This window comes from Streptomyces sp. NPDC058872 (genome assembly GCF_042743065.1).
Lineage (GTDB): Bacteria > Actinomycetota > Actinomycetes > Streptomycetales > Streptomycetaceae > Streptomyces.
Genome location: NZ_JBHYMK010000012.1, coordinates 32,441 through 90,111 on the forward strand (window position 1 = coordinate 32,441; position 57,671 = coordinate 90,111).

48 protein-coding genes, 1 other RNA gene and 1 pseudogene (1 of these 50 cut by a window edge) are annotated in these 57,671 nt (G+C 71.4%); 38 read left to right on the top strand and 12 right to left on the bottom strand.

The window, feature by feature from the left end:
* Positions 1-3,065 (bottom strand): FHA domain-containing protein (locus ACFW22_RS10005; protein WP_386401194.1); only part of this gene is annotated, 3,065 nt, incomplete at its 3' end.
* A gap of 481 nt (positions 3,066-3,546) precedes the next feature.
* Here ACFW22_RS10005 and ACFW22_RS10010 point away from each other — a divergent pair.
* From ACFW22_RS10010 to prfB, 3 genes are all read left to right on the top strand, one after another.
* Entirely contained in the window at positions 3,547-5,379 is a 1,833-nt protein-coding gene (locus tag ACFW22_RS10010; RefSeq protein ID WP_386401196.1) for a protein kinase, read from the top strand.
* A gap of 107 nt (positions 5,380-5,486) precedes the next feature.
* Positions 5,487-6,725 carry a serine/threonine-protein kinase gene (locus ACFW22_RS10015; RefSeq protein WP_386401198.1) on the top strand — a complete coding sequence of 413 codons (1,239 nt, stop codon included), beginning with the start codon at positions 5,487-5,489 and terminating at the stop codon, positions 6,723-6,725.
* A gap of 48 nt (positions 6,726-6,773) precedes the next feature.
* Positions 6,774-7,877, top strand: coding sequence for a peptide chain release factor 2 (prfB, locus tag ACFW22_RS10020; protein ID WP_386401200.1), 1,104 nt, complete (start codon positions 6,774-6,776; stop codon positions 7,875-7,877).
* Positions 7,878-8,446: 569 nt separating this feature from the next.
* On the opposite strand, the gene ACFW22_RS10025 is transcribed toward prfB, so the two are convergent.
* Positions 8,447-8,935, bottom strand: a complete 489-nt coding sequence (locus tag ACFW22_RS10025) for a hypothetical protein (protein ID WP_386401202.1) — start codon at positions 8,933-8,935, stop codon at positions 8,447-8,449.
* Between ACFW22_RS10025 and ACFW22_RS10030 the strand changes: the two genes are divergently transcribed.
* The gene (locus ACFW22_RS10030; protein ID WP_386401205.1) at positions 8,904-9,230 is read left to right on the top strand and encodes an LPXTG cell wall anchor domain-containing protein; all 327 of its coding nucleotides are present in this window, start codon (positions 8,904-8,906) and stop codon (positions 9,228-9,230) included. The genes ACFW22_RS10025 and ACFW22_RS10030 overlap by 32 nt on opposite strands.
* 105 nt (positions 9,231-9,335) lie before the next feature.
* On the opposite strand, the gene ACFW22_RS10035 is transcribed toward ACFW22_RS10030, so the two are convergent.
* Positions 9,336-9,518, bottom strand: coding sequence for a hypothetical protein (locus ACFW22_RS10035; RefSeq protein WP_384872063.1), 183 nt, complete (start codon positions 9,516-9,518; stop codon positions 9,336-9,338).
* Between the two features lie 233 nt (positions 9,519-9,751).
* Here ACFW22_RS10035 and ftsE point away from each other — a divergent pair, with 233 nt between their 5' ends.
* The 6 genes from ftsE to ACFW22_RS10065 all read left to right on the top strand — a co-directional run bounded on the left by ftsE (position 9,752) and on the right by ACFW22_RS10065 (position 14,883).
* Positions 9,752-10,441: a cell division ATP-binding protein FtsE gene (gene ftsE / locus ACFW22_RS10040; protein ID WP_384872066.1), complete on the top strand. Its 690-nt coding sequence runs from the start codon at positions 9,752-9,754 to the stop codon at positions 10,439-10,441.
* Between the two features lie 29 nt (positions 10,442-10,470).
* Positions 10,471-11,388, top strand: coding sequence for a permease-like cell division protein FtsX (ftsX, locus tag ACFW22_RS10045; protein WP_386401208.1), 918 nt, complete (start codon positions 10,471-10,473; stop codon positions 11,386-11,388).
* Between the two features lie 78 nt (positions 11,389-11,466).
* Entirely contained in the window at positions 11,467-12,645 is a 1,179-nt protein-coding gene (locus tag ACFW22_RS10050) for a S41 family peptidase (RefSeq protein WP_386401210.1), read from the top strand.
* An 18-nt stretch (positions 12,646-12,663) separates the two neighbouring features.
* Positions 12,664-13,197 (top strand): SsrA-binding protein SmpB, encoded by a 534-nt coding sequence (gene smpB, locus ACFW22_RS10055; RefSeq protein ID WP_386401212.1) that lies wholly within the window; start codon positions 12,664-12,666, stop codon positions 13,195-13,197.
* A 100-nt stretch (positions 13,198-13,297) separates the two neighbouring features.
* Positions 13,298-13,666, top strand: a transfer-messenger RNA (tmRNA) gene (gene ssrA, locus ACFW22_RS10060).
* A gap of 134 nt (positions 13,667-13,800) precedes the next feature.
* The gene (locus ACFW22_RS10065; protein WP_386401214.1) at positions 13,801-14,883 is read left to right on the top strand and encodes a hypothetical protein; all 1,083 of its coding nucleotides are present in this window, start codon (positions 13,801-13,803) and stop codon (positions 14,881-14,883) included.
* Here ACFW22_RS10065 and ACFW22_RS10070 read toward each other — a convergent pair whose 3' ends face one another.
* Positions 14,884-16,131 (bottom strand): MFS transporter, encoded by a 1,248-nt coding sequence (locus ACFW22_RS10070; RefSeq protein ID WP_386401216.1) that lies wholly within the window; start codon positions 16,129-16,131, stop codon positions 14,884-14,886.
* A gap of 84 nt (positions 16,132-16,215) precedes the next feature.
* On the opposite strand from ACFW22_RS10070, the gene ACFW22_RS10075 reads away from it, so the two are divergent.
* The 7 genes from ACFW22_RS10075 (at position 16,216) to ACFW22_RS10105 (ending at position 25,297) form a co-directional block, all read left to right on the top strand.
* A complete protein-coding gene (locus ACFW22_RS10075) occupies positions 16,216-17,220 on the top strand; it encodes a LysR family transcriptional regulator (protein WP_386401218.1) in 1,005 nt (334 codons plus the stop codon).
* 97 nt (positions 17,221-17,317) lie between these two features.
* Positions 17,318-18,673 carry a nitrate/nitrite transporter gene (locus tag ACFW22_RS10080; protein ID WP_386401220.1) on the top strand — a complete coding sequence of 452 codons (1,356 nt, stop codon included), beginning with the start codon at positions 17,318-17,320 and terminating at the stop codon, positions 18,671-18,673.
* A gap of 84 nt (positions 18,674-18,757) precedes the next feature.
* Entirely contained in the window at positions 18,758-19,894 is a 1,137-nt protein-coding gene (locus ACFW22_RS10085) for a uroporphyrinogen-III synthase (protein WP_386401222.1), read from the top strand.
* Between the two features lie 66 nt (positions 19,895-19,960).
* Positions 19,961-20,482, top strand: coding sequence for a GNAT family N-acetyltransferase (locus ACFW22_RS10090; protein ID WP_386401224.1), 522 nt, complete (start codon positions 19,961-19,963; stop codon positions 20,480-20,482).
* Positions 20,483-20,584: 102 nt separating this feature from the next.
* On the top strand, positions 20,585-22,885 hold the full coding sequence (locus ACFW22_RS10095; RefSeq protein ID WP_386401387.1) for a HelD family protein: 2,301 nt from the start codon (positions 20,585-20,587) through the stop codon (positions 22,883-22,885).
* A gap of 387 nt (positions 22,886-23,272) precedes the next feature.
* Positions 23,273-24,703: an NAD-dependent malic enzyme gene (locus ACFW22_RS10100; protein ID WP_386401226.1), complete on the top strand. Its 1,431-nt coding sequence runs from the start codon at positions 23,273-23,275 to the stop codon at positions 24,701-24,703.
* 312 nt (positions 24,704-25,015) lie between these two features.
* Positions 25,016-25,297, top strand: coding sequence for an HU family DNA-binding protein (locus ACFW22_RS10105; protein WP_015033921.1), 282 nt, complete (start codon positions 25,016-25,018; stop codon positions 25,295-25,297).
* Between the two features lie 206 nt (positions 25,298-25,503).
* Here the strand turns inward: ACFW22_RS10105 and murA are convergent, their stop codons facing one another.
* Positions 25,504-26,844, bottom strand: coding sequence for a UDP-N-acetylglucosamine 1-carboxyvinyltransferase (gene murA, locus ACFW22_RS10110; RefSeq protein WP_384872100.1), 1,341 nt, complete (start codon positions 26,842-26,844; stop codon positions 25,504-25,506).
* A gap of 276 nt (positions 26,845-27,120) precedes the next feature.
* Between murA and ACFW22_RS10115 the strand changes: the two genes are divergently transcribed.
* The 13 genes from ACFW22_RS10115 to ACFW22_RS10175 all read left to right on the top strand — a co-directional run bounded on the left by ACFW22_RS10115 (position 27,121) and on the right by ACFW22_RS10175 (position 43,450).
* Positions 27,121-27,681, top strand: a complete 561-nt coding sequence (locus tag ACFW22_RS10115; protein ID WP_384872103.1) for a YqgE/AlgH family protein — start codon at positions 27,121-27,123, stop codon at positions 27,679-27,681.
* Between the two features lie 178 nt (positions 27,682-27,859).
* Positions 27,860-29,038: an acyltransferase family protein gene (locus ACFW22_RS10120; RefSeq protein ID WP_386401229.1), complete on the top strand. Its 1,179-nt coding sequence runs from the start codon at positions 27,860-27,862 to the stop codon at positions 29,036-29,038.
* Between the two features lie 41 nt (positions 29,039-29,079).
* On the top strand, positions 29,080-29,367 hold the full coding sequence (locus ACFW22_RS10125; protein ID WP_024761666.1) for a DUF3039 domain-containing protein: 288 nt from the start codon (positions 29,080-29,082) through the stop codon (positions 29,365-29,367).
* 448 nt (positions 29,368-29,815) lie between these two features.
* A complete protein-coding gene (locus tag ACFW22_RS10130; protein WP_386401231.1) occupies positions 29,816-31,459 on the top strand; it encodes a beta-N-acetylhexosaminidase in 1,644 nt (547 codons plus the stop codon).
* 225 nt (positions 31,460-31,684) lie between these two features.
* Entirely contained in the window at positions 31,685-32,560 is an 876-nt protein-coding gene (locus tag ACFW22_RS10135; RefSeq protein WP_386401233.1) for an FAD binding domain-containing protein, read from the top strand.
* The gene (locus tag ACFW22_RS10140; RefSeq protein WP_386401235.1) at positions 32,557-34,209 is read left to right on the top strand and encodes a 2Fe-2S iron-sulfur cluster-binding protein; all 1,653 of its coding nucleotides are present in this window, start codon (positions 32,557-32,559) and stop codon (positions 34,207-34,209) included. Before ACFW22_RS10135 ends, ACFW22_RS10140 begins: the two co-directional genes overlap by 4 nt.
* Entirely contained in the window at positions 34,206-36,530 is a 2,325-nt protein-coding gene (locus tag ACFW22_RS10145; RefSeq protein WP_386401237.1) for a xanthine dehydrogenase family protein molybdopterin-binding subunit, read from the top strand. The genes ACFW22_RS10140 and ACFW22_RS10145 overlap by 4 nt, the downstream gene beginning before the upstream one ends.
* A 121-nt stretch (positions 36,531-36,651) precedes the next feature.
* On the top strand, positions 36,652-37,131 hold the full coding sequence (locus ACFW22_RS10150; RefSeq protein WP_386401239.1) for a hypothetical protein: 480 nt from the start codon (positions 36,652-36,654) through the stop codon (positions 37,129-37,131).
* Positions 37,132-37,174: 43 nt separating this feature from the next.
* The gene (locus ACFW22_RS10155) at positions 37,175-38,692 is read left to right on the top strand and encodes a hypothetical protein (RefSeq protein WP_386401241.1); all 1,518 of its coding nucleotides are present in this window, start codon (positions 37,175-37,177) and stop codon (positions 38,690-38,692) included.
* A gap of 17 nt (positions 38,693-38,709) precedes the next feature.
* On the top strand, positions 38,710-39,951 hold the full coding sequence (gene mycP / locus ACFW22_RS10160; RefSeq protein WP_386401243.1) for a type VII secretion-associated serine protease mycosin: 1,242 nt from the start codon (positions 38,710-38,712) through the stop codon (positions 39,949-39,951).
* Between the two features lie 45 nt (positions 39,952-39,996).
* The gene (locus ACFW22_RS10165) at positions 39,997-40,413 is read left to right on the top strand and encodes a hypothetical protein (RefSeq protein ID WP_386401245.1); all 417 of its coding nucleotides are present in this window, start codon (positions 39,997-39,999) and stop codon (positions 40,411-40,413) included.
* 47 nt (positions 40,414-40,460) lie between these two features.
* Positions 40,461-42,803, top strand: coding sequence for a hypothetical protein (locus tag ACFW22_RS10170; RefSeq protein ID WP_386401246.1), 2,343 nt, complete (start codon positions 40,461-40,463; stop codon positions 42,801-42,803).
* On the top strand, positions 42,800-43,450 hold the full coding sequence (locus ACFW22_RS10175) for a hypothetical protein (RefSeq protein ID WP_386401248.1): 651 nt from the start codon (positions 42,800-42,802) through the stop codon (positions 43,448-43,450). The genes ACFW22_RS10170 and ACFW22_RS10175 overlap by 4 nt, the downstream gene beginning before the upstream one ends.
* Positions 43,451-44,158: 708 nt before the next feature.
* Here ACFW22_RS10175 and ACFW22_RS10180 read toward each other — a convergent pair.
* Positions 44,159-44,391 (bottom strand): annotated as a pseudogene (locus ACFW22_RS10180) (serine/threonine protein kinase); the annotation flags it as partial.
* A 145-nt stretch (positions 44,392-44,536) separates the two neighbouring features.
* Here ACFW22_RS10180 and ACFW22_RS10185 point away from each other — a divergent pair.
* From ACFW22_RS10185 to ACFW22_RS10205, 5 genes are all read left to right on the top strand, one after another.
* Entirely contained in the window at positions 44,537-46,030 is a 1,494-nt protein-coding gene (locus ACFW22_RS10185; RefSeq protein ID WP_386401250.1) for an MFS transporter, read from the top strand.
* Positions 46,031-46,073: 43 nt separating this feature from the next.
* Positions 46,074-46,274 carry a CopG family transcriptional regulator gene (locus ACFW22_RS10190; protein WP_386401252.1) on the top strand — a complete coding sequence of 67 codons (201 nt, stop codon included), beginning with the start codon at positions 46,074-46,076 and terminating at the stop codon, positions 46,272-46,274.
* Positions 46,271-46,705: a type II toxin-antitoxin system death-on-curing family toxin gene (locus tag ACFW22_RS10195; protein ID WP_386401254.1), complete on the top strand. Its 435-nt coding sequence runs from the start codon at positions 46,271-46,273 to the stop codon at positions 46,703-46,705. The genes ACFW22_RS10190 and ACFW22_RS10195 overlap by 4 nt, the downstream gene beginning before the upstream one ends.
* A gap of 101 nt (positions 46,706-46,806) precedes the next feature.
* A complete protein-coding gene (locus ACFW22_RS10200; RefSeq protein WP_386401389.1) occupies positions 46,807-48,603 on the top strand; it encodes a DEAD/DEAH box helicase in 1,797 nt (598 codons plus the stop codon).
* A gap of 410 nt (positions 48,604-49,013) precedes the next feature.
* Positions 49,014-49,655, top strand: a complete 642-nt coding sequence (locus tag ACFW22_RS10205) for an IclR family transcriptional regulator (RefSeq protein ID WP_041129456.1) — start codon at positions 49,014-49,016, stop codon at positions 49,653-49,655.
* A 120-nt stretch (positions 49,656-49,775) separates the two neighbouring features.
* Here the strand turns inward: ACFW22_RS10205 and ACFW22_RS10210 are convergent, their stop codons facing one another.
* The gene (locus tag ACFW22_RS10210) at positions 49,776-50,762 is read right to left on the bottom strand and encodes an ArsR/SmtB family transcription factor (protein WP_386401256.1); all 987 of its coding nucleotides are present in this window, start codon (positions 50,760-50,762) and stop codon (positions 49,776-49,778) included.
* A gap of 77 nt (positions 50,763-50,839) precedes the next feature.
* On the opposite strand from ACFW22_RS10210, the gene ACFW22_RS10215 reads away from it, so the two are divergent.
* Together ACFW22_RS10215 and ACFW22_RS10220 are read left to right on the top strand one after the other, a co-directional pair.
* The gene (locus tag ACFW22_RS10215; RefSeq protein WP_386401258.1) at positions 50,840-51,973 is read left to right on the top strand and encodes an acetylhydrolase; all 1,134 of its coding nucleotides are present in this window, start codon (positions 50,840-50,842) and stop codon (positions 51,971-51,973) included.
* Positions 51,974-52,108: 135 nt separating this feature from the next.
* Positions 52,109-52,903: a S16 family serine protease gene (locus ACFW22_RS10220; protein ID WP_386401260.1), complete on the top strand. Its 795-nt coding sequence runs from the start codon at positions 52,109-52,111 to the stop codon at positions 52,901-52,903.
* On the opposite strand, the gene ACFW22_RS10225 is transcribed toward ACFW22_RS10220, so the two are convergent.
* The 4 genes from ACFW22_RS10225 to ACFW22_RS10240 all read right to left on the bottom strand — a co-directional run bounded on the left by ACFW22_RS10225 (position 52,836) and on the right by ACFW22_RS10240 (position 55,780).
* Positions 52,836-54,185: an MFS transporter gene (locus tag ACFW22_RS10225; protein WP_386401263.1), complete on the bottom strand. Its 1,350-nt coding sequence runs from the start codon at positions 54,183-54,185 to the stop codon at positions 52,836-52,838. The genes ACFW22_RS10220 and ACFW22_RS10225 overlap by 68 nt on opposite strands.
* Positions 54,182-54,376: a hypothetical protein gene (locus ACFW22_RS10230; RefSeq protein ID WP_386401265.1), complete on the bottom strand. Its 195-nt coding sequence runs from the start codon at positions 54,374-54,376 to the stop codon at positions 54,182-54,184. Before ACFW22_RS10230 ends, ACFW22_RS10225 begins: the two co-directional genes overlap by 4 nt.
* A 220-nt stretch (positions 54,377-54,596) precedes the next feature.
* Positions 54,597-55,232: an ArsR/SmtB family transcription factor gene (locus ACFW22_RS10235; RefSeq protein WP_386401267.1), complete on the bottom strand. Its 636-nt coding sequence runs from the start codon at positions 55,230-55,232 to the stop codon at positions 54,597-54,599.
* Between the two features lie 80 nt (positions 55,233-55,312).
* On the bottom strand, positions 55,313-55,780 hold the full coding sequence (locus ACFW22_RS10240; protein ID WP_386401269.1) for an Lrp/AsnC family transcriptional regulator: 468 nt from the start codon (positions 55,778-55,780) through the stop codon (positions 55,313-55,315).
* A 136-nt stretch (positions 55,781-55,916) separates the two neighbouring features.
* Here ACFW22_RS10240 and hppD point away from each other — a divergent pair, with 136 nt between their 5' ends.
* On the top strand, positions 55,917-57,056 hold the full coding sequence (gene hppD / locus ACFW22_RS10245) for a 4-hydroxyphenylpyruvate dioxygenase (protein ID WP_386401391.1): 1,140 nt from the start codon (positions 55,917-55,919) through the stop codon (positions 57,054-57,056).
* A gap of 211 nt (positions 57,057-57,267) precedes the next feature.
* On the opposite strand, the gene ACFW22_RS10250 is transcribed toward hppD, so the two are convergent.
* Positions 57,268-57,671: the end of a hypothetical protein gene (locus tag ACFW22_RS10250; RefSeq protein ID WP_386401271.1), read on the bottom strand. Its footprint extends 1,045 nt past the window's final position; the window shows 404 of its 1,449 coding nt (coding positions 1,046-1,449); its start codon lies off the right edge, out of view; its stop codon occupies positions 57,268-57,270.

The following is a 57,671-nucleotide window of genomic DNA, read 5'->3' on the forward strand; positions in this document are numbered from 1 at the left end:
ACGGTGAGGTCGCCGGTGTCGGGGTGGGGGACGCGTCCGCTGGTGCGGCCGGTCAGGTCGTCCGCGCCCGTGCGCAGGGTGCGGCTGCTCGGGCCGTCGTGCAGGGGGCCACCGTCCCGCCGGGGCAGCCGTCCACTGGGCGTGTCGGTCAGGAAGGCGTCCGCTCCGGCCCCGGTGCGTCCACCGGACCGCTCGTCGGACGAACCGCCCCCGGAGCGGAGGACGCGTCCGCTGGGTCGGTCGGTGGGGTCGCCGGTGCTCGGGTGGGGGATGCGTCCGCTGGCGCGGCCGGTGAGGTCGCCGGTGTCGGGGTGGGGGACGCGTCCGCTGGTGCGGCCGGTCAGGTCGTCCGCGCCCGTGCGCAGGGTGCGGCTGCTCGGGCCGCTGCGGAGGTCCCCCGCACCGGGACGGGGCGACAGACCGTTCGCCTCGTCGGCGCCCCCGCGCGGGACACGACCGCTGCGACTGCTGGGGAGGGTGCCGATCGTGCCGTCGCCCGTCCGGAGGGTGCGTCCGCTCGGCCGGTCCGTGAGCTCGCCGGTGTCCGGGACGCGGACGGTCGCCCGAACGCCCTGCGGGAGCGATTCCGCCGCGCTCGGAGTGCGCTGCCCGATCAGCCGGTCGGTGGTGCGTACCACCGACCGCCGGTCGGCGAAGCGGCCGTCGCCCAGGAGCTCCGCCCGGCGCTTCAGCTCCGCGCCGAGCGCCTGGGCGAACTCCCGCATCCGCACCGGGTCCGAGGCGACCAGGTGCTCGGTGACGTGCGGCAGCTCCGTACAGGAGGCGAGGCCCTCACCGCGCTCGCCGCCCGCGCCGTCCACCAGGAGCAGTCCGAGCCGATCGGGCCGCCCGCCCGCCGCGAGGGAGGCGGCGATCGAGCGGAGCAGCTCCGTGCGCCCGCTGCCCGCCGGACCCTCGATCAGCAGGTGGGGGCCCTCCTGGGTGAGGTCCACCGCCAGCGGACCGTGCGGGCCGGCGCCCAAGACGGCCGTCCCGTCCTCGGCCGAGGCCCAGCGGGCCATCAGGGAGGCGGGGGTGGCGCGGGCGAGCCCGAGCTCGTCGAGCAGGCGCGCCGACGGTGGCAGCGCGGCGGTCCGGCCGTGGGTCGGTGCCGTCGTCTCCGGGCGCAGCGGTGCCAGGGCCCGGCCGAAGCGCTCCGCCCAGGCGACGGAGACCGCATCGACCGCGCCGACCGTCCCGTGCCCCGCGAGCCGTCCGCCCGCCGTCCGCAGCAACCGCATCGCGGTTGCCACGTCACCGCTGAGCAGCGCGGCGGCCCCGCACTCGCGGAACGCGAGGGAGGCGGCGCACGCGGCCTCGTACGTGGCGGCCACGGGCGACTCGGGGGTGGCCGAGGGCGCCTCGGCGAGGCACAGGAGGTGGATGCCGGCTGCCGCGCCCACGCCCGCGAGCCGTGCCACGGTTTCACGCAGTGCGGCCGAACCGGGATCGCCGTCCACGATCACCACCGTCGTCGGACCGTCGTGCCGGGCCGCGGCCTCGGCGATGGCCGCGTGGTCGGCGCTGGGCCAGCCGGGACCGAGCGGGCCGTCGTCGAGCCGCCGGGTCAGCTCGGCCGTCCGGGCCTGGGCCTGCTCGCGGTCGTACGCGAGGAGCAGTCGGCAGTCCTGGCCGTGGGCCGGGCGGACGTGGGGGAGCCAGCCGAGCCAGCCCCAGGCACGGCGCCGCTCGTCCAGGGAGCGGTTCCGATCGGCGCTGATGAGCACGATCTCCAGATCGGCGGGGGAGTGCAGGGCGGCGAGTTGGGCCACGACCGAGCGGGCGAGACCGGTGAGCCGATTGCCCGGACCGGCCAGGCCGAGGGAGCCGACCTCGCGCAGCCCGACGGTGACGGGCACGCCGGAGAGTTCGGCGCGGTCCGTCGTGCCGAGCCGGACGACGAGTGCCTCGGGGTGCTGCTGGCCCCGCTCCCAGAGTCGGGGGCCCGGCCCGAGGGCGGTGAGCAGGACGGTGGCCGGGTCCGGCCAGGTGTCCGCCCGCGGTGCGGAGCCGGGGGCGGCCCGCCGGGTGCCCGGCACGAGGGGGACGCCGGTGTGGGTGGCCGGGGCGGCGGGAGGGCCGGCGGAGGGCGCCGCGGGGTCCTCGCGACCGCCCGCGAGACGACGGGCCCATGCGCCGAGTCCGCGCCTGCCGCCGCCGCTGCGCAGGGGTGCCACGGGAGTCTCCGGGGCCTCTTCCCGTGCGCGGGGCGGCCCGGTCCGCTCGGTCGGACGGGTGCCGTCGTGGGACCCGGCTCCTTCGTGGCCGTCGGCCCGGCCGGGCCGGTCCTGCGCGTGCGCGTCGCCTCCGTCGTGCGCGATCCCGTGGGCGCCGCCGTGGGTGGCGCCGTCGGACGGGGGCACCCGGTCGGTCCGGTCGGTGCGGTTCGTCGCGCCCGTCCCCCCGATTCCGGGCACGACCCGCAGATGGCCTTCCCCGTCCGGGGCCGTCGCCGACCGGTCCGTGCCGCCGAGGGCGCCGCCGGGGCCGGTCACACGGAGGGCGGATTCGCCGAGGCGCAGCAGGGCGCCCGGGCGGAGCGGAACCGGGCGGTCGCCGACGGGTGCGCCGTCGACCGTCGTCCCGTTGGTCGAGCCGCGATCGACGACCGTGACCAGGCCGTCCGCGCCGACGGTCACCGTGCAGTGGGCGCGGGAGACGTCCGGGTCGTCGAGCGGTACGTCGGCGTCGACGGAACGGCCGATTTTGATCGCTCCGCCGTGCAGCAGGTGGACTCCGCCCGCGTCCGGGCCCGCCACCACGTGCAGCCGGGCAGTGGCCGTCTCGTCGACCCGGTCGTCCGGTCCGGGGTCGTGGAGGGCGAGCACGGCGCCGTCCACGAGCGGGGGCTCGCCGAGCACGCAGCGCCGGCCGTCGAGCCGCTCCCCGCCGGCGTGGAGCACGGGCGTGCCCGAGGCGGAGGACTCGGGTCCGGTGACGGCTGCGGCGAGGTTCGAGGCCACGGTGGCCAGGGCCGTCCCGGCGGGGGCCGTGACGAGCACGTCGCAGGCGCGCCGGGCGCCGTGGCCGGCATGCGGTGCGAGGACGGTCAACCGGATCTGCATCGCCGTCAGCGGTCCCTTCTGCGCGAGCTGCCAGGCAGGGGAACCGCCCGTGTCACCCCCACCCGGCACGGACGCGTCGCCCGGTACAGGTCGGCACGGCGCGGGGGCTCCCGACCCCTTCGGTGCGACGTGCTGGAGGCATCCTCGCACCTGCCGCAGACAATACGCCCGCGGGTCGGCCACAAGTGATCTTGAACGGTCGACTGTGGACGGGAAAACGCCTGGTTGGGCATGGCTTCGGAGCGTGCGTGGCAACCGCTGCACCTCTTGGAGCGTCTTCTTCCGGACAAGTTCCGTTCGCCCCGAGGCGCCGAGGGGTCGAGCGCGACACCGGAATCGGCCCGTGAACGACCGACCGGTGACCCGTTCGGCCGCACTAAAGTGGTTCGGACACCCGGACGGGTCACATACACAGGACAGCAACCCCGGGGACATCGAGCGGGAACCACCCCAGGACCACGACCAGCAGGGAGCGCGTGACGTGCGGCCTATCGGCAGTAAGTACCTGCTCGAGGAGCCGCTCGGTCGCGGCGCCACGGGCACCGTCTGGCGAGCCCGGACGGTGGCGCCCCCGGGCGCGCCGGAGCCCTGGGGCAGGGACGGGACGGCGACCGAAGCCGCCGTGCCCGGCCGGCCCGGCGAAACCGTCGCGATCAAGGTCCTCAAGGAAGAGCTGGCCAACGACGCGGACATCGTGATGCGCTTCCTGCGCGAGCGGTCCGTGCTCCTGCGGCTCACCCACCCGAACATCGTGCGCACCCGCGACCTGGTCGTCGAGGGCGACGTGCTCGCCCTCGTGATGGACCTCGTCGAGGGCCCGGACCTGCACCGGTACATCCGGGAGAACGGGCCGCTCACCCCGGTCGCGGCCGCGCTCCTCACCGCCCAGATCGCCGATGCGCTCGCCGCCAGCCACGCCGACGGGGTCGTCCACCGCGACCTCAAGCCGGCCAATGTGCTGCTCGCCGAGCAGGGCGGCCAGATGCACCCGATGCTGACCGACTTCGGCATCGCGCGGCTCGCCGACTCCCCGGGCCTGACCCGCACCCACGAGTTCGTCGGCACGCCCGCGTACGTGGCGCCCGAGTCCGCCGAGGGCCGCCCGCAGACCTCCGCCGTCGACGTCTACGGCGCGGGCATCCTCCTCTACGAGCTGGTCACCGGCCGGCCCCCGTTCGCGGGCGGCACCGCCCTGGAGGTCCTCCACCGACACCTCAGCGAGGAGCCGCGCCGCCCCTCGACCGTGCCCGGTCCGCTGTGGACGGTCATAGAGCGCTGCCTCAGCAAGGACCCGGACCGGCGGCCGAGCGCCGTGAACCTGGCCCGCGGCCTGCGCGCGGTCGCCGCCGGCATCGGCGTGCACGCCACCCCCGCCCAGATCGAGGCGGCGGACGGCGTCGCCGTGCTCCTGGCCCCGGACCCGGCCCCCGCGCCGGTCCCCCAGACGCCGGGGGCCGCCGACGCCACCCAGATGCTGCCGGGCGGATCCGGTGCCGGGACCCCGCCGCAGTACGACCCCGCCGCCGCGACCAGCGTCATGCCGACCGGCGGCCCGGCCGGTGCGGCCGACCCGACCGCGGTGCTCCCCGCGACCGGCCAGGGGGCGTCCGGCGCGGCCGACCCCACGGCCGTCATGCCCCCCGTGCCGCAGGACCCGCCGGCGGAGCAGTCGCACCCCTGGCAGGGCCAGCTGCGCGCGGCCCGCGACCGCAACGAGCAGACCCAGGTGCAGTACCTCGACCCGAGCGAGGACCCGCTCCGTCGCCGGCCGCAGCGCCGGCCGCAGCAGCCCGGCGGGTACGGCCAGCAGCAGGACCAGCAGCCCGGTGGATACGGCCAGCAGCAGGGCCAGCAGCCCGGCCCGTACGGCCAGCAGCAGGGCCAGCAGCAGCCGTACCCGCCGCAACGCCCGGCCCAGCGCCCGGCTCCGCAGCGCCCGCCCCGGTCCCAGCAGCAGTACCAGCCGCCGCAGCCCGCCCCGCAGGCGTACGCGGCCCCCCAGCAGCAGTACCAGCCGCCCCAGCAGCCGCCGCAGGCCCCGGCGCCCCGCGAGCCGCGTCCACCGCGCCAGCGCAGCGCCAATCCGATGCGGATCCCCGGGCTGGGCTGCCTCAAGGGCTGCTTGTTCACGATCGTCCTGTTCGTGGTCGCCGGCTGGCTGATCTGGGAGCTCACCCCGCTCCAGGACTGGGTCGCCCAGGGCAAGGGGTACTGGGAGGCCATCGGCGACGGCATCTCGGCGGTCACCGACTTCTTCTCCTCGCTCTGGGAAGCCACCGGTTCCGGGAGTGCTACCGGCGGTAGCGGGCAGTAGCGCTGCAGATTTATCGACTTCCGAGGGGTGATTTCCCCTCGGAAGTGACGACCGGCGGCCGTGGACGCGTAGTTTTGTCGAGAACCGCAGCCGCTGAGGGAGCAGTCTTGGCACGGAACATCGGCAGCCGCTACACCGCCCACCAGATCCTCGGGCGGGGCAGCGCCGGAACGGTGTGGCTCGGCGAGGGACCCGAAGGGCCCGTCGCCATCAAACTGCTGCGCGAGGACCTGGCCTCCGACCAGGAGCTCGTCGGCCGCTTCGTCCAGGAGCGGACCGCCCTGCTCGGTCTCGACCACCCCCGGGTGGTCAAGGTCCGCGACCTCGTCGTGGACGGCAACGACCTCGCCCTCGTCATGGACCTGGTCCGCGGCACCGACCTGCGGACCAGGCTCGACCGGGAGCGGCGGCTCGCCCCCGAGGCCGCCGTCGCGATCGCCAAGGACGTCGCCGAGGGGCTCGCCGCCGCGCACGCCGCCGGCGTCGTCCACCGGGACGTCAAGCCCGAGAACATCCTGCTCGACATGGAGGGGCCGCTGGGGCCCGGTGGCGCCCACCCCGCCCTCCTCACCGACTTCGGCGTCGCCAAACTGATCGACACCCCGGGCCGCACCAAGGCGACCCGGATCATCGGCACCCCCGACTACCTCGCTCCCGAGATCGTCGAGGGACTTCCGCCGCGCGCCGCCGTCGACATCTACGCCCTCGCGACCGTCCTGTACGAGCTGCTCGCCGGCTTCACCCCCTTCGGCGGCGGCCACCCCGGTGCGGTCCTGCGCCGCCACGTCACCGAGACCGTCGTTCCGCTGCCCGGCATCCCCGAGGAACTGTGGCAGCTGCTGGTGCAGTGCCTCGCCAAGGCCCCGGCCTCCCGCTTGCGCGCCTCCGAGCTCGCCGCCCGCCTGGCGGACGTCCTGCCGCTGCTCAAGGGCATCCCCCCGCTGGACGTCGACGAGCCGGGCGCAGAGCCGACCTCCGAGCAGCGGGAGGAGGACGCGTACCCCACCGGCGCCGACGCGGGGGAGCCCGGCCCGCGCCGTGCCGCCGTCCCGCTGGTCCCCGGCTCCTCCGCCGACTCGAACCGCGACACCCACACCTCCATGCGGGTCCCGGCCCCCGACGAGCTCTCCGGCGGTCCCCTCGGCACGGCCCGCGCCCCCCGCCCGGCCGGTGCCCGCCGCCCCGGTTCGGCCCGCCACAAGTCGGGTGCGGTCCGCAAGAGGAGGATCACCCTCGCCGTCGCGGCGCTGGTGGTCGCGGGGGCGCTCGGGACGGGTGGCTACCTCGCGGCCTCCGGCGACGGCGACGCCGTGCCGCAGGACTCCAAGCAGTCCTCCCAGCCGTAGCCCCGGCCGTAGGTTCGGGTCCGAGCCCGGAGCCGTTACGCTGGACGCGTGGCAGTCGTCGATGTATCCGAAGAGCTGAAGTCCCTCTCCTCGACCATGGGGTCGATCGAGGCCGTTTTGGACCTCGAGAAGCTGAGGGCCGACATCGCCGTGCTCGAAGAGCAGGCCGCGGCCCCGTCCCTGTGGGACGACCCGGAGGCGGCGCAGAAGATCACCAGCAAGCTTTCGCACCTCCAGGCCGAGGTCCGCAAGGCGGAGACCCTGCGCGGCCGGATCGACGACCTCGGGGTGCTCTTCGAGCTCGCCGAGGAGATGGACGACCCGGACACCCTCGCCGAGGCCGAGGCGGAGCTGGGCTCCGTCCGCAAGGCCCTCGACGAGATGGAGGTCCGCACCCTCCTCTCGGGCGAGTACGACGAGCGCGAGGCGCTGGTCAACATCCGGGCCGAGGCCGGAGGCGTCGACGCCTCCGACTTCGCCGAGCGGCTCCAGCGCATGTACCTGCGCTGGGCGGAGCGCCACGGCTACCCGACGGAGATCTACGAGACCTCGTACGCGGAGGAGGCGGGCATCAAGTCCACCACCTTCGTGGTGAAGGCCCCGTACGCCTACGGCACGCTCTCCGTCGAGCAGGGCACCCACCGACTCGTCCGCATCTCGCCCTTCGACAACCAGGGACGCCGGCAGACGTCCTTCGCAGGCGTCGAGATCCTGCCGGTCGTCGAGTCCTCGGACCACGTGGACATCGAGGAGTCGGACCTCCGCGTCGACGTGTACCGCGCCTCCGGCCCCGGTGGTCAGGGCGTCAACACGACCGACTCGGCCGTGCGCATCACGCACATCCCGACCGGCATCGTGGTCTCCTGCCAGAACGAGCGCTCCCAGATCCAGAACAAGGCGAGCGCAATGAACGTCCTCCAGGCCAAGCTCCTCGAGCGCCAGCGCCAGGAGGAGCGCGCCAAGATGGACGCCCTCAAGGACAGCGGCAGCTCCTGGGGCAACCAGATGCGTTCGTACGTGCTGCACCCGTACCAGATGGTCAAGGACCTCCGTACGGAGTTCGAGGTCGGCAATCCGCAGTCCGTGCTGGACGGCGAGATCGACGGCTTCCTGGAGGCCGGCATCCGCTGGCGCAAGCAGCAGGACAGGTAACCCGCGGCTCCGTGCGTTCGGGCCCCACACCGTTCGGGTGTGGGGCCCGACGCCGTTTCCCGCTCCCCGCTTATTCGCTGGCGCAAGCGAAAGGACGGCGATCGGGGAGCTTTGTCGACAAGGGAACTTCCCTTGTCCGGGCCTTAGTTCGGGGTTTCCGTCACAGTTGCTTCATGGCATCTCGGGCATGAAATGATCTTTCGGACATTGCGCGCGCAATCGGCTTGACGGTGCTTCGGAAACTCGGAAGGGTGGCCCATTGGCATGCGCTTCGCTGGGACGCGTGTGAACGGGGGCGGGTCCAGTCGTGACGCCACCCGTGCTGCGCGGAGCCCCGGGCGCTGCCCCATGACGAGATGAGCTACTGGGGGTAGCAGCCAGATGACCAACAAGACGCGAGTCCGCCTGGTGCGGGTCGCGGCCAGTGCCGTGATCATCGCCGGTGCGTCCCTGACGGCGGCCGGTGCCGCACAGGCCGTCGGCGGATTCGGAACCGAATCGAACCAGACCCAGGACGCGGGCCTCGGTATCCAGGACGCCCCGGGCGGGGAGGACACCGGGAACACGACCTACGGCGAGACCACGGGTGGCGCCTCGTCCTCGACGGGCGAGACGTCCTCGACGGGTGAGACCTCGTCCACGGGTGAGACGTCCACGACCGGTGAGACGTCCTCGACGGGTGAGACCTCGTCCACGGGTGAGACGTCCACGACCGGTGAGACCTCTTCGACCGGTGAGACGTCCACGACCGGTGAGACGTCCTCGACGGGTGAGACCTCCTCGACGGGTGAGACGTCCACGACCGGTGAGACCTCTTCGACCGGTGAGACGTCCACGACCGGTGAGACGTCCTCGACGGGTGAGACGTCCACGACCGGTGAGACGTCCACGACCGGTGAGACGTCCTCGACGGGTGAGACCTCGTCCACGGGTGAGACGTCCACGACCGGTGAGACCTCCTCCACGGGTGAGACCTCCTCCACGGGTGAGACCTCGTCCACGGGTTCTTCGTCCTCCACCGGTGAGGTGACGAGCGGCTCCAGCAGCACCGGATCCACGACCACCACCGGTGGCAGCTCGACCACCACCGGTGGCGGCTCGTCCGCCAACGGTGGCGCCGGCACCTGCACCGTCGACCTGGACGGTGCCGAGTGCGTGGACACCGAGGGCGGCACGAAGACCGACCAGGCCGGCTCGCAGCCCGTGCAGCAGGGCGAGGCCAAGGAAGAGCTCGCCGAGACCGGTGCGGCCGAGACCTCGTTCCTGGTCATCGGCGCCGCGACCATGATCGCTGGCGGCATCGGCTTCCGTATGCTGCCGCGCCTCGTCGCCGGCGGTCGTACCGCCGCCTGACGCGGTCGCGCAGCGGTGTGACGACGGCAGCATGACGAAGGGCCGGGGGTTCGCCCCCGGCCCTTCGTGTGCTTCCGGCTCGTGTGGGCCTTGCGGGCCCTCCGGTCAGGCGGTTTGGACCGCGGCGAGCAGGGCGATCGCCGCGAGCAGGGCGACCGCGAGCGTCAGGAGCATCGCGGGGGTCAGGCCCTGGGGGGTCAGTCGCTCCCGGTTGGCGCGGCAGACGGGGCAGCGGCCCTCGGCGACCGGGGCTGCGCAGTTGGCGCACACCAGTCGGTCGTAGGTCATACGCTCTCCTCCTCCCGCACGGGGTACACACGGGACAACGTCCGGTGGGATCCGGACGTTCCCCCTACCACTGTGCCAGCTTCGCTGCGTTTCGGCGCGCCCCGTCGGGTCGTCCGCCCTCCGACCGGAAGGGCGAAAAGGATAAAGCGCGCAAGCCAGGACCGCGACTGCGCAGTGCATCCCGGGTCGCGTAAGGTCACGCACACCTACTCCCGGCCGACCGTGGTGCACCCGTGATCCGATTCGACAACGTCTCCAAGTCCTATCCGAAGCAGAGCCACCCCGCTCTCCGGGATGTCTCCCTGGAGATCGAGAAGGGGGAGTTCGTCTTCCTCGTCGGTTCCTCCGGCTCCGGAAAGTCGACTTTCCTGCGCCTGCTCCTCCGCGAGGAGCGCGCCAGTCAAGGCCAGGTGCACGTCCTCGGAAAGGACCTGGCCCGGCTCTCCAACTGGAAGGTGCCGCACATGCGGCGCCAGCTCGGCACCGTCTTCCAGGACTTCCGCCTGCTGCCGAACAAGACCGTCGCCCAGAACGTGGCCTTCGCCCAGGAGGTCATCGGCAAGCCGCGCGGTGACATCCGCAAGGCCGTGCCGCGGGTGCTCGAACTGGTCGGTCTGGGCGGCAAGGAGGACCGGATGCCGGGCGAGCTCTCCGGTGGTGAGCAGCAGCGCGTCGCCATTGCCCGCGCGTTCGTCAACCAGCCGATGCTGCTGATCGCCGACGAGCCCACCGGCAACCTCGACCCACAGACCTCCGTCGGCATCATGAAGCTGCTCGACCGCATCAACAGGACGGGGACCACCGTCGTCATGGCGACCCACGACCAGAACATCGTCGACCAGATGCGCAAGCGCGTCATCGAGCTCGAAAAGGGCCGCCTCGTCCGCGACCAGGCACGCGGCGTCTACGGATACCAGCACTGAGCCTGTAGCTAGGAGAAGAAAGCAGACCCATGCGCGCTCAGTTCGTGCTCTCCGAGATCGGCGTCGGTCTCCGGCGCAATCTCACGATGACCTTCGCGGTGATCGTTTCCGTGGCCCTCTCGCTCGCCCTGTTCGGCGGTGCGCTGCTCATGCGCGAGCAGGTCAGCACGATGAAGGACTACTGGTACGACAAGGTCAACGTCTCCATCTTCCTCTGCAACAAGACCGACGCGGCCACCGCGGCCAAGTGCGCCAAGGGCGCGGTCACCGGTCAGCAGAAGGAGCAGATCGAGGCCGATCTGAAGAAGATGGACATCGTCGAGTCGGTGCACTACGAGTCGGCCGACGAGGCGTTCAAGCACTACAAGGAGCAGTACAGCGACACCGCCATCGCGTCCATCATCACGCCGGACCAGATGCAGGAGTCGTTCCGGGTCAAGCTGAAGGACCCGGAGAAGTACAAGGTGGTCGCGACGGCCTTCGCCGGCCGTGGCGGCGTCGAATCGGTGCAGGACCAGCGGAACATCCTGCAGAACCTCTTCGACCTGATGAACGGCATGAACATCGCGGCCCTCGGCGTCATGGCCCTGATGCTGATCATCGCGCTGATGCTGATCGTCAACACCGTCCGGGTCTCGGCCTTCAGCCGGCGGCGCGAGACCGGCATCATGCGGCTGGTCGGGGCGTCCAGCTTCTACATCCAGATGCCGTTCATCATGGAGGCGGCCTTCGCCGGACTCCTCGGCGGTGCCGTCGCCTGCGTGCTGCTGCTCGTGGGTCGGTACTTCCTGATCGACCACGGCATCGCGCTCGCCGAGAAGATGCAGCTGGTCAACTTCATCGGCTGGGACTCGGTCTTCGCCGTGTTGCCGTTGGTGATCGTCATCGGGCTGCTCATGCCCGCCCTGGCCGCCTTCATCGCCCTGCGCAAGTACCTGAAGGTGTGAGAAGACACCCCTGTTCGTCGATGGCGTCGTGCGGTCAAAGCCCGTGCGGCGCCATCGCCTTGTCCTAGAGTGGGCGCCATGCCGGCCGGGCTCGACCTCTTCTCCTTCCGGCCCCGCGGAACGGTCCGCGGGGCCGTTCTCACGTTGGTGTTCACGGGAGTGCTCGCCACTGCCGCGGCCACCGGCTCGCTGCCCCGGCAGGAGTCCGCGGAAGCCGCGCAGCGGCCCGCCCCGTCTCCTGCGCCGGACGACACCACCGTCGACAGCGCCGCGCTCAGTCGGGCCGCCGCCGCGGCCATGGCCGACGGCAAGTCGGGAAAGAAGGCGGCGGAGGAGTTCGTCAGCCGCAGCGGCGACCGTTGGGGCGCGGTCTACGACAAGAAGGAGTACGCCGAGTTCGAGCAGGCCCTGGACGGCTCCTACACCGGAGTGGGGCTCTCCGCCGGCCGGTCCGGAACGAGCGGGATCCGGGTGACCCGGGTGCACGCCGACGGTCCCGCCGACCGGGCCGGAATCCGGACCGGCGACGCGCTCGTCGCCGTCGACGGGCGTCCGGTCGACGGCCTCTCCGTCTCCGAGGTCGTCTCCTCGCTGCGCGGTGACGGCGTCCCCGGCTCGACCGTCGTCCTCCGGGTCGAGCGGGGGCGCGCCGCCTGGACGCAGACCCTGCGCAGGGCCCGGCTGACGACGGACCCGGTCACCGTCCGCCGCCTCGACGACGGGGCCGTGTTGATCCGGGTCGCCGCCTTCACCAAGGGAGCGGGCGCACGGGTGCGCGAAGCGGTGCGGGCCGCCCCGGCCGGCGCCGGGGTCCTGCTGGACCTGCGGGGCAACTCGGGCGGGCTGGTCGAGGAGGCGGCCGTCGCCGCCTCCGCCTTCCTCGACGGCGGGCTGGTCGCCACCTACGACGTGCGGGGCGAGGAGCGGGCCGTGTACGCGGAGGGCGGTGGCGACACCGGCAGGCCGCTGGTGGCGCTGGTCGACGGGGGCACCATGAGCGCGGCCGAGTTGCTCACCGGTGCCCTCCAGGACCGGGGGCGGGCGGTCACGGTCGGCTCGCGGACCTTCGGCAAGGGCTCGGTGCAGATGCCGAGTGCGCTGCCGGACGGTTCCGTCGCCGAGTTGACCGTCGGCCACTACCGCACCCCCGCCGGGCACGCCGTCGACGGACGCGGCATCACCCCGGACCTGTCCGTCGGCGAGCGGGCCGAGGAGCGGGCCCGGACGGTATTGAGTGGCCTCGGAGGGGGCTCCTAGTGCGAAAATGACCGCACTATGGCAAAGGGACTCGTGAACGTGCAGGGAAAGCCTGCCAAGAAGAAGGCCCAGGACAAGGGGCCGGAGCGCAAGCTCATCGCACAGAACAAGAAGGCGCGCCACGACTACCACATCCTCGACACGTACGAGTGTGGTGTGGTGCTCATGGGCACCGAGGTGAAGTCGCTGAGGATGGGACGGGCCTCGCTGGTCGACGGCTTCGTCCAGATCGACGGCCACGAGGCGTGGCTGCACAACATCCACGTGCCCGAGTACATGCAGGGCAGTTGGACCAACCACCACGCGAAGCGGAAGCGGAAGCTGCTCCTGCACCGGGCCGAGATCGACAAGCTGGAGCAGAAGTCCTCGGAGACGGGCCACACGATCGTGCCCCTCGCGCTGTACTTCCTGAACGGTCGGGTGAAGTGCGAGATCGCCCTCGCCCGGGGCAAGAAGGAGTACGACAAGCGCCAGACCCTGCGGGAGAAGCAGGACACGCGCGAGACCCAGCGGGCGATCGCGGCGGCGAAGCGGCGGCAGCGGGCGGCGTAGTCCGTTCCCGCCGCCGGGAATGTGCTGGCGACCGTGCGCGTCGGTCACGTACGATGGGTCGTGCACCCCTCCGAGGGCGCACGTTTTGAAAAATCAACATGGGGATGATCGGTTTCGACAGCGGATGTCGAAGCAGGGGAAGCGTGTCGAGGAAGCGGCAATGATCTCGTTAACCACGCGCCGAAACCAATAATCGCCAACACCAAGCGCGATTCCTTCGCCCTCGCTGCCTAAGTAGCGACTTGCGAAGTGTCAGCCCGGGGCTGTTCCCGACCCGGATCCTGGCATCATCTAGGGGACTAAACCTTGATCCCGGTCACGGGGTGAAGAGGGAAACCAAACAGTGACTGAGCCCGTTCCGGACTTGTCTGGGTGATCCGGAGGGCTGAGAAACTCGTACCAGACTGCACACGGAGAAGCCCTGGTTCCGCACCGTTGGACGCGGGTTCGATTCCCGCCATCTCCACTCATCCCATGTGGGCACGGGCCCGGTGGTCGCGCGAGCGAACACCGGGCCTTTGTCATGCCCTCTTGTGGGCTTGGTCTGGACCTGACACCCTGCGGTCGCCGCCCCCCCACGCCACGGCATTCCCGGAGGTACGTATGCGTCACAGACCCCTCGCGGTCCTGCTCATGCTCCTCGCCCTCCTCGTTCCCGCCACCCTGCCGGCCGGTGCCGCCGCACCCGCTCCCGTGCAGGTCTACGGCGCCTGGCACTGCGGGGACGACTACTGCACCTGGTCCACCGTCCGCGACATCGCCGAGTTCGACGCCAAGAACCACTGGTTGGTCGACCGGGGCGACGGACGGCCCTCCGTCAACCTGGTCGTGCTCAGCTTCGTCGAGCCGCTCAAGCTGCTGCACCGCACCACCGACGCCGGCACCGCGAACGGCGTTCCCGTCGGCATGAACCGCGAGGTCGTCCAGTACTTCACCTCGCGGGGGATCCGCGTGATGCTCTCCATCGGCGGCATCACGTACACCGACGCCTGGGACGCGGCCCTCACGGAGGACGCCACCCAGCTCGGTCTGAACGCTGCGGCCGTCGCCGCCGACCTCGGCGTCGGCATCGAGATCGACTACGAGCAGAACACCGGTCCGAACCTCACCGGGCTCCAGGCCTTCATCGACGCCTACCGTTCCGTCCACCCCTACGACGCCTCCGGCACGCGGCCGGCCGCACGGCTCACCATCGACACCGCCGCCGGCGACCGCTGGCTCATCGCCCTCAACCGCAAGGCCACCGCCGACTGGCTGCGCACCGACGACCCCGTGCTCGACTACGCCAACGCCATGGTGACCGCCCGCCCCACCTCCGCGAGCTCGCACATCGCGAACTGGCAGGAGCACATCGACGGCAAGTCCCAGTACGCGCCGCCGGTCGCGCCGCTCGCGCCCGCCAAGTTCACGGCCGGGCTGTACCTCGCGTACGGCCGCAGCCCGCTGCCGGAGTGCACCGACTTCGCGGACTCGCTCCAGAAGGAGACCGGCGACTGGGTGCGGAACGCGGCACCCCACGGCGCCGGGACCACCCCGGGGCTGCTCGGCTACATGTTCTGGGCCGCCGAGAAGCCGTCCACCCGCGGCCTCGGCACCCAGGAGCCCAACGGCTGTGCGGGCGGTGCCGGAGCCGGTGCGACCGCCTTCGGGGTGCAGGTGCCGATGCCGCCGCTGCGGCAGGACTGATCACCCCGGTGCGCGGCGGCCCGCCCCGGTCGCCGCGCACAGGGCCAGGGCGGAGGCCGCGGCCGTCACCGGGAGCAGGAAGCCGAAGGAGGCGAAGGGAGCGTGGTCGGCCGCCCAGCCGCCGCCCGCCGAGCCGGCCGCGATGCCCGCCAGGAGTGCGGTGACCGCCAGGGTCATGCCCTCGTTGAGCTGGGCCGCCGGGGTGAGCCGCTGGATCAGGCCCATGCCCGTCACCATCGTCGGCGCCGTCGCGGTGCCCGCCACCAGCAGCCCGACGGCCAGTGCGAGCAGGGAGCCGGTCGAGGCGGCGAACAGCGGCACCGTCATCAGGACGGCCATCGCACCGAGGCAGGTGTGCAGCCGGGCGGCCCGGCGGGCGCGGCCGTACAGCAGGCCGGCCGCACAGGATCCCGCGGCCTGGAGGGCGAGGACCGGTCCCGCGACGGGGCCGTCCACGTACGCCAGCGTCACCACTTCCATCGAGCCGAAGACCGCCCCGGTGGCGAGGAACACCGCGAGCAGCGGCGCCATTCCGGGGGCCCGCAGCGGGGACCCCGCAGAGGAGCGCGGGGCGACCGGGGGTTCGGTGGAACGCTGGGCGGCGAAGAGGAGGACGCCGCAGAGGAGGAGGGCATCGGCGGCCAGCGTGCCGGCCTCCGGGAAGAGTGCCGAACAGAGGACGGCGGCGAGCACCGGGCCGAGCATGTAGCAGAGTTCGTCGGCCGCCTGCTCGAAGGAGTTGGCGGTGTGCAGCAGGTCCGGGTCGTTCCGGAGGAGGTGCGCCCAGCGGGCCCGGGACATGCCGCCGGTGTTCGGGGTGGTGGCGGTGACGGCGGTGGTGACGAAGAGGGCCCAGACGGGAGCCCGCTCGTGGACGCAGAGCAGCAGGACCAGGTGGCCCAGGACCGCGTAGGCGGCGGCCGGGACCGCGATCCGGGCCTGGCCGTACCGGTCGACGAGCCGGGCGATCAGCGGGCTGGTGACCGAGCCGACCGCGAGGCCGGTGGCGGTGACCGCACCGGCCAGTGCGTAGGAGCCGTACGCCGCCGCGATCATGATCACCGCGCTGACGCCGAACATGCCCATGGGGAGCCGGGCGATCAGGTTCCCGACGGTGAAGGCGCGGGTGCCGGGGCGGGCGAAGAGGCGGAGGTAGGGATGGGTGGGGAGCGGGCGGGGCAGCTCGCGGTAGCGGGGGGCGAGGGCCGGGCCCGCCGGAGTGAGGGTGAGGTCCGGTCGTGGAGGCATGGTCCAAGGGTCTTTTGGCATGCCCCTGCCGGTCCAACACCTGATCGATGGCCATTCACGCACCCGTGTTGTTAAATCGCTTCGATGTCCGCCTCGTCCTCACCCCACGACCTCGACCCGCGACTCCTGCGCGCCTTCACCGCCGTCGCCGAAGAACTCCACTTCACCCGCGCCGCCGCCCGCCTCTACGTCGCCCAACAGGCCCTCAGCCGCGACATCCGCCGGCTGGAGCGCGAACTGGGCACCGAACTGTTCGTCCGGACCACCCGGCAGGTCTCCCTCACCCCCGACGGCGACCGCCTCCTCCCGTACGCACGTCGGGTGCTCACCGCCCACGACGCACTGCGCGAGGCCTTCCGCGCCGAGCCCCGTCCCCTCCTCGTCGACCTCAACTCCCCCGACCTCGCCCAGGAACAGGTCCTCCGCCGGGCCCGCGAACTCGTCCCCGACCAGGAGCTGATGATCCGCTACGAGAGCGGACTCACCGGCGCCGCGCAGAGCATCCTCGCCGGCCGGATCGACGTCTCCTTCGGTCGGTACGGAGGACTCGACGCCCGACTCCGGGCACAGCTCGACTCCCAGTTCGTCCGCTACGAACCGATGGCCGTCGTCCTCCCCGAGGACCACCCGCTCGCCCGCCTGCCGGCCGTCCCGCTCGCCCGCCTCGCCGGGGAACGGATCTACGCCGGTGCCGGGAACGAGCGCACGCCCGAGTGGACGGACCTCGCCGCCCGCCTCTTCGCCGGCCGCGGAATCGAGATCGCCCCGCCCGCGCCGCTCGCCGTCGGCCACGAGGAGTTCCGCCGCATCATGGCCAAGCACCGCCACCCGGTGCTCGCCGTCATCGACTTCCCGGCCATGCCCGACTGCGTGATCCGGCCACTCATCGACCCCGTCCCCCTCTCACCCGTGAGCCTGGTGTGGCGCAAGGGACTGCGCCACCCCGGCCTCGACGCCCTGCGCCGGGCCGCCACCGAGATCGGCACCCGGTCCGGCTGGCTGACCCGCCCGCCCGGCACCTGGCTGCCCGAGGGGGAACCGGGGCTACCGGCACCGGGGGCGCTCACAGGACCCGCGCGCTCCGGGTGAGAGCAAGGTTCCGTCCCCGACACCTCACGGCACCGGCCTGAAACGAGCCCTTCCTAACCTCGGGCACATCAGGGATCCGACTCCGTGGAGGTGCGAGATGAGTGGCCGCTGGATCGAACGCTGGGAACCGGAGGACGAGACCTTCTGGCGCGAGGAGGGGGAGCGGATCGCCAAGCGCAACCTCCTCTTCTCCGTCTTCTCCGAGCACATCGGCTTCTCCGTCTGGAGCCTGTGGTCGGTCATGGTCCTCTTCATGGGACCCCAGTACGGGGTCGACCCCGCCGGCAAGTTCTTCCTGATCGCCATCGCGACCTTCGTCGGATCGCTGATCCGGATCCCGTACGCCTTCGCCGTCGCCCGCTTCGGGGGTCGCAACTGGACGGTCTTCAGCGCCCTGTTGCTGCTGCTCCCGACCGGCTTCGCCTACGCGGTGATGGAACCCGGCACCTCCTACGGCACCTTCCTCCTGGTGGCGGCGCTCACCGGCGTCGGCGGCGGCAACTTCGCCTCCTCCATGACCAACATCAACGCCTTCTTCCCGCTCCGCAAGAAGGGGTGGGCCCTCGGCCTCAACGCCGGCGGCGGCAACATCGGCGTCGCCGTCGTCCAACTCGTCGGCCTCCTCGTCATCGGCACCGCCGGCGCCGTGCACCCGAGGATCGTGCTCGGCGTCTACCTCCCCCTCGTCGTCGTCGCCGGCGTCTGCGCCGCCCTCTTCATGGACAACCTCGCCCCCGTCAAGAACGACACCGGCGCCGCCAGGGAAGCGGTACAGGCCCGCCACACCTGGATCATGTCCTTCCTCTACATCGGCACCTTCGGCTCCTTCATCGGCTACAGCTTCGCCTTCGGGCTCGTCCTGCAGACCCAGTTCGGCCGCACACCCCTGCAGGCCGCCTCGCTCACCTTCATCGGCCCGCTCCTCGGCTCGCTCATCCGGCCCCTCGGCGGCTCCCTCGCCGACCGCTACGGCGGCGCCCGCATCACCCTGTGGACCTTCGCCGCCATGGCCGCCTCGACCGCAGTGGTCGTCTACGCCTCCGTGACCGAGTCGCTGCCCGTCTTCCTCACCGGTTTCATCGGCCTCTTCGTCCTCACCGGACTCGGCAACGGCTCCACCTACAAGATGATCCCGGCGATCTTCCTCGCCCAGGGCCACCGCAAGGGCCTCGTCGGCGAGGCCGCCGAGGCCTACGGACGGCGCCTCTCCGGAGCCTCCATGGGCCTCATCGGCGCCGTCGGCGGGCTCGGCGGGCTCGGCATCAACCTCGCCTTCCGGCAGTCCTTCCAGACCGCCGGCACCGGGACCGCGGCCTTCCTCGCCTTCCTCGCCTTCTACGCGGTCTGCATGCTCGTCACCTGGGCGGTATACCTTCGGACCCCGGTCACCGCACCCGACACCCCCCGGGCGCTCGCGGAGCCGGCGTCCCGCACCGGATACGCGCAGGTGTGACGCCCGATGCCCGGCGCGGACCGTAACGACCAGGAAATACCGGCGAACCGAGACCGTCACGCGTCCCCGTCAGGCTCGGGCCCCATGGACGAGCAAGAACACGGCCCCCTCGCGGGCTTCACCGTCGGCGTCACCGCGGCACGCCGCGCCGACGAGCTGATCGCACTGCTGCGACGGCGCGGCGCGGCCGTCGTCCACGGCCCCGCCCTGCGGATCGTTCCCCTGGCCGACGACGCCGAACTCCTCGCCGCCACCAAGGAACTCGTCGCCCACGCCCCGGACGTCGTCGTCGCCACCACGGCGATCGGCTTCCGGGGCTGGGTCGAGGCGGCCGAGGGCTGGGGACACGGGGAAGAACTCCTCGGCGTCCTCCGGGGCGTCGAGCTCCTCGCCCGCGGCCCCAAGGTCAAGGGAGCCGTACGGGCCGCCGGACTCACCGAGTCCTGGTCGCCCACCTCCGAATCCATGGCCGAGGTCCTCGACCGTCTCCTCGCCGAAGGCGTCACCGGCAGGCGGATCGCCCTCCAGCTCCACGGCGAACCACTCCCCGGCTTCGTCGAGGCCCTCACCGCAGCCGGCGCCGAGGTCGTCGGGGTCCCCGTCTACCGCTGGATGCCGCCGGAGGACGTCGGCCCGCTCGACCGGCTCCTCGACGCCACCCTCGCCCGCGGGCTCGACGCGCTCACCTTCACCAGTGCACCGGCCGCCGCCTCCGTCTTCTCCCGCGCGGAGCAGCGGGGGGTGCGGGACGAGCTCCTCGCCGCGCTCCGGCACGACGTACTGGCGGTGTGCGTGGGGCCCGTGACGGCACTGCCCCTCCAAGCGGAGGGCATCGACACCCACCAGCCCGAGCGGTTCCGGCTCGGGCCGCTCGTCCAGCTCCTGTGCGCGGAACTGCCCGCCCGCGCCCGGGTCCTGCCCGTGGCCGGCCACCGCGTCGAGATCCGCGGACACGCCGTCCTGGTCGACGGCGGGCTGCGCCCCGTCCCGCCCGCCGGCATGGCCCTCCTCGGACTCCTCGCCCGCCGTCCCGGCTGGGTCGTCTCCCGCGCCGACCTGCTCCGTGCGCTCCCCGGCGCGGGACGCGACGAACACGCCGTCGAAACGGCGATGGCCCGCCTGCGCAGTGCCCTCGGCGCGCCCAAGCTCATCCAGACCGTGGTGAAGCGGGGCTACCGCCTGGCGCTGGACCCGACCTCCGACCACAAGTACGACGGCTGACCCCGGTCGCCGGGACGCCCGCCGGGACGCACCGCCCCGCACGGCAGCGCCCGGTACCGTACCGGGATGCTCGCCGACAGCCCCCGGATCCGCCCCGCCACACCCGGTGACGCCCCCGCGCTGGCCCGCGCCCTGGTGCGCAACCGCGCCCACATGAAGCCCTGGGAACCCCACCGGCCCGAGCGGTACTACACCGCGGAGGCCCAGGTCGAACGGCTCGCCGACGGCGCGGCGCAGTGGATCGCCGTGGACGGGGACGAGGTCGTCGGCGCGGCCACCCTCTCCGGCATCGTCCTCGGTGCCTTCCGCAGCGCCTCCCTCGGGTACTGGGTGGACCGGGACCACACCGGCCGCGGCCTCGCCACCGCACTCGTCGAAACGGTCTGCAACGGCGCCCGGGAGGGACTGGGCCTGCACCGGATCCAGGCCGGGACCCTGCTCCACAACCACGCCTCCCAACGGGTCCTCGCCAAGAGCGGCTTCACCCGGATCGGCACCGCGCCCCGCTACCTCCACATCGACGGCGACTGGCGCGACCACCACCTCTTCCAGCGGATCCTGCACGACGATCCGCCGCCCCACGGCTGATCACGCCTGACACGACGCCCCCTCGTGGCGTACGCTCGACGGCTGCCCAGTGCACATGAGAAGGGGGCCTCCGTGGCCGCGCAGGAAGCCGTCGACACGGTCATGGACCGTGAGATCGGTGTCGAACAGGAACATCTGGATCAGGTCTACCGCCGTCTCGAGGAGAAGATCCACGAGGCGGAGTTCCTGATGAACGACGCCGCCCAGCGGGGTCAGGTCGGCACGCCCGGCGCGCTCGCCGAGCGCGACGCCCAGGTCTTCCGGGCCGGCATCCACCTCAACCGGCTCAACAACGAGTTCGAGGACTTCCTCTTCGGCCGGATCGACCTGCTGTACGGCAAGGACGGGAAGAAGGGGCCCGACGGCGCCTACACCTCCGTCGAGCCCGCCGAGGACGCCGTGCGCCCCGACAACACCGCCGAGATCGGCGAGACCCTCCACATCGGCCGGATCGGCGTCCTCGACGCCGACTACGCACCGCTCGTCATCGACTGGCGCGCGCCCGCCGCCGCCCCCTTCTACCGCTCCACCCCCGTCGACCCCGGCCGGGTCGTCCGGCGCCGGGTGATCCGTTCGAAGGGCCGCAAGGTCCTCGGGGTCGAGGACGACCTGATGCGTCCCGAGCTCCGCGCCACCCTCGACGGCCACGAGCTGCCGGTCATCGGCGACGGTGCCCTGATGGCCGCCCTCGGCCGGGCCCGCAGCCACAGCATGCGGGACATCGTCTCCTCCATCCAGGCGGAGCAGGACCTGGTCATCCGCGCGCCCGCGGCCTCCGTGGCCTACGTCGAGGGCGGTCCGGGGACCGGGAAGACGGCGGTCGCCCTGCACCGGGCCGCCTATCTGCTCTACCAGGACCGGCGGCGGTACGCGGGCGGCATCCTGATCGTCTCCCCGACCCCGCTCCTCGTCTCGTACACCGAGGGCGTCCTGCCCTCCCTCGGCGAGGAGGGGCAGGTCGCGATCCGTGCCCTCGGCTCGCTGGTCGACGGCGTCGAGGCCACCGCCTACGACGAGCCGGCCGTCTCCCGGATCAAGGGCTCCTCCCGCATGCTCCACGTGCTCCGCAAGGCGGCCCGCGGCGCCCTGGAGACCCCCGCCCCCAAGACCCAGCCCGAGCGGGGCGAGGAGGTCGGGGCCGCCCCCGCCGGCACCCCCACGCTGCTGCGCGTCGTCGCCTTCGGGCGGCGCCTCGAACTGGAGGCGGACGAGCTCCGCCGGATCCGCCACAACGTCCTCGGCGGCACCGCCCCCGTCAACCTGCTCCGGCCGCGCGCCCGTCGACTGCTCCTGGACGCCCTGTACGCCAAGTCCGGTGCCGCGGGCCGGCACAGTGACCCCGAGCTCGCCGCCGAGCTGCGCTCCTCCTTCGACGAGGACGTGTCCACGGAGGACTCCTTCCTGTCCTTCCTCGACGCCTGGTGGCCCGAGCTGACCCCCCGCCAGGTCCTCGACGCGATGGCCGACGAGCGGCGGCTCGGCCGTTGGGCCCGCCGCATCCTCACCCCCGGCGAGGTGCGCAAGCTCGCCCGCTCGCTGCGCCGCCGGGAGGCCTCCGTCCACGACGTGGCCCTCCTGGACGAGCTGAGCACCCTGCTCGGCACGCCGGCCCGGCCCCGCAAGAAGCGGGAGTACGACCCGCTGGACCAGCTCACGGGCCTGGAAGAGCTGATGCCGGTCCGGGAGGAGACGCAGCGGGAGCGGGCCGAGCGGCTCGCGGCGGAGCGCACCGAGTACGCGCACGTCATCGTGGACGAGGCCCAGGACCTGACGCCGATGCAGTGGCGGATGGTCGGCCGGCGCGGCCGGCACGCCACCTGGACGGTCGTCGGGGACCCCGCACAGTCCTCCTGGTCGGATCCGGACGAGGCCGCCGAGATCCGCGACGAGGCGCTCGGCAGCAGGCCGCGGCGCCGTTTCGAACTCACCGTCAACTACCGCAACCCGGCGGAGATCGCCGAGCTGGCCGCGAAGGTCCTGGCGCTCGCCATGCCGGGCAAGGAATCGCCGCGCGCCGTCCGCTCGACGGGCGTCCAGCCCCGCTTCGTGGCGGTGGCGGAGCAGGCGGATCTGGCCGGAACCGTACGTTTGGAGGCGGAGCGGCTCCTGAACGAGGTGGACGGCACGGTCGGTGTCGTCGTGGCCATGAACCGGCGCCGGGAGGCGGCCGACTGGCTCGCCGGCCTCGGCGACCGGGTGGTGGCGCTCGGTTCCCTGGAGGCGAAGGGCCTGGAGTACGACGCCACGGTGGTCGTCTCGCCCGCGGAGATCGCCGATGAGTCCCCGGCCGGACTGCGGGTCCTCTACGTGGCCCTGACCCGCTCCACACAGGCCCTGACGGTGCTCTCCGGCGACCGGGACGTGCCGGACGAGGCAGGCGTCCCCGACCTGCTGCGGGACTGATCCACGGGCAGCCCGGATGCTGATTTCCGGTCAACCTGTGGCGCTGGAATCGCCGGACGGGGCTGTTTGTTAGCCTTGTCGTGGCACCGGCTCGATCCAAGCCCCCGGGCCCAACCTTCGTCCCTCAGAGGGACCACTTGCCGCGAGGCGAGCATGGCGGGTCGGTGCCACTTAGACGTACGTACGAAGTTGAGGCCCCTGTCACCTCAGGTGACGGGGGCCTCTTCTGTTTCCCCCGGACTTCTCGTATGGTGGAAACTACTTTCCGAAAACAAAAAGACCGCATTACCTGCTACCGGCAGGTAGGTGCGACCATCGGAGGGCGCCGCCAGGCAACCAGCCGGGGGGCGTAGCAACGAAGCTCAGGGAAAGCAGAGGAACTCGGCCATGGCAACGGCGCCCAGCGTCTCGTACTCGATGACGGTCCGGCTGGAGGTTCCCGCGAGCGGGACCGCGGTCTCCCAGCTCACCACCGCGGTGGAGTCCCACGGCGGATCCGTCACCGGCCTCGACGTGACCGCCTCCGGCCACGAGAAGCTCCGCATCGACGTCACCATCGCCGCCACCTCGACCGCGCACGCCGACGAGATCGTCGAGCAGTTGCGCGCCATCGAGGGCGTCACCCTCGGCAAGGTTTCCGACCGCACGTTCCTGATGCACCTCGGCGGCAAGATCGAGATGGCGTCGAAGCATCCCATCCGCAACCGTGACGACCTCTCCATGATCTACACCCCGGGCGTCGCCCGGGTGTGCATGGCGATCGCCGAGAACCCCGAGGACGCCCGCCGCCTCACCATCAAGCGCAACTCCGTCGCGGTCGTCACCGACGGCTCCGCGGTCCTCGGCCTCGGCAACATCGGCCCCAAGGCCGCCCTGCCCGTCATGGAGGGCAAGGCGGCCCTCTTCAAGCGCTTCGCCGGCATCGACGCCTGGCCGATCTGCCTCGACACCCAGGACACCGACGAGATCGTCGCGATCGTCAAGGCGATCGCCCCCGGCTTCGCGGGGATCAACCTGGAGGACATCTCGGCGCCCCGCTGCTTCGAGATCGAGGCCCGGCTGCGCGAGGCCCTCGACATCCCCGTCTTCCACGACGACCAGCACGGCACCGCCATCGTCGTCCTGGCGGCCCTCACCAACGCGCTGCGCGTGGTCGGCAAGGGCATCGGCGACGTACGGGTCGTCATGTCCGGTGCCGGTGCCGCCGGTACGGCCATCCTGAAGCTGCTCCTCGCGGCGGGAGTGAAGCACGCGGTCGTCGCCGACATCCACGGCGTCGTGCACGCGGGCCGTGAGGACCTCGTGGACGCCCCGGTCGATTCGCCGCTGCGCTGGATCGCCGACAACACCAACCCCGAGGGCGTCACCGGCACCCTCAAGCAGGCCGTCGCCGGTGCGGACGTCTTCATCGGGGTCTCGGCCCCGAACCTGCTCGGCGCGGAGGACGTCGCCGCCATGGCGGAGGGCGCCATCGTGTTCGCGCTCGCGAACCCCGACCCGGAGGTCGACCCGGCCGCCGCCCGGCAGACCGCGGCCGTCGTCGCCACCGGCCGCTCGGACTTCCCGAACCAGATCAACAACGTGCTGGTCTTCCCGGGCGTCTTCCGCGGTCTGCTCGACGCCCAGTCCCGCACCGTCAACACGGAGATGATGCTGGCGGCCGCCTCGGCCCTGGCCGACGTCGTCACCGAGGGCGAGCTGAACCCGAACTACATCATCCCGTCGGTCTTCAACGACAAGGTCGCCGGAGCGGTCGCCGGTGCCGTCCGCAGCGCGGCGAAGGCCGCGGGCGCGGGTGTGGTCCCCGAGGGCCGCTGACGGCGCGTCGCGATTCGCGGAGCCGTAAACCCGCCTTTAGGGTGGCTTTTCGACTCCGCCCGGTTTTGGTGGAGTCGACAGAACGTCACCACCGCGGGGCGCTGGCGCTTTTCGTGTGACCCGCGGGGGTGCCGGATTGGCGTTCCCGCCGCTGGTGGGGGCAGGATGCGTGTTTGGGCGCGAGGGTCTGCCATTTGACCCGGGTCCGGGGACTGTCCGAGGGCCCTGGCAGCATCGGCTTCGCTGTACCCAGTCGCGCGGCTTCCGCCGCGTGGCACGCCTCACAGGCAAGAAGAACACGGGAGTAAGAACATGAACCGCAGTGAGCTGGTGGCCGCCCTGGCCGACCGCGCCGAGGTGACCCGCAAGGACGCCGACGCCGTGCTGGCCGCTCTCGCCGAGACCGTCGGTGAGGTCGTCGCCAAGGGCGACGAGAAGGTCACCATCCCCGGCTTCCTGACCTTCGAGCGCACCCACCGTGCCGCTCGCACCGCTCGTAACCCGCAGACCGGCGACCCGATCGACATCCCGGCCGGCTACAGCGTGAAGGTCTCCGCGGGCTCGAAGCTCAAGGAAGCCGCCAAGGGCAAGTAGGACGGCCTGTAGGCGCACGAAGGGCGGCCACCCCCGGCAGGGGTGGCCGCCCTTTCGTTTCGCGCTCCTGGGGGCCCAGGGGGCCTTGGTGACCCAGGGGCCCTGGTGACCCAGGGGCTGACCCAGGAGCCCTGGTGACCCAGGGGCTGACCCAGGAGCCCTGGTGACCCAGGGGCCCTGGGGACCCGCGGTGCCTTGCCAGGGGCTCAGACCAGTGCGCTGCCCGGCAGCTCGACCTTGGCGCCGAGCTCGACGAGCTTCTCCATGAAGTTCTCGTAGCCGCGGTTGATCAGCTCGATGCCGTGCACCCGTGAGGTGCCCTGGGCCGCGAGCGCCGCGATGAGGTAGGAGAAGCCGCCGCGCAGGTCGGGGATGACCAGGTCGGCGCCCTGGAGCCGGGTCGGGCCGGACACGACCGCCGAGTGCAGGAAGTTCCGCTGGCCGAAGCGGCAGTCGGAGCCGCCGAGGCACTCCCGGTAGAGCTGGATGTGCGCGCCCATCTGGTTCAGCGCCGAGGTGAAGCCGAGCCGGGACTCGTAGACCGTCTCGTGGACGATGGAGAGGCCGGCGGCCTGGGTCAGCGCCACGACCAGCGGCTGCTGCCAGTCCGTCTGGAAGCCGGGGTGCACGTCGGTCTCCAGGGCGATCGCGTTGAGCGAGCCGCCCGGGTGCCAGAAGCGGATGCCCTCGTCGTCGATCTCGAAGGCGCCGCCGACCTTCCGGTACGTGTTGAGGAAGGTCATCATCGAACGCTGCTGGGCGCCGCGCACGTAGATGTTGCCCTCGGTGGCGAGCGCCGCCGAGGCCCAGGAGGCCGCCTCCAGGCGGTCCGGGAGCGCCCGGTGGGTGTAGCCGTCGAGGCGGTCCACACCGGTGATCCGGATGGTCCGGTCGGTGTCCATGGAGATGATCGCGCCCATCTTCTGCAGGACGCAGATGAGGTCTTCGATCTCGGGCTCCACGGCCGCGTTCGACAGCTCGGTGACGCCCTCCGCGAGGACCGCCGTGAGCAGCACCTGCTCGGTCGAGCCGACCGAGGGGTAGGGGAGGCGGATCTTGCAACCGCGAAGGCGCTGCGGCGCCTCCAGGTACTGCCCGTCCGCCCGCTTCTCGATGGTGGCGCCGAACTGGCGGAGCACGTCGAAGTGGAAGTCGATGGGCCGACCGCCGATGTCGCAGCCGCCCAGGCCCGGGATGAAGGCGTGGCCGAGGCGGTGCAGCAGCGGGCCGCAGAAGAGGATCGGGATGCGCGACGAACCGGCGTGGGCATCGATGTCGGCCACGTTGGCGGACTCGACGTGCGTCGGGTCGAGGACGAGTTCGCCGGGTTCCTCGCCCGGGCGGACCGTCACGCCGTGCAGTTGCAGCAGTCCGCGGACCACGCGGACGTCACGGATGTCCGGCACGTTGCGCAGCCGGCTGGGGCCGCTGCCGAGCAGGGCGGCGACCATCGCCTTGGGCACGAGGTTCTTCGCGCCGCGGACGCGGATCTCGCCCTCCAGCGGGGTGCCGCCGTGGACAAGCAGGACATCGTCTGTGCCGGTCATGAATCTCGCGTTCCGAAGTGGGTCCGACAGGGGGCCAGGGAAAAGGGTAAGGGTCCATGAGACCCCGTTCGGGTGTCTCATGGGACCTGTCAGATGTAATGAATTCGGCACAACACCCTCTGCTGCTGCAACCTTGCGGAGTGTCACCGTCCGGTTGTCCTCGCGGAGGCCTTCGGCCCCGCGCTCCCGTCCCGCTGAACTGCGGAGCTCCCCGGGCTCCGCGAGATCGTCGCCGACGACCCACGCGAACGCCGAAGATGCGGGATCATGTGTCGCATGACCGAGGTGTCCTCGCTCACAGGGCGGCTGCTCGTCGCCACCCCCGCGCTGGCGGACCCGAACTTCGACCGCGCGGTCGTCCTGCTGCTCGACCACGACGACGAGGGGTCGCTCGGGGTCGTCCTCAACCGGCCCACGCCGGTCACCGTCGGTGACATCCTCGCTCCCTGGGCCGCCCTCGCCGGCGAGCCCGGCGTCGTCTTCCAGGGCGGCCCCGTCTCGCTCGACGCGGCCCTCGGCATCGCCGTGATCCCCGGTGACGAGGGTCCCCTCGGCTGGCGGCGGGTGTACGGCGCGATCGGCCTGGTCGACCTGGAGACCCCGCCCGAACTGCTCGGACCCGCGCTCGGCTCGCTGCGGATCTTCGCCGGGTACGCGGGGTGGGGCCCCGGGCAGTTGGAGTCCGAACTCGGCGACGGCGCCTGGTACGTGGTCGAGTCGGAGCCCGGCGACGTCTCCTCGCCGCACCCCGAGACGCTCTGGCGACAGGTGCTGCGGCGCCAGCGCGGTGAACTCGCGATGATCGCGACGTACCCGGACGACCCGTCCCTGAACTGACCCCGGAGGGCGGGACGGCCCGGGCGGGAGGCGGGGCTTCACCGGAAGTTCACCGGGGGCTCGCGCGGCGGCAAAGGGGTGCACGTCTGTTCGGGCGAGGGCGGGATGCGTACGATGATCCGACTTTCCCGATCCCGTGTGGCGTGTCCATGCGCCCAGACGATCAAGAGATGACCACGTGCCTGTCATAACCGCCACCCGGAACCACCGGGTCTCGAACTGGGTGCCCGTCGAATCCGTCGGAACCGCGCTGCCCGCCCGTCTGGACTCCCTGACGAGTCTGAGGTTCTTCGCGGCCTTCGCCGTCTTCGCTCACCACTTCACGGGGTTGGGCGGCAAGACGGGCTACGGCCGGGCCCCGTCGATCTTCCCGTACTCGGAGATGGGCGCCCACGGCGTCACCTTCTTCTTCGTCCTCTCGGGCTTCCTGCTGACCTGGGTGTACAAGCCCCACGAGCACCCGATCGCCTTCTACTGGCGCCGCGTGGCACGCATCTGGCCGGCGACCCTGGTCGCCGCCGTCCTCGCTTACTACGTGTTCTACGAGCGGGCGCACGTGGCCGTGGAGTGGAAGTCCTTCATCGCCTCGATCTTCCTCGTGCAGAACTGGCTGCCGGGAGCCTCTCCCACGCTGCCCGGCAACCCGGTGACGTGGACCCTCAGCGTGGAAATCCTCTTCTACGCCCTGTTCCCCTTGCTCGCGCGCTACGTCGTGCGGATGCGGACCCCGCTGCTCGTCACGCTCACGGTCCTCGGGCTCATCGGCATGTGGGCGGTCAACTGGTGGGCGTTCGAGACCTTCGACCCCTCGGCCTCCCGCTGGATCATGCGCCACCCGGTCGTGTACCTGCCGCAGTTCCTGCTCGGCATGACCGTCGCGCTGCTGATCCGCCGCGGCATGCGGGTCCCGCTGCGCCCCTTCGTGCCGCTGGCGCTGCTCGCCGTCTACGTCTACGGCTACTTCCAGCTGCGCGCCCGGCTCTCCGACGCCTACGACGCGCAGCTGGAGTACACGCTGCGCCCGACGCTCGCCGTCATTGCCGCGCTCGTCATCATCGCCTTCGTGCAGCGCGAGATCGCCGGACACCGAGGCCTGCTCAACGCCAAGCCGCTGATCCTGCTCGGTGTCTGGTCCTACAGCTTCTACCTGCTGCACCACGCGGTCAGCCGCTACGCCACCTACGAGTGGGGACGCATCCCGGACAAGGACTCCGCCCTCTTCAGCATGTTGGGCATGGGCCTGGTCATCCTCGCCATGTCGTGGGCGCTCTACCGCTTCGTCGAGGAGCCCGCCAACCGTTGGCTGGTGAAGCGGATCCCGGCTCGCTGGCGCCGCACCGCCCCGGTGGAGCGGTGACCGCTCCGGCACCGCGGTCGACGTGAGTACCCTTGGGTCCCATGAGCACTCTCGAGCCCGAGCGCGGGGCAGGTACGGGAACCCTCGTTGAGCCGACGCCGCAGGTGTCCCACGGTGACGGCGACCACGAGCGCTACGCCCATTACGTCCAGAAGGACAAGATCATGGCGAGCGCCCTCGACGGCACGCCCGTCGTGGCGCTGTGCGGCAAGGTCTGGGTACCGGGGCGCGACCCCAAGAAGTACCCGGTCTGCCCGATGTGCAAGGAGATCTACGAATCCATGGGCGCCGGTGGCGGCGACAAGGACAAGGGCGGCAAGGACAAGTAGCACCGCACGGCCCCCGGCGGTCGGGACGAGCCTTTGGCGGCCCCCGTCGTGCGTACTCCGGTACGCGCGCGACGGGGGCCGCTTCGCGTGGTGCGGAACGCTTCCCGGCCGCGCGGCCGTCGCGCGGCCCGCTTCCGTCGACCGCGGAGCGGTCGGGGCGGCGGGACCCCTTGTCGTCCCGCCCCGGGCGCACCTAACCTCAGTCGTGTTGTGTCCTGCGAAACGATCGTTGCACAGGATGCAACGCACCTGCTTCGAAGGGAGCGCCACGGGACGGCCCGCCCGCAGCGCCATCCGGGCCGCCGCCCGCGGCACCACCCGCGGCACCACCCGGGCCGCCGCCCGCCTGCCGGGCCGACCGCGATGACGATCCGAGTGTTCGTCTTCTCCGCACTCGTACGGCTCCGCCCGGCCCCGGGCCCCGGCGGAGCGGTGAAGGACCGACGCGATGACCTCAGAGACCCCCGACCACGACCTGATCCCGATGCCCGTACGGACCGGGGGACCGCACCGCGGCGGTTTCCCCCTCGACCACCGGACCACCCTGAGCGCGGCCCCCGGCACCGAGACCACCGAACGCTGGCTGCGCACCACCCTCGGCGCCGCCTTCGCGCTCCCGCTCCGGACACCGGTCGACGGGGACGACGCCCCCGGCATCCGGCTCCGCCTCGACGGGACGCTCGCCCCCGAGGCGTACCGGCTCGACGTCCTCGCCGACCGGGCCGTCGAGATCACCGGAGGCGGTCCCGCTGGGGTGTTCTGGGGCGCCCAGACCCTGCGCCAACTCCTCGGCCCCGAAGCCTTCCGGAAGGCGCCGACGCGGAACGGACCTCCCGTGGCCCTGGCGGCCCGGACGATCGAGGACGCCCCCCGCTTCGGCTGGCGCGGGCTGCTGCTCGACGTGTCCCGGCACTTCATGCCCAAGGACGACGTCCTGCGCTACCTGGACCTCCTCGCCGCCCACAAGCTCAACGTCCTCCACCTCCACCTCACCGACGACCAGGGCTGGCGCATCGAGATCGAGCGCCACCCCCGACTCACCGGGGTGGGCGCCCGAAGGGCCCGCACCAAGTGGGGGCACCGGGCCTCGCCGCTCTGGACCGAGACCCCGCACGGCGGGTTCTACACCCACGACGACATCCGCGAGATCGTCGCCTACGCCGCCGACCGGCACGTCACCGTCGTCCCCGAGATCGACCTCCCCGGCCACGCGCAGGCGGCCATCGCCGCCTACCCCGAACTCGGCAACGCCGACGTCGTCGACACCGCGGCGCTCACCGTCTGGGACACCTGGGGGGTCAACCCGAACGTCCTCGCCCCGACCGAAGCCGTCCTCCGCTTCTACGAGGGCGTCTTCGAGGAAGTCCTCGACCTCTTCCCGTCCCCCTTCGTCCACGTCGGCGGCGACGAGTGCCCCAAGGACCAGTGGGAGGCGTCCCCGGCCGCCCAGGCTCGCATCCACGAGCTGGGACTCGCCGACGAGGACGAGCTCCAGTCCTGGTTCATCCGCCACTTCGACCGCTGGCTCGCCGCCCGGGGCCGCCGCCTCATCGGGTGGGACGAGATCCTGGAGGGCGGCCTCGCCGAGGGCGCCGCCGTGTCCTCCTGGCGCGGATACGCGGGCGGCATCGCCGCGGCCGAGGCCGGCCACGACGTCGTCATGTGCCCCGAGCAGCACGTCTACCTCGACCACCGCCAGGCGCCGGGCGAGGACGAGCCGGTTCCGATCGGCTACGTCCGCACCCTGGAGGACGTCTACCGCTTCGAACCCGTTCCGCCCGGCCTCGCGCCGGAGGCCGCCGCCCACGTCCTGGGCACCCAGGCCAACGTCTGGACCGAGGTGATGGAGAACCGCTCCCGCGTCGACTACCAGGTCTTCCCGCGCCTCGCCGCCTTCGCCGAGGTCGCCTGGTCCGCGCTCCCCGCGCCCGAGGCGCGCGACCACGCCGACTTCGAGCGCCGCATGCGCGCCCACTACCGGCGCCTGGACGCCCTCGGAGTCGACTACCGGCCGCCCACCGGCCCCCGGCCCTGGCAACGGCGCCCCGGGGTCCTCGGCAGGCCCCTGGAGGGAGCGCCCCCGAACGTGTGAGGGACCCGACGTCCCCGGTTCACCCAAGAGCGTCGAAAGGGGAGTTACCGTCACCCCCGGGACGTCCGGGACCGAGCGGTCCTTCACGGACCCTCGCACCGGACTCCTCGGAAGATGTGCCAGAGTTGCCACGTCCGGAGTGTGAGCACGTACGGTACGCCCACACGCAGGCGCGACCACCGGGCACAGTCGGGGACCACCGGGACACCGGGAAGGGGCAGCGGGTTGACCACGCACGCACCACAGACGGCGCAGTCCGTGACGCTGCCCGCCTCGCTCGACGAGGCCGTGGCGGCGCTCACGGCCATGCCCGCCGCCGTACCCGTCGCCGGTGGCACCGACCTCATGGCCGCCGTCAACAAGGGCCAGCTCCGCCCCGCCGGACTCGTCGGCCTGGGCCGCATCAACGAGATCCGCGGCTGGCAGTACCAGGACGGACACGCCCTCCTCGGCGCGGGCCTCACCCACTCCAGGATGGGCCGCCCCGACTTCGCCGCCCTCATCCCGGCCCTCGCCGCCGCCGCCCGTGCCGCCGGACCGCCCCAGGTCCGCAACGCCGGGACCCTCGGCGGCAACGTCGTCACCGCCGCCCCCACCGGCGACTCGCTGCCCGTCCTCGCCGCCCTGGAAGCCGACCTCGTCGTCTTCGGGCCGCTCGGCAGCCGCGAGATCCCCGTGTCCCACCTCCTCGCGGGCCGCGACCTCCTGGCCCCCGGTGAGCTCGTCGGCTTCGTCCGGGTGCCCCTGCTCCACGCCCCCCAGGTCTTCCTGAAGGCCACCGGCCGCACCGGCCCGGCCCGCGCCACCGCCTCCGTCGCCGTGGTCCTCGACCCGGCCCGCCGGGGCGTGCGCTGCGCGGTCGGCGCCGTCGCGCCCATGCCGCTGCGCCCCCTTGAGGCGGAGCGCTGGATCGCCTCGCTGGTGGACTGGGACAACGACCGGGGGCTCGCACCGGAAGCGCTCGCGGCGTTCGGCGAGTACGTCGCCGCCGCCTGCATCCCGGACCCGCAGGGCGACGCACCGTTGCCCCCGGCCGTACTGCACCTGCGGCGCACGGTCGCCGCACTCGCCCGACGGGCATTGGGGAGGGCACTCTCGTGAGCAACAACGATCAGCAGCAGAACCCCGGCGGCTGGGAGCCGATCCCCCAGAGCGAGGGGTACGACGGCGATGCGACGGCCTTCGTCCAGTTGCCGCCCGACTTCATGCTGGACGGCGTCCCGCTGGAGGCACCGGGCCACGGCTACGTACCGCCGATGATCACCCCGCTCCAGCCCCTGAACCCGCCTCCCGCCCCGGCGGCAACGGGCAGCTGGACGGTGCACACCCCGACGGAGGCGCAGCAGACGCCGTACTACGAGGGGAGCCCGTACGGCGATCAGAGCGGGGCGTACCCGGGCGGTTCCCACCCGGTCGGTTCGGCCCACGACGGTTCGTACGCGGGCGGTTCGTACGCGGACGGTTCGTACGCGGACGGTTCGTATGCGGAGGGTTCGTTCCGGGACGGTGCCTACCCGGACGGCTCGTTCCCGGAGGGCGCCCACCCGGAGACGGAGCACTTCCAGCCGCCCGCATACGTCGAGCAGGCGGTCGAGCACGTCGAGCACGTCGAGCACGTCGAGCACGTCGAGCACGACCCGAACGCGACGGCCGAGTGGCGCTTCGAGGAGGCGGCGGCGCCCGCAGCCGACCCCGGCGCCACCGGCCAGTGGCAGATTCCGGCCGCACCGGAGGAGCCCCCGGCCCACGCCGGAGCCGGCGCAACCCTGCCGGGCGGTGCTCCCGCGCCCTGGGCCCTCCCGGAGGAGCCCGCCGCGAAGGCGCCCGAGGTTCCTGAGGCGGCAGAGGCTCCCGAGGCGCCCGAGCTCCTGGAGCCCTCCGGGGCGCCGGAAGCCCCGGAGGCCTCCCCGGACTTCGGGCCCGTGGAGCCGAACACGGAGGAGCAGCCGGAGCCCGAGCCCATGGACCGGGCCGTACCGGAGCTGGCGGCCGACGAGGAGCCCCCGGCCACCCCGGACGCCCCTGTTGCCTCCGACGCCCCTGTCGTCTCCGAGGCTCTGGTTCTTCCGGCCCCCCCGGCCGTTCCCGACCTTCCGGACGCCCCGGTCGTGGTGGAGGCCCCGGGGACATCCGACGCGGTGGTTCCCGAGCCCGCCGCGGCGGGCGACGCCTCCACCGACAGCGACGAACACCCGCACGTCTCGTACACGCTGCGGGTCAACGGGGCCGACCGGCCCGTCACCGGTTCCTGGATCGGCGAATCGCTGCTCTACGTCCTGCGCGAGCGCCTCGGCCTGGCCGGGGCCAAGGACGGCTGCTCGCAGGGGGAGTGCGGGGCCTGCACCGTGCAGGTCGACGGCCGGCTCGTCGCGTCCTGCCTGGTGCCGGCGGCGACCACCGCCGGGAGCGAGGTGCGGACGGTCGAGGGCCTCGCGACCGACGGCGAGCCCTCCGACGTACAGCGTGCGATGGCCCGGTGCGGCACCGTCCAGTGCGGCTTCTGCATCCCCGGCATGTGCATGACCGTGCACGACCTCCTGGAGGGCAACCACGCCCCCACGGAACTGGAGGCCCGCCAGGCCCTCGCCGGCAACCTCTGCCGTTGTTCGGGCTACCGGGGCGTGCTCCAAGCCGTCCGGGACGTCGTCGCCGAACGCGAGGCCACCGCCACGGCCACCGCGCCCGAGAACGCCGACGCGCCCCGTGTCCCGCAGCAGATCCCCCACCCGCACGACGGAGGCATGGCGTGAGCAGCGACGCGACCACCGCGGCTCCCACGACGTCGGACGCCGCTCCCGGAGTCCCCGGCCAGGAACCGGCCGCCCACGGCCTCGGCACCTCGCTCCCGCAAGCCACGGCGCGGGCGAAGGCCGAGGGAACCTTCCCGTACGCCTCCGACCTGTGGGCCGAAGGGCTTCTCTGGGCCGCGATCCTGCGCTCCCCGCACCCGCACGCCCGGATCGTGTCGATCGACACCACGGCCGCCGCAGCCATGCCCGGCGTACGGACCGTGGTCACGGCCGCCGACGTGCCGGGCGCAGCGACGTACGGCCGCCGGGTCGCCGACCGCCCCGTCTTCGCCGCGGACCTGGTCCGGCACCACGGAGAGGCCCTCGCCGCCGTCGCGGCGGACCACCCGGACACCGCCCGGCTCGCCGCCGCGGCGATCGCCGTCGAGTACGAACTGCTCGAACCGGTGACGGACCCGGAGAAGGCCTTCGAAGCCGAGGCGCTGCACCCCGACGGAAACCTGATCCGGCACATCCCGCTGCACTTCGGCGACCCCGAGGCGACCGGCGAGGTCATCGTCGAGGGCCTGTACCGGATCGGACGCCAGGACCCGGCGCCCATCGGCGCCGAGGCCGGCCTCGCCGTGCCGCGCCCGGACGGCGGGGTGGAGATCTACACCGCGTCGACCGACCCGCACACCGACCGCGACCTGGCCGCCGCCTGCTTCGGCCTGGCGCCCGAGCAGGTCAAGCTGGTCGTCACCGGTGTTCCCGGGGCCACCGGCGACCGAGAGGACCCCGGCTTCCAGATCCCGCTTGGCCTGCTCGCCCTGCGCACCGGCTGCCCGGTCAAGCTCACCGCTACGCGCGAGGAGTCCTTCCTCGGCCACGCCCACCGCCACCCCACCCTGCTGAGGTACCGCCACCACGCGGACACCGAAGGGCGCTTGGTCAAGGTGGAGGCGCAGATCCTGCTCGACGCGGGCGCCTACGCGGACTCCTCGTCCGAGTCCCTCGCCGCGGCCGTGGCCTTCGCCTGCGGCCCGTACGTCGTCCCGCACGCCTTCGTCGAGGGCTGGGCCGTCCGCACCAACAACCCCCCGTCCGGCCACGTCCGGGGCGAGGGCGCGATGCAGGTGTGCGCCGCCTATGAGGCCCAGATGGACAAGCTGGCCGCCAAACTGGGCGTGGACCCGACCGAGTTGCGCATGCGGAACGTCATGGCGACCGGTGACATCCTGCCCACCGGACAGACCGTCACCTGCCCGGCCCCGGTGGCCGAACTGCTCTCTGCGGTGAGGGACTTCCCGCTCCCCGCCCTTCCCAAGGACAGCCCCGAGGACGATTGGCTGCTGCCCGGCGGCCCCGAAGGCGCGGGCGAGCCGGGCGCGGTGCGCCGTGGCGTGGGCTATGCGCTCGGCATGGTGCACATGCTGGGCGCGGAGGGCACCGACGAGGTCTCGACGGCGACCGTGCGGGTCATGGACGGGGTGGCGACGGTCATCTGCTCGGCCGTGGACACCGGTTCGGGCTTCTCGACGCTCGCCCGGCAGATCGTCCAGGAGACCCTCGGCATCGACGAGGTCCACGTGGCCCCCGTCGACACCGACCAGCCGCCGGCGGGCCCGGCGGCCCACGGTCGGCACACCTGGGTCTCGGGCGGGGCGGTGGAACGGGCCGCGAAGATGGTCCGCACCCAGCTCCTCCAGCCGCTGGCCCACAAGTTCGGCATGTCGACCGAACTGCTCCAGATCACCGACGGCAAGATCACCTCGTACGACGGGGTCCTGTCCACGACCGTGATGGAGGCGATGGACGGCAAGGAGCTCTGGGCCACCGCCCAGTGCCGCCCCCACCCCACCGAGCCCCTCGACGAATCGGGGCAGGGCGACGCCTTCGTCGGCCTGGCGTTCTGCGCGATCCGTGCGGTCGTGGACGTCGACATCGAACTCGGCGCCGTGCGCGTCGTGGAGATGGCCGTCGCCCAGGACGTCGGTCGTGTCCTCAACCCCGCCCAACTCGCCGCCCGCATCGAGGCCGGTGTCACCCAAGGGGTCGGCGCGGCCCTCACGGAGAACCTCCGCACGGCCCGTGGTCTGATCCGGCACCCCGACCTGACGGGCTATGCACTTCCGACATCCCTGGACGCCCCGGACATTCGCATCGTGAAACTCGTCGAGGAACGCGATGTGGTGGCCCCCTTCGGCGCCAAGGCGGCGAGCGCCGTCCCCGTCGTCACCTCACCCGCCGCAGTGGCTTCAGCAGTACGCGCGGCGACAGGACGCCCCGTCAACCGCCTCCCGATCCGCCCCCAGGCGGCCGTTGCCGCACCCAATTCGTAACCATGTGATGTCCGTTGCTTGTGCAATCCAGAGGTGCGGACTGTCGTCGCTCCTGACTACAGTGGACTTCTAGAACCGTGCCGCACGCGGCACGGTGGTTCACCGGGGGAGGGACACGAGCGTGGAAGCCTACATGGACGGGGGAGGCTCGTTCGGCATGCGGGCCATGAGCAAGGAAGCCGTTCGCTACAACTCCGAGTCCATGGCGGAGTTCAAGACGAGCATCGACGGGCTGATCGAGATGCTCACTTCGTCCGAGGCCGACCACGGCAAGATGAAGTCGGACCCGGTGACGCGCAGTCAGCTCGGCGGTGGCGGTGCGGCCTGGATCGAAGCGACCGGCCTGCACGACTCGTACAACACCGTCCTCAAGCAACTGACCGACCTCTCCAGCCTGTTGCAGGACTGCCTGGAGGGCCTCGGCATCGCGGTCGTCGGCTCCAAGGACGGCTTCGAGCAACTGGACGAGGACACCAAGCGCAAGATGATCAACATTCACCAGCGGACCGAGGACGCCAAGACGAGGGCCGACCGGGAAGCGGGCCTCGTCCGGGAAGACACGAGCAGCCAGAGCACCGAGGACGGGCCCACCTTCAAGTAAGGCGGCGCTGACGGGACGACGGGGACACGGGGAAGAGGCGAAGATGAGGCCTGCAGAGGGCGGCAGGGGTGGCGGGACCGACTTCCACTCCATGTCCCACCAGAAGATGCTGGAGTGGCTGGACGAGGCCGAGACGTACCCGATCAGGAACGCCGGCGACCGTTTGAAGGCGGCGGCCGAGGAGTTGGAGCGCATCGCCGGCCAGCTCAAGAACCGTACGGGACGCGTCGATTGGCAGGGCGAGGCGGAGAAGGCGTTCACGGAATGGGCCGCGAACGTCGTGAGCTCGACGTACTCGCTCAGCAAGTACAGCGCCGACGCCTCCCAGCAGATGGCCGACGCCTCCCAGGCGCTCGCCTCCGCCAAGAGCGCCATTCCGCGCTACACCTCCCACGAGGCGGCCAAGGCGAGCCTGGAGGCGGCGCAGAAGTACCACAACGACCCCGACTCGGCGACCATCGCGCGCAACGCGCGGAACTCCTTGTCCCCCAGCGAGGAGCTCCAGGCCATCGAGGCCAAGGAGAGGGAGAACCAGCAGGCCGCCGCGGACGAGATGCGGAAGCTCTCCAGTACGTACTACTGGTCCGGCCGCCGCATGACGGACATGGTGCCGCCGACGTTCCCGCCGCCACCGGGGGCTTTCGTGCCGGAGGCCGAGGGCGAAGTCGGTTCCCGTTCTAGTAGCGGCACAACCCAGGGCGAACGGCACTCCACAAGCACGGAGACGAGCTCAGGAGCGCAGGGTGCACACACCCAGCCTGGTACCCGAGCCGTGCCCGGCTCGGCCACGGTGCTGCCCGCGGGCGACCCGACCGGAGCTACGCAGGTCCCCCGCCCCGCAGTGAGGCCCGAGGTTCCTGTGGATCTTGGCATCGACAGTGTCGGAACGCTGCCGCAGCCGACCACGACCGGTCCGGCGACGCAGCCGTCCGGCGGCTCGCCCATGCCGGGCAGGCCGGAGGGGGGTACGCCTCCGTTCCTGACGACTCCGGGAGTTGCTCCGATCACGACGAAGGGCAGCCCGGGAGCCCTCGGTACCACCCCGCCCGTCGCCGGAGGTACGGGGACTCCCCGGGGCTCGGCCGCCGGTGGCGTTCGTGCGGGAACCACCTTGCCCAGGGAAGGCATTACTGGTGGTCGTGCGGTTCCCAGCACTACGGGTCGACCGGCAACCGGCATTCCGCGCAGCACCGTCATCGGTGCGGAGCCGGGCGGTCAGAACCGTGCGGCGATGGGGCGCGGCCCGATGGGCGGGGGCCACGGCATGGGCGGCGGACACGGCATCGGTGGTGGGTCCGGACAGAGCGGCATCAGTGGTGGGCGCCGACTTGCCGGTGAGACCGGTGGTGTCGCAGGAGGTAGGGCGCAGCGTGCCGGTGGTGCCGTTGGTGGTGCCGGGCGAGGGTTTACGCCCGGTGGTTCCGGTCTGGTGCGTGGGGGGTCCGCGAAGTCTGAGGAACGGCGTGAGGAGCGGAGTGGGGAGCGTCCTGACTATTTGGTCGAGGACGAGGAGACCTGGCAGCAGGGCAGGCGTCATGTGGCACCGCCCGTAGTCGATTGATCAGTGCGAGGAAGCAGATGCGTACCAGCAGTGTTCGTCGGAGTCGTGTCCGGGTCGTTGCTTCGGCTGCCTTGGGGATGCTGCTGGTGGGCATCGCTTCCGTCCCCGCCCAGGCGGAGGGAACCAGGGCCCAGCAGTGGCATCTCGATGCCATGGGGGCCGAGGAGATCTGGGCGCTCAGCACCGGTAAGGGCGTCACCGTCGCAGTGATCGACAGCGGTGTAGACCGAGGGAATCCGGACCTGAAGGGGCAGGTCCTCCAAGGAAAGGACTACGCCTCGGAAGAAGAGGGCGACGAGTTCACGGATTACACCGGTCACGGTACGGGCATGGCTGGTCTTATTGCCGGAACGGGCGAGGCAAACGGCGGTAACGGGGCTTTCGGGCTTGCTCCGGGAGCCAAGATCCTCTCCGTGCGTGTGCCGGGGTCGGGCGGCGGTAATAAGAGCCAGGCGGCAGCCAATCGACAGTTCAACAGGGTCGTGCCCGAGGCCATCCGCTTTGCCGTTGACTCCGGTGCCAAGGTCCTCAACATCTCGCAGGCTGTACCGGAAGGATCTTCACAGCTCACTGACGCCGTGAAGTATGCCTTGAATAAGGGGGCCTTGGTTTTTGCCGGTGCGGGTAACAGTGCTGAAAAGGGAAATCACCTCATGTATCCCGCGGCGACCCCTGGTGTCGTTGGTGTGGCAGCTGTTGACAAGACGGCTACGCGCATCCCGATGTCCCAGTACGGTCCCCAAGTCGATCTAGCCGCTCCTGGCAAGGACGTGGTTGCTGCCTGTGGCATCGGCACCGGCATCTGCACGGGCACCGGTACGAGTGATGCCACTGCGCTTGCGTCGGCTGCGGCTGCGTTGGTGTGGTCGAAGCATCCTGAGTGGACCAACAATCAGGTTTTGAAGGTCCTGCTCAACACTGTGGCTAAGCCTGCAAAGGGGGAGGAGCGCAGCAGCTACATCGGCTATGGGGTCATTCGGCCGCTTCGTGCGTTGAAGACTCCGGGTGATCCGGGGCCGGCTGATGTTCGGCCGATTGATGACCTTGCCGAGCCTGAGTCTTCGTCGCCTTCGGTGCAGCCGTCGCAGGGTGGTGTTCCGTCGTCGGAGGGGTCTGCTTCCTCTGCTCCGGGTGCTGTTCCTCAGGCGTCTGAGGGTGGCGATGGTGGTGCGGGGTTGTGGATCAGGCTCGGGATCGGGGCGGCTGTGTTGATCGGCGTTGCCGTGGCCGTCCCGGTGCTCCGTTCCCGGCGAGGTTGAGCCCGCCCCCGTCGTCTGCCATTCCTAACTCACCCAGGGAAGAAAATGTCGTTTGACGACGAGTGGAGCCAGATCCGTAGCGAGGCGACGGAGATGAGACTCAATAGCCTCCCCCCGGAAGCCGGTTCGGGCGGAGGCGCCAGTGATTACAAGGTGACGTCCGCCGAGCTCAAGGCCATCGGCAACGAGGCTCAGGAACTCTTCCACTGGTTCGAACGGGACGCCTTCCACGCGGGTGCCCAGACTGGCACGGCGTCCAAGATTCTCGACGGCGACGGATTCCTCACCGGATCGGCCATGTGGACCATGTGGGATACCTGGCGTGATCAGGCCGAGACGCTCCTCAGCGCTTGCGCGCACATTCACAACCACCTTGAGGACACGGTCATCAGCCATGTGAACCATGAGGAAGTGCTGGTGACGAACTTCTCCATATCCACGATCGACAAGCACTTCAACTGATCCGGAGCTGGTGACGACGTGATCGCGACGGCCGACGAGGGAAGCAGATGCTGAAGTTCGACCAAGTCCTCCACGCCCGGCTCGGCAGTCTCAAGGAGGCGGTCACGGTCTGGTCCGAGACGGTGTCCAAGCTGGAGAAGGCCAAGGAGAAGGCGGAGACGGGTCTCCAGGCCAAGGCGAACAAGGCTGACTGGAGGGGCGAGAACGCCGGGATCACGCAGGCGTTCGTCCGTAAGACCGCCAAGGAGTTCGGTGACGCCCTGACCGAGGCGACCAGCATCCGCAACATCCTGCGGGATGCGCAGAGCGAGTTCCAGGCGGCGAAGACCGAGCTGGAGAGGCTGGTCGAGCAGGCGCCTGGCAAGGGCATGCGCATTGACCAGGAAGGTGTCGTCAGCTACCTCATCCGGCCTGATAGCCGCTCCAAGGACTACGACGGCCCCAAGCCTCAGCCCGCCGACTTCGAGGCGATGCGGTCGGCGGTCAAGGCTGCGATCGACCGGGCGAACGACGCCGACGACGTGGCTTCACGCGCTCTGCACGGACTGGTCGGCAAGGACAAGAACAATTTCTCTGACACGAGGTACGACTCCCTCAAGGCTGCCTCGAAGGTCCAGGACGCCGAGGACGCGCACGCCGCTTACGAGCTGTACAAGAAAGGCGACGACGCCACACCGGAGGAGATCGACAAGCTCAACGTCCTTTTCAAGGCCAATCGGAAGGACCCCTACTTCGCTGAGAAGTTCGCCCTGGAGGTCGGGCCGAAGGGGAGCATGGAGTACTGGGCCGACATGGGCGACCCCAGCGACGGCTCTCGGCTCGGTATCGACCACCGTGACAAGCTCAAGGAACTCCAGACGAACTGGAGTATGACGCTCGCCACCGCGACCCATTCTGCGAGCCCTGAAATGGAACAGTGGAAGGCCGATGTCATCAGGGCTGGCAGCGAGCCGATCCAGACGCGCGGCACCAGCCCGTACGGCTTCCAGGTCATGAGTAACCTCATGCGCGTCGGTGACTACGACGATAAGTTCCTGAAGGACTACGGCAATGGACTTGTTATCGCCGAGCGGAAGATGACGCATGACGGAAGGCTGCCAGCCGACCGGGTCTGGCAGCAACTGAGTGGTACTCCGAGTCACCTGAACTGGCAGGGCGGCGATGTCGGCAAGGATCCGATGATCGGCTTCATGGAAGCGCTCGGGCACAACCCGAAGGCATCGACTGACTTTTTCAACAGTGACCTTGACCTCACGCCGGAGAACGGCAAGGACAACAAGAAGCTCGATCCGTTCGAGTACTTCTCCAAGGACCGCCAGTGGCCTGACGAGCTGAACGACAAGGGTGACCTGTCCAAGGAGCCGGGCTACAACGCCCTGGGGCACGCTCTGGAGTCCGCGACCACCGGTCACCCGTACGACGCTGATCCCGAAGGTCTCAAGGACGTACGGACCAAGGAGAACGCCGAGGTTATGCAGAAGGTCGTCGAGCGGTACGGCAGCGACCCCAAGTACATGCATCAGCAGCCGGGAATTGACGACAGCCTCGGCAAGATGAGCGCGTCCTACATAGACGAATTCAACCGTTCTCTGGAGCAGGAGAACGAGACGTCGACTCGGGAGATGCCGGATTCACCATTCGGGGCGAGACCCAACGAGAAGGGTGAACCTCGGTTCGGCGAGGAGTTTGAGGAAACCCTGCTTTTCAATAGGGGAGATGCTGTCAGTTTCCTGGGCACGGTTGCGCAGAGTGAAACTGGCCATGCGCAGTTGTCGGCTGCTCAGTCGGTGTACACCACGAGCGTCCTCGACGAGGTGGGGCCCAAGCCGGGTTCTGGAGTTGCGCGCGAACTGGATATCACCGATGTCAAGACTTCGATGCGTGTCGGCGCGGAAGCACACGGTCTTTTCGATGAGTCGCGAATGGGGCAGATCGATCAACAGTATCAAATCGACTCCGAGGAGCATAAGAAAGCCGTCGAAGGGACGACGGAGTGGGTCAAATTTGGAGTCGGAGCGGCAGCAGCAGGCGGGATTGCCGTCCTTACTGGTGGTGCAGGCGGTGTCCTGGTTCCATTGGCCGCAGAGACCGTCGGAGGTGCTGTTACGACGCTGATCGGAATGGAAGCTGACGACATTGCCGAGAAGTACTCGGAAGACGAGATGCTCAAGGAAAAGTCGGATTCCCTCAAGGAAAAGGCGCTGGCAGACGGTAAGGCGAACGCGCTGATTCCAGGCCAAGCCTATGCGCGGGCTCCCGGTTGGAGCAAGGATGACAGGAATTATCTTGAGGAGGAACTGACCAAGTATGTGAAGGATAGTCGTGGGCATGTCAGAGACGACTCCTTGCCTGATCCCTACGATGAGGAAAAAGACGGAAAGGTCACATGATGGCGAACCGTGCACGAAGGGTGTGGGCGGCTCTGGTCCTCCTCTCGCTGTCGGTGACAGCCTGCTCTACTGGTGATGATGTCGCAGAGAAAGGGCAAGTAGCGTCGGAGGTCTGCGGAGGATTTGCCGCCGAACCTGCTGCTGCTTCGGCGCTTGAGGCCATTGCGGGCAAGGGCGTTTTGCTAACGAGCGATCAGTCGGAGCCGGATAGGGGCCTCGGCGAGCTGAGGAAGGCAACGGAAACGCCGCAGAGCGGGAAGAGTTTCATGAAAGGTGTTCCGTTCTGCGTCTTGGAGGCGGCCCCTGGCGAGCAGAACATCCTGACCATCACAGTCCGGGAGGCTCTTGCCGTTCCCTCAGATGATGCCGGCAAGGAATTCGTGACGTTCTACTCCAGTGGTCTACTCGCCTCCTCCTCTGATCTCCACGCCTCGATCTACTTCATGTGCCGGATGAAGGAACCGGCCCATGGCATCGTCATTGAAGCCGGGTTGGAACGGGCGGACGAGAATGAGGCAGACCGTGTAGGCATCAGGGAGGGTCAGATCACCCTCGCCAATGCGGCGGCCCGGCACGTTGCCGCCGCGTTGGGGTGTACGGGCACCGGGCTGGTGGAGAGGGTGCCCGCTGAGGTGCCCCGGTCCTGAGGGGTGGTTGCTTGGCCCGGGAGTTCTGTCACACCCCGAACACCGGCATGGCCACGATCCGGCCGCCGCGGATGATGAAGACGTGATTGCCGCCGCTGGCCAGTTGGTGGGAGCACTCGTGCTTCATCTTGAGGGTGAAGAGATGGGCGCGGGTGGTCTTGTGTACGACCCGGACCTAGCTGTTGTCGGGGCGTGGAGCCATACCGTTGTGCCCTCCACAACCGGGGAGTTCACGGTGCCGGGGCCCGCCCCGTCCAGGACCTCGTACCAGTCGGAGATCAGGAAGCGGACGTCCTGCAGGGTGCTGTAGCGGTGTGCGTTGTAGCCGTTGCACGCGATGATGGTTTCGCCGCTGGCCGCGGGGGTGTCCCCAGGGGATGCTGCCGTTGACCCCTTCCTTCCGCGGGAGGTTGCCTAGGTCGGGGCGGCGGGCCATTAGGGTGGGGCCGCCGAGGGTCCGGGGTCTGGCCGTCGGTGTCCTGGTCTTCGAGCTCCCGGTCCGTCCCTCCGGTCTCGGTGCGGAGCGTGGCTACACGGTCGTCCCTGCCGTGGATCACCAGCCGTTTCCTGCTGACGGCGGCCCTCGCAGGGCTGCTGAGGGAACGGGGGACGTCATCGACAGGGGCCAGCAGGTGGCGAGAGGCCAGGCGTTGACGGCGTGCAGCTCGTTGTCCTTCGTCGCCAGGCAGACAGGTGTGTCGTCCGCGGCGAGAAGACGTCCGGCGCCGGTCCGACGTGCTGTCTGAGGACCTGCTCGGGCATCCCTTTGCCGGGGGTGACCGGGATCTGGCCCGTGGTGGTGAGGGCCAGGCCGTGTTCGGGGCGTGCGATGCCGAAGTCGATGATCTGCGGACCGGTCGCGGTGAGTAGATGTTCGGCGGCTTGAGGTCGTGGTGGACCAGTCCCGCCATGTGGATGTCGTGCAGGGCGAGGGCGAGGGCGGGGAGGTCCCGCGGGGCGGGGGTTCCGCGGTCGTGCGGTCGTCGTGCGACTGCTGGGTTCCGGCGTGGTCGTACGTCCAAGGGCTGAGGTCGATCGGGACTCCTGACAGGAGCCACTCTGCGATTCGCCTCTTACTCTGGGGGAATGAGCGCAATCGAACCCAGTGACACCGCGGCGGACGCGGACGCGGCCGTCGCCAACACTTCCGGACTCCCGGTCGCACCCGGCGGACCCAAGGGTTCCGTCCTCGATCCGGAGCACCGGGCGCTCAGCATCGGCATCGTCTCCGTCGTCCTGCTCATCGCCTTCGAGGCGACCGCCGTCGGCACCGCGATGCCCGTCGCCGCCCGTGAGCTGGACGGCATCCCCCTCTACGCCTTCGCCTTCTCCGCGTACTTCACCACCAGCCTCTTCGGCATGGTCCTGGCCGGCCAGTGGTCCGACCGGAGGGGGCCGCTCGCCCCGCTCGCCAGCGGCATCAGCGCCTTCGCCGCAGGGCTGCTGCTCTCCGGGACCGCCGGGGCGATGTGGCAGTTCATCCTCGGCCGGGCCGTGCAGGGGCTCGGCGGAGGCCTCGTCATCGTCGCGCTGTACGTGGTCGTCGGTCGCGCCTACTCCGAGCACCTCAGGCCCGCGATCATGGCGGCCTTCGCCGCCTCCTGGGTGGTCCCCTCCGTCGTCGGGCCGCTCGCTTCCGGCACCGTCACCGAGCACCTCGGCTGGCGCTGGGTCTTCGTGGGCATTCCCGTCCTCGTCGTCTTCCCGCTGGCCCTCGCCCTTCCCGCGATACGCCGGACGGCCTCCGGCGCCGCCGACCCCGATGCTGCCGTCGCCCCCTGGGACCGGCGCCGGGTGCTGCTGGCCCTCGCCATCTCGGCCGGCGCGGCGCTGCTCCAGTACGCGGGCCAGGAACTGCGCCTGCTCTCCCTGCTTCCCGCCGTCGCGGGGTTCGCGCTCCTGGTGCCCGCCGTGCGCGGGTTGCTGCCGCGCGGCACCTACCGGGCCGCCCACGGCCTGCCCTCCGTCGTCCTGCTGCGCGGCATCGCCGCCGGGTCCTTCATCGCCGCCGAGTCCTTCGTCCCCCTGATGCTGGTGTCCCAGCGCGGGCTCAGCCCCACCCTGGCCGGTCTCTCGCTGGCGGTCGGCGGCCTCACCTGGGCGCTCGGATCGTGGGTCCAGTCCCGACCGTGGACGGAACCGCACCGTGAGCGGCTCGTCGTCCTCGGCATGGTCCTCGTGGTGCTCTCGGTGGCCGCCGCGCCCAGCGTGCTGATCGCTTCCGTGCCGGTCTGGACGGTCGCGGTGGCCTGGGCCTTCGGCTGCCTCGGCATGGGCGCCGTGATCGCCTCGACGAGCGTGCTCCTGATGAAGCTCTCCGCCCCCGAGGAGGTGGGCGCCAATTCGGCGGCCCTCCAGATCTCCGACGGCCTCTCCAACGTCCTGCTGCTCGCGGCCGGCGGTGCGGCCTTCGCGGCGCTCGGTGGCGGCGCGGTGGGCCACGCGATGGACGCCGGCGGGACGGGGGGCTCCCACCCGGCCGCCTTCGCCGCCGTCTTCCTGCCGATGGCGGGGGTGGCGGCGGTGGGGGCGTGGGTGGCGACACGGCTGCACCGGCCGGAGCAGCCCTCCGGCGGCTGAATATTCCGGTACGGGGTCGCTGCGGCGGCGCTACCGTTCCGGCATGGCCATGAACGTGCGTCTCCGCGACGACCAGATCGAGGACCTCGGACGGCGCGCCGAGCAGGAGGGCACCAACGTGCACGCCCTCGTCCTGCGGGCGGTCGACGAGTACCTCGCCCGCACCGCCCGGGAAGCCGTCGTGCGCAGGACGGCGGGGGAGCAGGCCGTCACGTGGCACGAGCTCTTGGAGCGCCTCAAGTGAAGTGCGCCCACTTCTCGACCGAGGACACCCTGATCGTCGCCGAGTACGCGGTCGACGACCAGAAGGTGGTCGTCCGTGACGCGGGGCTGCTCGATTCCGCGACGCACCGCCCGTCGGCCTCCGTGTTCGGCGAGGAGGCCTACCCGGACCCCGTCTCCAGGGCCGCCGCCCTGTTCCAGTCCCTCGCGGTCAACCATCCCTTCGTCGACGGGAACAAGCGGACGGCCCGGCTCTCCTGCGTCACCTTCCTCGCGATGAACGGCATCCGGCTGCGGCCCGACATCGACGCGGCGGAACGGCTGGTCATCGCCGTGACGACCGGCGAGGCCGGGGAGATCGACGCCATCGTGCGGGGGTTGACCGAGTTGATCGACCCCGAGGCGAGGGGAGGCGACCCCGAGGCGAGGGGAATCGCCCCCGACGTGAGGTGAATCGCACCCGTCTGCTCGTCACCCCGATTCGTACGGGGTTCCGGCCGGGCCGCCGGTAAGGTGGCCCGGTTGTCATATCTGGACGAGCGTCGAACCCGGAGATCGTGACTACCACCGCCACCTCCTCACACCACCTCTCTCCCGCCTTCCCCGGCCGTGCCCCCTGGGGCACCGCAAACAAGCTGCGCGCCTGGCAGCAGGGGGCCATGGAGAAGTACATCCAGGAGCAGCCCCGTGACTTCCTCGCGGTCGCCACGCCCGGCGCCGGCAAGACCACCTTCGCGCTGACCCTCGCCTCGTGGCTGCTGCACCACCACGTCGTGCAGCAGGTCACCGTCGTCGCCCCCACCGAGCACCTCAAGAAGCAGTGGGCGGCTGCGGCGGCGCGGATAGGGATCAAGCTGGACCCCGACTACAGCGCCGGACCGCTGAGCAAGGAGTACGACGGGATCGCGATCACGTACGCCGGTGTCGGCGTGCGGCCCATGCTCCACCGCAACCGTTCCGAGCAGCGCAAGACCCTCGTCATCCTCGACGAGATCCACCACGCCGGAGACTCCAAGTCCTGGGGCGAGGCCTGCCTGGAGGCCTTCGAGCCCGCCACCCGGCGGCTCGCGCTGACCGGCACCCCGTTCCGTTCCGACACCAATCCGATCCCCTTCGTCACGTACGAGGAGGGGAACGACGGGATCCGGCGGTCCTCGGCCGATTACACGTACGGCTACGGGAACGCCCTGGGCGACGGCGTCGTCCGTCCGGTCATCTTCCTCTCCTACAGCGGCAACATGCGCTGGCGGACCAAGGCCGGCGACGAGATCGCGGCCCGCCTCGGCGAGCCGATGACCAAGGACGCGATCTCGCAGGCCTGGCGCACCGCGCTCGACCCGCGCGGCGACTGGATGCCGAACGTGCTGCGCGCCGCCGACCAGCGGCTGACCGAGGTCCGGAAGTCCATTCCGGACGCCGGCGGGCTGGTCATCGCCTCCGACCAGGACTCGGCCCGCTCCTACGCGAAGCTGATCCGCGAGATCACCGGCACCAAGGCCACCGTCGTCCTCTCCGACGACACCGGCGCGTCGAGCCGCATCGACGAGTTCAGCGAGAACACCGACCGTTGGATGGTCGCCGTCCGGATGGTGTCCGAGGGCGTGGACGTGCCGCGGCTCGCGGTCGGCGTGTACGCGACGACGATCTCCACTCCGCTCTTCTTTGCGCAGGCCGTGGGACGTTTCGTGCGTTCCCGCAGGCGCGGCGAGACCGCGTCCGTGTTCCTTCCGACGATCCCCAGCCTCCTCGGTTTCGCCAATGAGATGGAGGTCGAGCGGGACCACGTCCTGGACAAGCCCAAGAAGGCCGGCGAGGACGAGGACCCGTACGCCGAGTCCGAGAAGGAGATGGCGGAGGCCGAGCGCCAGCAGGACGAGGACACCGGCGAGCAGGACATGCTGCCCTTCGAGGCGCTGGAGTCGGACGCCGTCTTCGACCGGGTGCTCTACAACAGTGCCGAGTTCGGCATGCAGGCCCACCCCGGAAGCGAGGAGGAGCAGGACTACCTCGGCATTCCCGGCCTCCTCGAACCCGACCAGGTCCAGCTGCTCCTCCAGAAGCGGCAGGCCCGGCAGATCGCCCACAGCCGCAAGCGGCCGGACAGCGAGGCGGACCTGTTGGAGCTTCCGGCGGAGCGGCGTCCCGTCGTTTCCCACAAGGAACTCCTCGAACTGCGCAAGCAGCTCAACACGATGGTCGGCGCCTACGTCCACCAGAGCGGCAAGCCGCACGGCGTCATCCACACCGAGCTGCGGCGGGTGTGCGGAGGTCCGCCGAGCGCGGAGGCGACGGCCGGGCAGATCCGGGAGCGGATCAAGAAGGTCCAGGAGTGGGCCACCCGCATGCGGTGAGCCGGTCCCTCCGGAAACGAGCGAGGCCCGTGCGCAGGTGTGCGCGCGGGCCTCGGCCGTCCCGCGACGACGGGGACCGGCCCGACGGCGGACCCCGCCGCCGGCCGCCGACCGGTGCCGTGCCACGGGCCTGACATAGGCGATCTTGTCCGTCAAAGTCGCACGTCCGAGCGACGAAGGTCCCGAACCGCCTCCATACGGTCAGCGGCGCCCGGATTCTGGACGAGGTCTTCCGCTGAGCGGAGCGCGACGCTACTGTCCCGGCTCACAAGCAATCGCCCCGTGGCAGCGCCGCCGCGGAGCGCAGCCGGTGTACCCCTTCGCCGGCGGCCTCTGACGTGCGTCGCCGCGGGACCGGCGCCGCAACTCCGTGAGAGCCCGCCGCCACTCACTCCGAAGGAGAGGGCGTCGTGACCGCGGAGACCTCCCAGACGCTCGACAGAGGGCTCAGAGTCCTCAAACTGCTCGCCGATACCGACCACGGCCTGACCGTCACCGAGTTGTCCAACAAACTCGGCGTCAACCGGACGGTGGTCTACCGCCTGCTCGCCACGCTGGAGCAGCACGCCCTGGTCCGTCGCGACCTCGGCGGTCGGGCCCGCGTCGGCCTCGGCGTGCTGCGGCTCGGCCGGCAGGTCCATCCCCTGGTCCGGGAGGCCGCGCTGCCCGCGCTGCGTTCGCTCGCCGAGGACATCGGCGCGACCGCCCACCTGACCCTCGTCGACGGTGCGGAGGCGCTCGCCGTCGCGGTCGTCGAACCGACCTGGACCGACTACCACGTCGCCTATCGGGCCGGCTTCCGCCATCCGCTCGACCGGGGAGCTGCCGGACGGGCGATACTCGCCGCCCGACAGGGCGGGCTGACCGAGCCGGGCTTCACCCTCACCCACGGCGAACTGGAAGCCGGTGCGAGCGGCGCGGCGGCACCGCTCGTCGGCGTCACCGGCGTCGAGGGCAGCGTCGGCGTCGTGATGCTCGCGGACGCCGTGCCGGAGCGGGTGGGCCCCCGCGTGGTGGACGCGGCCCGCGAGGTCGCCGACGCACTCCGCTGAGCCGGCGCACCGGGTCCTCGCACCGCACCCAGCCGCCGCACCGCACCGATTCGCCGTACTGCACCGATTCGCCGCGCCGCACCGGTCCCGCCCCGTCGGGCCGGCCCGCGCCGCGCCGTCTCAGCTGCCGGAGGAGGTCAGGAGCGCGCCCAGCGGCGTGACGGCGTGGCGGACCGATCTGCCCGTGCGGGTCGTCGTGAGGAGCCCCGCCGCGCGGAGCGCTTGGGCGTGGGCCGAGGCCGTTGCGTTGCTGACGCCGAGGCAGCGGGCCAGTTCCGTGGTGGTACGGGGCTCCGTCAGGGTCCGCAGGAGCGCGGCCCGGGTGCGGCCGAGCACCCCGGCGAGGGCCTCCTCGTGGCCGTCCCCGACGGCTCCGGCGTCCCCGACGGCCCCGCCGGCCCCGGTGAGCGGCAGTGCCCCGCCCGCCGGGTACGCGAGGACCACCGGGCGGTCCGGCAGGTCCTGGAGGAGCGGCCCGCCCCGCCAGTGGAAGGTCGGCAGCAGCACGAGGCCGCGACCGGCGAGGTGCACCTCGCGAAGGGCGGTGCCCGGCCACTCCCAGACCCCCTCCCGAAACCCCGGCGCCAAGGCCGCGAGTGCCGCGCCCAACCCCTGCTCGGCGACGACCAGCGCGTGCCGGGCGAACTCCGCCCGGTGCAGGTCCTGCACCCGGGACCAGACCGGCGCCAGCACCGTCTCGTACGCGGCCCGCTGCGCCCGCTCCCACACCCGCCACGCGTCCGGGCTCCCGGCGTGCAGGGCCCTGATCCACGGCGGTACGGGCCGTCGCCCCGCCCCGTACACCCGCTCCAGTTCGGACCGCACGCACTCCGGCCGGGCCGCCCGCACCCGTGCGAGGCCCTCCTCCCGGGTCTCTCCGAGGACGTCGAGGAAGCGCGGGGCCGTCCCGCCCGGCACCAGGTCCGCGAGCGGTTCCGCCGTGCGCGGCAGGGCACGCAGCAGCCGGCCCCGCCAGCGTCCGAAGAGCAGCTCCTCGTGCGGGGCGCCCATCATCATCAGGGCCGCGTGCAGCTCGGCCACGGGAGACGGCCGGGGTGCGAACCGCACCCGGGCGAAGTCCCCGGACGTGAAGTGGACGCGCAGCAATGCTCCCCCTGTGGCAAGCCTTTCGGGCCGGGCCTGAACCTTCGCGCCCCGCTCCCCTCCGCCCCAGGATGCCGCACATGACACAGCTTCCCGCGCCCAGCCGCCGTACCGTCGCCAAGGCCGCCCTCCTGGGCGCCGCCGCCCTCCTCGGCCCCGCCGTCGCCCCCGCGGCCGCCGTCGCTCCCGCCCGGGCGCAGGAGGGGCCGACCGCGCTCCGGCTGCCCGCGCCGACCGGCCCCCACCCCGTCGGCCTGCGCACCCGCGTCCTGACCGACCGCTCCCGACAGGACCCCTGGGAGCCCGGCGCCCGCCGGGTCAAGGTCAGCGTCCTCTATCCGGCCCGCACCGTCCGCGGCTGCCCGCGCGCCCCGCAACTCACCCCCGCCGAGGCCGAGGCCTTCGCCGAGCTCGCACCCCGGGTGCACCCCGGCCTTCCGGCCGGGGGCGTCGACTGGGGCGCGGTCCTCACTCACGGGCACCTGGACGCCCCTCCGCTCCCGGGCCGCCGACCGGTGCTCTTCTACGGGCCCGGGGGCGGCGATTCCCGCACCCTCGGCACGGTTCTCGCCGAAGAGCTCGCCAGCCACGGACGGATCGTGGTCCTCGTCGACCATCCCGGTGACGCCAGCCAGGTGGAGCTGCCCGGGGGCGTGCGCCTGACCGTCCTCACCGGGCCGCCGGGCCCGGAGACCTTCCGCGCCATGGTCTCCACCCGGGTCGCCGACCTCCGCCTCCTCCTCGACCGGCTCGGCGACCTGCCCCTGGCCTCCGCCATGGACCCGCGCCGGATCGGCGTGTACGGGCACTCGGCGGGGGGCACCGCCGCCGTCCACGCACTGGCCACCGACGACCGGATCGGCGCCGGCGTCAACCTGGAGGGCCACCTCGACCTGGACCCGGAGCTCATGGCGGGCCTCGACAAACCCCTCCTGATGTTCCGCACCGACGGCTTTCGGGAGGCCGCACGCCTGACGCGTTCCTGGGCGGGCGTCCCCGCCCGCCGGTGCCTCCTGCCGGCCGGCAGCGACCACGGGGTCTTCACCGACTACGCCCACCTCGTCCCGCAGCTCCAGGCCGCCGGGCTCGTCACCGCCGACACCAGGGCCGCGCTCATCGGGCCGGCCGATCCGGCGGCGGCGACGGCCGTCGTGCGGCACGGTCTGCGTTCCTTCTTCGCCCGTCGACTTCCCGCACGGGCGCGTCGGGCCTAGCCCCTCGAACCGGGCCCCCGCGGTGCCCCGCCGGACCGGGGCGCGCCCCGTCGTCGGGCCGCCGGTGCGGGGGCCGCCGGGCCCCCTCCCGCGCCCGCCACCGTGCCCCGGTGCGCGTCCCAGTAGATTGGGGGCGTGCTCTCCAGCCTCTCCCGTCCCCGCGTCCTCGCGCTCTGCGCCCTGCCCGTCGCCGCGCTCTTCGCCGTCGCCGGGCTGGCCCCGCTGCCGTACGCGATCGCCCAGCCCGGTACGACGGCCAACGTGCTCGGTACGGACAAGGGGCGTGAGGTCATCACCATCACGGGCGCCCCGGTCCGGGCCACCGAGGGCCAGCTGCTGATGACGACCATCCTCGCGACCGGGCCGTCCACGGAGGTCGACCTCGCGGACGTGGCCGACGCCTGGTTCCGCACCGACCGGGCCGTCCTCCCGCACGACGCGGTCTACCCCTCGGGGAAGTCGGACGCAGAGATCGAGGAGCGCAACCTCGGGCAGATGAAGGAGTCGCAGGACGCCGCCGCCCTCGCCGCGCTCGGATACCTGGAGAAGGACCCGAAGGAGGTGCAGGTGAGCCTGCACCTCGCGGACGTCGGCGGGCCCAGCGCCGGTCTCCTCTTCGCCCTCGGGATCGTGGACAAGCTCGACGGCGACGGGGACGGCGGTGACCTCACCGGCGGCCGGACCGTCGCCGGTACGGGCACGATCGACCCGGACGGCACGGTCGGGGCGGTCGGCGGGGTCTCCCTGAAGACGCAGGCCGCCGCCCGGGACGGGGCCACCGTCTTCCTCGTCCCGAAGGACGAGTGTGCGGACGCGCGGGCCGAGCAGCCCAAGGGCCTGCGGCTCGTGCCCGTCACCACGCTCAGCGACGCGGTGGACTCCCTGCGGGCCCTGGAACGGGGGCAGGGGGCGAAGGTTCCGTCCTGCTGAGGTCCTCGCCGGGGCGGCCGGCGGGGGTACGGTCCATGCCGCGCCAGGCCGGGAAGACCATCGGCGAGAGCGTCGCCAGGAAGTAGGCCGTCCCGATCCCCAGCAGCGTCGTCGCCAGGCCGAACCGCTCGACCAGGAGCCCCGCCGCCAGGCCGCCCAAGGGGGTGGTGAGCAGGACCCCCGCCGTGCTGGCGCCCATCACCCGGCTCCGCAGGGCGTCCGGCACCTGCTCGTACATGACCGTGGTCAGGATCGGGTTGAGGACCCCGGCGCCGAGGCCGGCCGCCGCCGCCGTCAGGAGCAGGGGCGCGGTGGTGTCGGTGAGGGCGGCCACCAGATAGGGCGGGGCGCCGCAGATCAGGAAGCCCGCCGTGAACACCGCCCGGCGCGGGAAGCGTTCCCCGACCGCCCCGTAGAGCAGCGCACCGGCCAGGGCGCAGCCGGCGAAGACCGAGACGATGAGGCCCTGCGTGCCCGGGCCGCCGAGGACCTCCCGGGCGTGCACCGGGAGCAGGACCGAGGTCCAGCTCTGGTTGAGGCCGTTGGTGACCATCACCATGACGGTGATGCCCAGCAGCAGTCGGGTGCGGAACAGGAAGGCGTACCCCTCGCGCAGGTCGGCGCGGTAGCGGGCGGGGGAGAGGCGGGGGCCGTCGCGCAGGGGCTCGGCCGACGGCACCCCGCGCAGTCCCGCCACGACGAGCAGCGCGGAGACGGCGAAGGTGGCCGCGTCGAGGAGCAGGACCGTGCCGGGGCCCAGGAACGCCACGAGCAGTCCGGCGATCGCGGCGCCCGTCATCCGGGCGCCGCGCGCCACCGCGTCGTACAGGCTGGCCGCCCGGGTGAGCGAGGTCCCGGCGCGTCCGGCGAGGTCGGGCACGAGCACGTGCCGGGCCATTTCGCCCGGTGCGTGGAAGAGCCCGGTGACCGCCATCAGCGCGCACAACAGCCAGAAGTGGAGGACTCCGACCTGGTGCAGGAGCGGGATCGAGGCGAGCGCGAGCCCGCAGACCAGGTCGGAGACGATGCTGATCCGCCGGCGCCCGAGGCGGTCGATGACCGGGCCGCCGGCGATCGCCGAGACGAGCACCGGGAAGGCCGCGCAGAAGGCGACGAGCCCGGCCTTGCCGGGGCTTCCCGTGGTCTCCAGGGCGAACCACGGGACGCCGATGAGCGTGAGTGAATTGCCGCTGATGGACACGGCGTTGGCCGCCAGGACGGTGGCCAGCGGAATGCGGTCGCGGGCCCTTTCCGCCCGCTGTTCTCCCCCCGCGGCGGTCATGCGGCCAGGCTGACGTCACGACCCGCCGGCACGGCCATGCGCAGGCCCAGCTCGACGAGGCCCCAACCCAACCGGGCGCGGAGGGCGGAGGTGAGGGAGGGGGAGGGGGATTGCGGTCGGGGCGCGCCGGCCTTGAGCCGCAGCTCCGCGGCGGCCAGCGCGTGCAACTGGAGGTGGATGTCGGCATGCATGGGATGCGGAAGTCCTTCCGTGGGTGCGTGCGTGCGTGCGGTGCCGTGTGGTGTCGTGCCGTGCTGATCGGGCCCTGATGCGGTGCCGTGCTGATCGGGCCCTGATGCGGTGCCGTGCGGACGGGCCCCGGGGTGCGGTGCCGTGCGGAGCGGGTCCGCAGCACGGTGCCGTGTGGACGGGGGCCGGCGTCCGCGTCCCCCGTCCCGGCCCGCTGCCGGCTCAGTCCCGTTGCTGCGGTTCGTCCCCGTGCTGCGGGAACGCGTGCAGGTGCATCCGGACGGGCGCGGCGCCCGGCGCCTCCGGGTCGGCGCTGTCGCGGTACTCGTCGATCAGCGCGTGGATCTTCCCGTTGAGCTCGCGCAGCCGCTCGGGCGGCAGGGTCAGCCTGAAGTCGCTGAAGTCCCAGGCGCCGTGCCAGGACTCGTCCCAGGTGTGCCGGGTGGCGACCCAGGTGGACATCTCCTGGGTGTGGATGGTCGCGACCTCGTGCATGACGAGGTCGAGCGCACCCTGGACCTCGGGGTCCGGGTTTCCGTGGAGGGTCTCGTCGAAGAGGGTCCCGTGATGGGCCGCCCTCCACCACCGCTCCCGTCCCTTGCCGAGCGTCGGGTCGTCCGTGATGAAGTCGTGGGCGGCGAGTTGGCGCAGGTGGTAGCTGGTGGCGCCGCTGGACTCGCCGAGCCGTTCGGCCAGTTGGGAGGCGGTGGCGGGCCCGTGCCGGCGCAGGGCGCGGAGCAGCTGGATGCGCAGGGGGTGGGCGATGGCGCGCAGGGACCGGGGGTCGAGCATGCGGTTCGGGTACTGCTCGGGCGGCGGGTCCTGCCGCTCGGGGAAGCGCTCTTCGGACTCGGGCATGAGCTCACCGTAGGCGTGCAAAGAAATGGTTGCAAGGGTTTCTTTGCAACTACTTCTTTGCATGCTCCCCGGCGGGCGCGCTAGTCCTGTGCGGCCTGCTCCACCAACGGGATGATCCGCAGCGGTACGGGGTTCTCCATCACGATCGCGGTGGAGGCCCGGACGATCCCCTCGAAGCCCACCACCTTGTCGATCACCCGCTGGAGGTCCGCGTTGGAGCGGGCGACGAGCCGGCACAGCATGTCTCCGTGTCCCGTCGTCGTGTGCAGCTCCAGGACCTCCGGCACCGTCGCCAGGTGCCCCCGCACGTCCGCGCCCTGCCCCTGCTTGATCTCCAGGGTCGCGAAGGCGGTCACCGGGTAGCCGAGCGCCGCGGGGTCCACCTGGGGGCCGAAGCCGCGGATCACCCCGCTCGCCTGGAGCCGGTCGAGCCGCGCCTGCACCGTGCCGCGCGCCACCCCCAGGCGGCGGGAGGCCTCCAGGACCCCGATCCGCGGCTCCCGGGCGAGGAGCGCGATCAGTCGGCCGTCCAAATGATCGATCGCCATGGCGACCTCCTCATGGTCAGGATGTACAAGTCGCACGGTCATGTTCGTCGATCGCTATGCAGATTGACCAGTAGATCAGCAAACTCTTGCGCACCTTGCCGAACGGCGGGACATTGCTGCCATGGCAGATACCTCGATGACCATCGACCCCACCCCTTCCGCCGCGCGCGAGGCCGATCCCTTCCCGGTCAAGGGAATGGACGCGGTCGTCTTCGCCGTCGGCAACGCCAAGCAGGCCGCGCACTACTACTCCACGGCCTTCGGCATGAAGCTGGTCGCCTACTCCGGACCGGAGAACGGCAGCCGGGAGACCGCCAGCTACGTCCTCACCAACGGCGCCGCCCGCTTCGTCTTCACCTCCGTCATCAAGGCCTCGACCGACTGGGGCCGCTTCCTCGCCGAGCACGTCGCCGAGCACGGTGACGGCGTCGTCGACCTGGCGATCGAGGTGCCGGACGCGCGTGCCGCGTACGCCTATGCCGTCGAGCACGGCGCCACCGGCGTCACCGAGCCGTACGAGCTGAAGGACGAGCACGGCACCGTCGTCCTGGCGGCCATCGCCACCTACGGCAAGACCCGCCACACCCTCGTCGAGCGCTCCGGCTACGACGGCCCCTACCTGCCCGGCTTCGTCTCCGCGAACCCGATCGTCGAGCCGCCGGCCAAGCGCACCTTCCAGGCCATCGACCACTGCGTCGGCAACGTCGAGCTCGGCAAGATGAACGACTGGGTCGGCTTCTACAACAAGGTCATGGGCTTCACGAACATGAAGGAGTTCGTGGGCGACGACATCGCGACCGAGTACTCGGCGCTGATGTCCAAGGTCGTCGCGGACGGCACCCTCAAGGTGAAGTTCCCGATCAACGAGCCGGCGATCGCGAAGAAGAAGTCGCAGATCGACGAGTACCTGGAGTTCTACGGCGGGGCGGGCGTCCAGCACATCGCCCTCGCCACCAACGACATCGTCGCGAGCGTGCGCGCGATGCGGGCGGCGGGCGTGCAGTTCCTCGACACCCCCGACTCGTACTACGACACGCTCGGCGAGTGGGCGGGCGAGACCCGCGTGCCCATCGAGATCCTGCGCGAGCTGAAGATCCTCGTCGACCGCGACGAGGACGGCTACCTGCTGCAGATCTTCACCAAGCCGGTCCAGGACCGCCCGACCGTCTTCTTCGAGATGATCGAGCGCCACGGTTCCATGGGCTTCGGCAAGGGCAACTTCAAGGCCCTGTTCGAGGCGATCGAGCGCGAGCAGGAGAAGCGCGGCAACCTGTAGGCGACGGGGCCCGCGTTCCGGGCCCCGCACCCAGACGTGCACCACAGACCGGGTCGGCCCGGGCGCCCGTTCCACCGGGCCCGGACCGGCCCGACGGCGTCCCGGCGGGACACGGGGCCTGCCCGGGACGCCTTCCCCTCCCCGGCCCCGCCACCGGCCGGGGACCGAGCCCCGGACCGAGCCCCGGGCTCCCGGGCGCTCCGCCGCGGCGTCAGTCGCGCGCCGCCTCCGGTGCGTCCCCGCCCTTCGCCCGCGTCGGGGGCGCGGCCGTCGGGCCCGATCGTGCCGCGGACGCCGGGGAGCCCAGCTCCGGGGGGAGTTCGACCGAGGGCTCGCCCAGGGCGGCCAGGGCCTCCTCGGCCGTGCGCGCGTGCAGCGGGGAGAAGTCCGGGTTGATCCGCAGCGCCTCCTCCAGGTGCCGGCGGGCCGGACCCGGCCGGTCCAGGGCGCGCTCGATCGCGCCGCGGTGGTACGTGAAGAGCGCGCTCCGCCGGCCCTCTTCGGTGGCCAGCTTCGCGTAGCCCAGCGCCTCCTTCGACGCGCCCGACCGGTGCAGCGCCCATCCCAGCGCGTCCGCCGTCCCCACCGAGCGGTGGCCCCGCGCCCACTCCGCGC

Bases quoted from the DNA above. Each gene is read 5' to 3' on its own strand.
- ACFW22_RS10035 (WP_384872063.1), bottom strand. From the start codon at position 9,518: ATGACCTACGACCGACTGGTGTGCGCCAACTGCGCAGCCCCGGTCGCC.
- ftsX (WP_386401208.1), top strand. From the start codon at position 10,471: ATGCGCGCTCAGTTCGTGCTCTCCGAGATCGGCGTCGGTCTCCGGCGC.
- ACFW22_RS10050 (WP_386401210.1), top strand. From the start codon at position 11,467: ATGCCGGCCGGGCTCGACCTCTTCTCCTTCCGGCCCCGCGGAACGGTC.
- smpB (WP_386401212.1), top strand. From the start codon at position 12,664: ATGGCAAAGGGACTCGTGAACGTGCAGGGAAAGCCTGCCAAGAAGAAG.
- ACFW22_RS10065 (WP_386401214.1), top strand. From the start codon at position 13,801: ATGCGTCACAGACCCCTCGCGGTCCTGCTCATGCTCCTCGCCCTCCTC.
- ACFW22_RS10070 (WP_386401216.1), bottom strand. From the start codon at position 16,131: ATGCCTCCACGACCGGACCTCACCCTCACTCCGGCGGGCCCGGCCCTC.
- ACFW22_RS10075 (WP_386401218.1), top strand. From the start codon at position 16,216: ATGTCCGCCTCGTCCTCACCCCACGACCTCGACCCGCGACTCCTGCGC.
- ACFW22_RS10080 (WP_386401220.1), top strand. From the start codon at position 17,318: ATGAGTGGCCGCTGGATCGAACGCTGGGAACCGGAGGACGAGACCTTC.
- ACFW22_RS10085 (WP_386401222.1), top strand. From the start codon at position 18,758: ATGGACGAGCAAGAACACGGCCCCCTCGCGGGCTTCACCGTCGGCGTC.
- ACFW22_RS10090 (WP_386401224.1), top strand. From the start codon at position 19,961: ATGCTCGCCGACAGCCCCCGGATCCGCCCCGCCACACCCGGTGACGCC.
- ACFW22_RS10095 (WP_386401387.1), top strand. From the start codon at position 20,585: ATGGACCGTGAGATCGGTGTCGAACAGGAACATCTGGATCAGGTCTAC.
- ACFW22_RS10100 (WP_386401226.1), top strand. From the start codon at position 23,273: ATGGCAACGGCGCCCAGCGTCTCGTACTCGATGACGGTCCGGCTGGAG.
- ACFW22_RS10105 (WP_015033921.1), top strand. From the start codon at position 25,016: ATGAACCGCAGTGAGCTGGTGGCCGCCCTGGCCGACCGCGCCGAGGTG.
- murA (WP_384872100.1), bottom strand. From the start codon at position 26,844: ATGACCGGCACAGACGATGTCCTGCTTGTCCACGGCGGCACCCCGCTG.
- ACFW22_RS10115 (WP_384872103.1), top strand. From the start codon at position 27,121: ATGACCGAGGTGTCCTCGCTCACAGGGCGGCTGCTCGTCGCCACCCCC.
- ACFW22_RS10125 (WP_024761666.1), top strand. From the start codon at position 29,080: ATGAGCACTCTCGAGCCCGAGCGCGGGGCAGGTACGGGAACCCTCGTT.
- ACFW22_RS10130 (WP_386401231.1), top strand. From the start codon at position 29,816: ATGACCTCAGAGACCCCCGACCACGACCTGATCCCGATGCCCGTACGG.
- ACFW22_RS10155 (WP_386401241.1), top strand. From the start codon at position 37,175: ATGAGGCCTGCAGAGGGCGGCAGGGGTGGCGGGACCGACTTCCACTCC.
- mycP (WP_386401243.1), top strand. From the start codon at position 38,710: ATGCGTACCAGCAGTGTTCGTCGGAGTCGTGTCCGGGTCGTTGCTTCG.
- ACFW22_RS10165 (WP_386401245.1), top strand. From the start codon at position 39,997: ATGTCGTTTGACGACGAGTGGAGCCAGATCCGTAGCGAGGCGACGGAG.
- ACFW22_RS10170 (WP_386401246.1), top strand. From the start codon at position 40,461: ATGCTGAAGTTCGACCAAGTCCTCCACGCCCGGCTCGGCAGTCTCAAG.
- ACFW22_RS10175 (WP_386401248.1), top strand. From the start codon at position 42,800: ATGATGGCGAACCGTGCACGAAGGGTGTGGGCGGCTCTGGTCCTCCTC.
- ACFW22_RS10185 (WP_386401250.1), top strand. From the start codon at position 44,537: ATGAGCGCAATCGAACCCAGTGACACCGCGGCGGACGCGGACGCGGCC.
- ACFW22_RS10190 (WP_386401252.1), top strand. From the start codon at position 46,074: ATGGCCATGAACGTGCGTCTCCGCGACGACCAGATCGAGGACCTCGGA.
- ACFW22_RS10215 (WP_386401258.1), top strand. From the start codon at position 50,840: ATGACACAGCTTCCCGCGCCCAGCCGCCGTACCGTCGCCAAGGCCGCC.
- ACFW22_RS10225 (WP_386401263.1), bottom strand. From the start codon at position 54,185: ATGACCGCCGCGGGGGGAGAACAGCGGGCGGAAAGGGCCCGCGACCGC.
- ACFW22_RS10230 (WP_386401265.1), bottom strand. From the start codon at position 54,376: ATGCATGCCGACATCCACCTCCAGTTGCACGCGCTGGCCGCCGCGGAG.
- ACFW22_RS10235 (WP_386401267.1), bottom strand. From the start codon at position 55,232: ATGCCCGAGTCCGAAGAGCGCTTCCCCGAGCGGCAGGACCCGCCGCCC.
- ACFW22_RS10240 (WP_386401269.1), bottom strand. From the start codon at position 55,780: ATGGCGATCGATCATTTGGACGGCCGACTGATCGCGCTCCTCGCCCGG.
- hppD (WP_386401391.1), top strand. From the start codon at position 55,917: ATGACCATCGACCCCACCCCTTCCGCCGCGCGCGAGGCCGATCCCTTC.